54 protein-coding genes (1 of these 54 only partly in view) are annotated in these 56,442 nt (G+C 64.6%); 38 read left to right on the forward strand and 16 right to left on the reverse strand.

Translation table 11 applies throughout. The features are described from left to right. Both DH08_RS18460 and DH08_RS18465 read right to left on the reverse strand, forming a co-directional pair. Positions 1-1,184 (reverse strand): VCBS domain-containing protein (locus DH08_RS18460; RefSeq protein ID WP_210328788.1); only part of this gene is annotated, 1,184 nt, incomplete at its 3' end. A gap of 637 nt (positions 1,185-1,821) precedes the next feature. Then, complete coding sequence (locus DH08_RS18465; RefSeq protein WP_246800926.1) at positions 1,822-2,619, reverse strand: IclR family transcriptional regulator; 798 nt, start codon at positions 2,617-2,619, stop codon at positions 1,822-1,824. A 240-nt stretch (positions 2,620-2,859) separates the two neighbouring features. Between DH08_RS18465 and DH08_RS18470 the strand changes: the two genes are divergently transcribed. From DH08_RS18470 to DH08_RS18485, 4 genes are read left to right on the forward strand one after another with little or no spacing between them, the layout of a single operon-like run. Next, positions 2,860-3,912, forward strand: coding sequence for an ABC transporter substrate-binding protein (locus tag DH08_RS18470; protein WP_192180688.1), 1,053 nt, complete (start codon positions 2,860-2,862; stop codon positions 3,910-3,912). Between the two features lie 27 nt (positions 3,913-3,939). Next, complete coding sequence (locus DH08_RS18475; RefSeq protein ID WP_192180689.1) at positions 3,940-5,439, forward strand: sugar ABC transporter ATP-binding protein; 1,500 nt, start codon at positions 3,940-3,942, stop codon at positions 5,437-5,439. After that, positions 5,436-6,401: an ABC transporter permease gene (locus DH08_RS18480; protein WP_192180690.1), complete on the forward strand. Its 966-nt coding sequence runs from the start codon at positions 5,436-5,438 to the stop codon at positions 6,399-6,401. The genes DH08_RS18475 and DH08_RS18480 overlap by 4 nt, the downstream gene beginning before the upstream one ends. Beyond that, the gene (locus DH08_RS18485) at positions 6,398-7,369 is read left to right on the forward strand and encodes an ABC transporter permease (protein WP_192180691.1); all 972 of its coding nucleotides are present in this window, start codon (positions 6,398-6,400) and stop codon (positions 7,367-7,369) included. The genes DH08_RS18480 and DH08_RS18485 overlap by 4 nt, the downstream gene beginning before the upstream one ends. Here the strand turns inward: DH08_RS18485 and DH08_RS18490 are convergent. Next, entirely contained in the window at positions 7,343-8,284 is a 942-nt protein-coding gene (locus DH08_RS18490; RefSeq protein ID WP_192180692.1) for an amidohydrolase family protein, read from the reverse strand. The two genes, DH08_RS18485 and DH08_RS18490, sit on opposite strands and share 27 nt — an antisense overlap. A gap of 77 nt (positions 8,285-8,361) precedes the next feature. Here DH08_RS18490 and DH08_RS18495 point away from each other — a divergent pair, with 77 nt between their 5' ends. The 8 genes from DH08_RS18495 (at position 8,362) to otsB (ending at position 18,444) form a co-directional block, all read left to right on the forward strand. Next, positions 8,362-9,687: an alanine racemase gene (locus DH08_RS18495; RefSeq protein ID WP_192180693.1), complete on the forward strand. Its 1,326-nt coding sequence runs from the start codon at positions 8,362-8,364 to the stop codon at positions 9,685-9,687. 36 nt (positions 9,688-9,723) lie between these two features. Next, on the forward strand, positions 9,724-10,068 hold the full coding sequence (locus DH08_RS18500) for a RidA family protein (RefSeq protein WP_192180694.1): 345 nt from the start codon (positions 9,724-9,726) through the stop codon (positions 10,066-10,068). A gap of 4 nt (positions 10,069-10,072) precedes the next feature. Continuing rightward, on the forward strand, positions 10,073-11,083 hold the full coding sequence (locus DH08_RS18505; protein WP_192180695.1) for a succinylglutamate desuccinylase/aspartoacylase family protein: 1,011 nt from the start codon (positions 10,073-10,075) through the stop codon (positions 11,081-11,083). Positions 11,084-11,121: 38 nt separating this feature from the next. After that, on the forward strand, positions 11,122-12,300 hold the full coding sequence (locus DH08_RS18510; protein WP_192180696.1) for a hypothetical protein: 1,179 nt from the start codon (positions 11,122-11,124) through the stop codon (positions 12,298-12,300). Positions 12,301-12,459: 159 nt separating this feature from the next. Beyond that, complete coding sequence (locus tag DH08_RS18515) at positions 12,460-13,521, forward strand: glycosyltransferase family 4 protein (protein ID WP_192180697.1); 1,062 nt, start codon at positions 12,460-12,462, stop codon at positions 13,519-13,521. A gap of 51 nt (positions 13,522-13,572) precedes the next feature. Continuing rightward, positions 13,573-15,735 carry an amylo-alpha-1,6-glucosidase gene (locus DH08_RS18520; RefSeq protein ID WP_192180698.1) on the forward strand — a complete coding sequence of 721 codons (2,163 nt, stop codon included), beginning with the start codon at positions 13,573-13,575 and terminating at the stop codon, positions 15,733-15,735. A gap of 148 nt (positions 15,736-15,883) precedes the next feature. Continuing rightward, entirely contained in the window at positions 15,884-17,671 is a 1,788-nt protein-coding gene (locus tag DH08_RS18525) for an alpha,alpha-trehalose-phosphate synthase (UDP-forming) (protein ID WP_192180699.1), read from the forward strand. A gap of 14 nt (positions 17,672-17,685) precedes the next feature. After that, positions 17,686-18,444 (forward strand): trehalose-phosphatase, encoded by a 759-nt coding sequence (otsB, locus tag DH08_RS18530; protein WP_428338599.1) that lies wholly within the window; start codon positions 17,686-17,688, stop codon positions 18,442-18,444. Between the two features lie 103 nt (positions 18,445-18,547). Here the strand turns inward: otsB and DH08_RS18535 are convergent, their stop codons facing one another. The 8 genes from DH08_RS18535 to DH08_RS18570 all read right to left on the reverse strand — a co-directional run bounded on the left by DH08_RS18535 (position 18,548) and on the right by DH08_RS18570 (position 27,333). Continuing rightward, positions 18,548-19,624: an ABC transporter ATP-binding protein gene (locus DH08_RS18535; protein ID WP_192180701.1), complete on the reverse strand. Its 1,077-nt coding sequence runs from the start codon at positions 19,622-19,624 to the stop codon at positions 18,548-18,550. Continuing rightward, positions 19,621-20,421, reverse strand: coding sequence for an ABC transporter permease (locus DH08_RS18540; protein WP_192180702.1), 801 nt, complete (start codon positions 20,419-20,421; stop codon positions 19,621-19,623). The genes DH08_RS18535 and DH08_RS18540 overlap by 4 nt, the downstream gene beginning before the upstream one ends. A 1-nt stretch (position 20,422) precedes the next feature. Continuing rightward, positions 20,423-21,283, reverse strand: a complete 861-nt coding sequence (locus DH08_RS18545; protein WP_192180703.1) for an ABC transporter permease — start codon at positions 21,281-21,283, stop codon at positions 20,423-20,425. Between the two features lie 66 nt (positions 21,284-21,349). After that, on the reverse strand, positions 21,350-22,354 hold the full coding sequence (locus DH08_RS18550; protein WP_192180704.1) for an ABC transporter substrate-binding protein: 1,005 nt from the start codon (positions 22,352-22,354) through the stop codon (positions 21,350-21,352). An 81-nt stretch (positions 22,355-22,435) separates the two neighbouring features. Then, entirely contained in the window at positions 22,436-23,911 is a 1,476-nt protein-coding gene (locus DH08_RS18555; protein WP_192180705.1) for an aldehyde dehydrogenase, read from the reverse strand. Beyond that, the gene (locus DH08_RS18560; protein WP_192180706.1) at positions 23,908-24,960 is read right to left on the reverse strand and encodes an LLM class flavin-dependent oxidoreductase; all 1,053 of its coding nucleotides are present in this window, start codon (positions 24,958-24,960) and stop codon (positions 23,908-23,910) included. The genes DH08_RS18555 and DH08_RS18560 overlap by 4 nt, the downstream gene beginning before the upstream one ends. Further along, complete coding sequence (locus DH08_RS18565) at positions 24,957-26,753, reverse strand: alpha/beta fold hydrolase (protein ID WP_192180707.1); 1,797 nt, start codon at positions 26,751-26,753, stop codon at positions 24,957-24,959. Before DH08_RS18565 ends, DH08_RS18560 begins: the two co-directional genes overlap by 4 nt. Next, positions 26,746-27,333 carry an amino acid synthesis family protein gene (locus tag DH08_RS18570; protein WP_192180708.1) on the reverse strand — a complete coding sequence of 196 codons (588 nt, stop codon included), beginning with the start codon at positions 27,331-27,333 and terminating at the stop codon, positions 26,746-26,748. Before DH08_RS18570 ends, DH08_RS18565 begins: the two co-directional genes overlap by 8 nt. A gap of 141 nt (positions 27,334-27,474) precedes the next feature. On the opposite strand from DH08_RS18570, the gene DH08_RS18575 reads away from it, so the two are divergent. After that, positions 27,475-28,155, forward strand: coding sequence for a GntR family transcriptional regulator (locus DH08_RS18575; RefSeq protein ID WP_192180709.1), 681 nt, complete (start codon positions 27,475-27,477; stop codon positions 28,153-28,155). A gap of 53 nt (positions 28,156-28,208) precedes the next feature. On the opposite strand, the gene DH08_RS18580 is transcribed toward DH08_RS18575, so the two are convergent. After that, entirely contained in the window at positions 28,209-29,240 is a 1,032-nt protein-coding gene (locus DH08_RS18580) for a hydroxyacid dehydrogenase (protein ID WP_192180710.1), read from the reverse strand. 145 nt (positions 29,241-29,385) lie between these two features. Here DH08_RS18580 and DH08_RS18585 point away from each other — a divergent pair, with 145 nt between their 5' ends. The 10 genes from DH08_RS18585 to DH08_RS18630 all read left to right on the forward strand — a co-directional run bounded on the left by DH08_RS18585 (position 29,386) and on the right by DH08_RS18630 (position 39,071). Continuing rightward, positions 29,386-30,456, forward strand: a complete 1,071-nt coding sequence (locus tag DH08_RS18585) for a LacI family DNA-binding transcriptional regulator (protein WP_192180711.1) — start codon at positions 29,386-29,388, stop codon at positions 30,454-30,456. A gap of 75 nt (positions 30,457-30,531) precedes the next feature. Then, on the forward strand, positions 30,532-31,521 hold the full coding sequence (locus DH08_RS18590; protein ID WP_246800927.1) for a sugar ABC transporter substrate-binding protein: 990 nt from the start codon (positions 30,532-30,534) through the stop codon (positions 31,519-31,521). A 143-nt stretch (positions 31,522-31,664) separates the two neighbouring features. Then, entirely contained in the window at positions 31,665-32,657 is a 993-nt protein-coding gene (locus DH08_RS18595; protein WP_006204680.1) for an ABC transporter permease, read from the forward strand. Continuing rightward, positions 32,654-33,430 carry an ATP-binding cassette domain-containing protein gene (locus DH08_RS18600; RefSeq protein WP_192180713.1) on the forward strand — a complete coding sequence of 259 codons (777 nt, stop codon included), beginning with the start codon at positions 32,654-32,656 and terminating at the stop codon, positions 33,428-33,430. The genes DH08_RS18595 and DH08_RS18600 overlap by 4 nt, the downstream gene beginning before the upstream one ends. Before the next feature lie 3 nt (positions 33,431-33,433). Further along, positions 33,434-34,288: a sugar phosphate isomerase/epimerase family protein gene (locus DH08_RS18605; RefSeq protein WP_192180714.1), complete on the forward strand. Its 855-nt coding sequence runs from the start codon at positions 33,434-33,436 to the stop codon at positions 34,286-34,288. 197 nt (positions 34,289-34,485) lie between these two features. Beyond that, on the forward strand, positions 34,486-35,658 hold the full coding sequence (locus DH08_RS18610; RefSeq protein ID WP_192180715.1) for an ABC transporter substrate-binding protein: 1,173 nt from the start codon (positions 34,486-34,488) through the stop codon (positions 35,656-35,658). A 77-nt stretch (positions 35,659-35,735) separates the two neighbouring features. Continuing rightward, positions 35,736-36,596 (forward strand): branched-chain amino acid ABC transporter permease, encoded by an 861-nt coding sequence (locus DH08_RS18615; protein ID WP_192180716.1) that lies wholly within the window; start codon positions 35,736-35,738, stop codon positions 36,594-36,596. Positions 36,597-36,599: 3 nt separating this feature from the next. Beyond that, positions 36,600-37,601: a branched-chain amino acid ABC transporter permease gene (locus DH08_RS18620; RefSeq protein WP_192180717.1), complete on the forward strand. Its 1,002-nt coding sequence runs from the start codon at positions 36,600-36,602 to the stop codon at positions 37,599-37,601. Next, on the forward strand, positions 37,598-38,362 hold the full coding sequence (locus DH08_RS18625) for an ABC transporter ATP-binding protein (protein ID WP_192180718.1): 765 nt from the start codon (positions 37,598-37,600) through the stop codon (positions 38,360-38,362). The genes DH08_RS18620 and DH08_RS18625 overlap by 4 nt, the downstream gene beginning before the upstream one ends. Continuing rightward, a complete protein-coding gene (locus DH08_RS18630) occupies positions 38,343-39,071 on the forward strand; it encodes an ABC transporter ATP-binding protein (protein ID WP_192180719.1) in 729 nt (242 codons plus the stop codon). The genes DH08_RS18625 and DH08_RS18630 overlap by 20 nt, the downstream gene beginning before the upstream one ends. A 139-nt stretch (positions 39,072-39,210) precedes the next feature. Here DH08_RS18630 and pcaQ read toward each other — a convergent pair whose 3' ends face one another. Then, positions 39,211-40,128, reverse strand: coding sequence for a pca operon transcription factor PcaQ (gene pcaQ / locus DH08_RS18635; protein WP_192180720.1), 918 nt, complete (start codon positions 40,126-40,128; stop codon positions 39,211-39,213). A 92-nt stretch (positions 40,129-40,220) separates the two neighbouring features. Here pcaQ and pcaD point away from each other — a divergent pair, with 92 nt between their 5' ends. From pcaD to pobA, 6 genes are read left to right on the forward strand one after another with little or no spacing between them, the layout of a single operon-like run. Beyond that, positions 40,221-41,030, forward strand: a complete 810-nt coding sequence (pcaD, locus tag DH08_RS18640; protein ID WP_192180721.1) for a 3-oxoadipate enol-lactonase — start codon at positions 40,221-40,223, stop codon at positions 41,028-41,030. Next, positions 41,023-41,433, forward strand: coding sequence for a 4-carboxymuconolactone decarboxylase (pcaC, locus tag DH08_RS18645; RefSeq protein WP_192180722.1), 411 nt, complete (start codon positions 41,023-41,025; stop codon positions 41,431-41,433). Before pcaD ends, pcaC begins: the two co-directional genes overlap by 8 nt. Beyond that, positions 41,426-42,178, forward strand: a complete 753-nt coding sequence (pcaH, locus tag DH08_RS18650; protein WP_192180723.1) for a protocatechuate 3,4-dioxygenase subunit beta — start codon at positions 41,426-41,428, stop codon at positions 42,176-42,178. Before pcaC ends, pcaH begins: the two co-directional genes overlap by 8 nt. Continuing rightward, positions 42,178-42,792, forward strand: coding sequence for a protocatechuate 3,4-dioxygenase subunit alpha (gene pcaG, locus DH08_RS18655; protein ID WP_192180724.1), 615 nt, complete (start codon positions 42,178-42,180; stop codon positions 42,790-42,792). Before pcaH ends, pcaG begins: the two co-directional genes overlap by 1 nt. An 11-nt stretch (positions 42,793-42,803) precedes the next feature. Further along, on the forward strand, positions 42,804-43,856 hold the full coding sequence (locus DH08_RS18660; protein WP_192180725.1) for a 3-carboxy-cis,cis-muconate cycloisomerase: 1,053 nt from the start codon (positions 42,804-42,806) through the stop codon (positions 43,854-43,856). Next, on the forward strand, positions 43,856-45,028 hold the full coding sequence (pobA, locus tag DH08_RS18665; protein ID WP_192180726.1) for a 4-hydroxybenzoate 3-monooxygenase: 1,173 nt from the start codon (positions 43,856-43,858) through the stop codon (positions 45,026-45,028). Before DH08_RS18660 ends, pobA begins: the two co-directional genes overlap by 1 nt. 13 nt (positions 45,029-45,041) lie before the next feature. On the opposite strand, the gene pcaF is transcribed toward pobA, so the two are convergent. Genes pcaF through DH08_RS18680 form a run of 3 tightly spaced genes read right to left on the reverse strand, consistent with a single transcriptional unit; the run spans position 45,042 to position 47,905 of the window. Continuing rightward, positions 45,042-46,247: a 3-oxoadipyl-CoA thiolase gene (pcaF, locus tag DH08_RS18670; protein ID WP_192180727.1), complete on the reverse strand. Its 1,206-nt coding sequence runs from the start codon at positions 46,245-46,247 to the stop codon at positions 45,042-45,044. After that, complete coding sequence (locus DH08_RS18675) at positions 46,248-47,051, reverse strand: CoA-transferase subunit beta (RefSeq protein WP_192180728.1); 804 nt, start codon at positions 47,049-47,051, stop codon at positions 46,248-46,250. Next, the gene (locus tag DH08_RS18680) at positions 47,048-47,905 is read right to left on the reverse strand and encodes a CoA transferase subunit A (protein ID WP_192180729.1); all 858 of its coding nucleotides are present in this window, start codon (positions 47,903-47,905) and stop codon (positions 47,048-47,050) included. The genes DH08_RS18675 and DH08_RS18680 overlap by 4 nt, the downstream gene beginning before the upstream one ends. Positions 47,906-48,023: 118 nt before the next feature. Here DH08_RS18680 and DH08_RS18685 point away from each other — a divergent pair, with 118 nt between their 5' ends. From DH08_RS18685 to DH08_RS18725, 9 genes are all read left to right on the forward strand, one after another. Beyond that, a complete protein-coding gene (locus DH08_RS18685) occupies positions 48,024-48,794 on the forward strand; it encodes an IclR family transcriptional regulator domain-containing protein (protein ID WP_192180730.1) in 771 nt (256 codons plus the stop codon). An 86-nt stretch (positions 48,795-48,880) separates the two neighbouring features. Next, the gene (locus DH08_RS18690) at positions 48,881-49,606 is read left to right on the forward strand and encodes a GntR family transcriptional regulator (protein ID WP_192180731.1); all 726 of its coding nucleotides are present in this window, start codon (positions 48,881-48,883) and stop codon (positions 49,604-49,606) included. 3 nt (positions 49,607-49,609) lie between these two features. Continuing rightward, positions 49,610-50,650, forward strand: a complete 1,041-nt coding sequence (locus DH08_RS18695; protein WP_192180732.1) for an ADP-ribosylglycohydrolase family protein — start codon at positions 49,610-49,612, stop codon at positions 50,648-50,650. Further along, the gene (locus tag DH08_RS18700) at positions 50,647-51,615 is read left to right on the forward strand and encodes a PfkB family carbohydrate kinase (protein ID WP_192180733.1); all 969 of its coding nucleotides are present in this window, start codon (positions 50,647-50,649) and stop codon (positions 51,613-51,615) included. The genes DH08_RS18695 and DH08_RS18700 overlap by 4 nt, the downstream gene beginning before the upstream one ends. A gap of 40 nt (positions 51,616-51,655) precedes the next feature. Then, entirely contained in the window at positions 51,656-52,717 is a 1,062-nt protein-coding gene (locus DH08_RS18705) for an extracellular solute-binding protein (RefSeq protein ID WP_192180734.1), read from the forward strand. 68 nt (positions 52,718-52,785) lie between these two features. Beyond that, entirely contained in the window at positions 52,786-53,655 is an 870-nt protein-coding gene (locus tag DH08_RS18710; RefSeq protein ID WP_192180735.1) for an ABC transporter permease, read from the forward strand. Continuing rightward, on the forward strand, positions 53,655-54,443 hold the full coding sequence (locus DH08_RS18715) for an ABC transporter permease (RefSeq protein WP_192180736.1): 789 nt from the start codon (positions 53,655-53,657) through the stop codon (positions 54,441-54,443). Before DH08_RS18710 ends, DH08_RS18715 begins: the two co-directional genes overlap by 1 nt. Then, entirely contained in the window at positions 54,443-55,510 is a 1,068-nt protein-coding gene (locus tag DH08_RS18720; RefSeq protein ID WP_192180737.1) for an ABC transporter ATP-binding protein, read from the forward strand. Before DH08_RS18715 ends, DH08_RS18720 begins: the two co-directional genes overlap by 1 nt. A gap of 131 nt (positions 55,511-55,641) precedes the next feature. Continuing rightward, positions 55,642-56,442 carry the 5' portion of a Gfo/Idh/MocA family protein gene (locus tag DH08_RS18725; protein ID WP_192180738.1) on the forward strand. It continues 288 nt past the right edge of the window, so the window shows 801 of its 1,089 coding nt (coding positions 1-801); it begins with the start codon at positions 55,642-55,644; its stop codon lies off the right edge, out of view.

A 56,442-nucleotide genomic window follows, 5' to 3' on the forward strand; every position in this document is an offset into this window, starting at 1 on the left:
TTGGCAACGCCGGAGGCTTCGGTCAGCGAGCCGCTGATGTCGCCGGTGATGATGGCGGCATCGTTGGTCCCCAAAATGTCGATATGCACCGTAGTGTGGGTGCCGTCGGCGCTCACCACATCGAAATCCTCGATATAGTGCTGGCCGGCAACGAATTCGTCGTGCGCCGAACTCGCCGTGTAGGTCCAGGCGCCGGCGCTGTCGATGGCGAAGGTGCCGTAGGCTCCGGCGGTGCCGGGCTGGGCGACGAAGGTCGCCGGGCTGTCGACATCGGAGATGGTCAGCGTGCCGGAGGTCGAGATGTCGGCGGCCGAGTTGGTCTCGGTCAGGTTGCGAACGTCGGCCGACAGCACGGCCGCATCGTTGGTGCCGGTAATATTGACGACGATATTGTAGCTCGCGGTTCCGTCCGCCGATGTCACCGTCAGTGTGTCGGTCGCGGCCTGGCCTTGGACCAGCGGGTCGGCAAGCGCCTGGTTGAGCGCATAGGTCCATGCGCCGGTCGTCGTGTTGAAGGTGAAGGTGCCATAGGTGCCCTGAAGGCTTGCAGGGTTCTGGAAATGGTTCTGACCGGCGTCGACATCCGTCAGGATCAGCTGTCCGTGAGCGCTGGGATCGTTGAGCGTTCCGTTGGCGACGCCGCCGGCTTCCACCACGGTCTGGTCGGCGCCCGGGGCCGCGGTGATTGTCGCGCCATCATTGCTGCCCTGAATGTTGACCGACACGCTGGCCCAGCTCAGCGTCCCATTGCCAAGCTTGATCGCATAGGTGAACGTCTCGTGGATGCTGTCGCCAGCACCCAGGGCCTGCAGGCTGGCGAAGCCATGCTCCTGCAGATACTGGCTAAGGTTCATCTCGACCTTGCCATTGTTGATGCGGATGAAGACGCCGCCGCCGATGTCTTCCCAGGCAGAGACGCCACTCACTTGGGCGTCTGCCGTCGTCAGGTCGATTGGCGCGTATTGCTTGGTGGCCGTCGAGGCCGAAATCCCATCGTCAACCGAATAGAGGGTCTTTGCGTTTCCACCCAGATCATTCTGCATCACGTTCAGCAGGATGATGGACTGAGCTGCCGACACGATGACGACCGTGTCCTCGGTGTAGTTGAGAACGTCGTCCTTCGCCTGCGGTGTGTTGGAAAACGATGTCGTGGTGCCGCCGGCACCGGTGACCTGAGTAGCCATGTTTCACCCCCTGATTGTTTAACGACAGACGCCCCACCGCCTGTCGACCGATGTTGAAAGACCAGTCGCGTCCTGCCGAAAATTGTCGCACGCCCGGAATGCCGAGTTCGGCAGACATCAATTGTGTCAGCGTACCTGTATCAGCGCACCTGAAGGCCCCAACGCCACCTGGCCGCGGCCAACGGAAGGCGTGGCCGGTCACAGGCGCGTGGTGGCTCAAATGGTGATGGCTGCGGCGAAAACCTTCGCCGCGCTGCGCTCCCCAGCCCCTAATTGCGTCGCTTTACCCGTTGTTGCCGGTCGGGGGCTTATTTTATGCAACGCTCATATTAGGACATTATTAACCCTTCCGGAGAGGAAGCGTCAACAACCAACATACATAACAGTTAATATCTGGGGGCGACGTCCGTTCCTGCGAATCGCCACAGGACCGGCCGCACAGTGACCAGAAGCATCCGGAATATATCCGCCGAGGACGACTCCAAATTGGGGCAGACGGCTACCGAATCAGCTGGCTTTCATCGTTTTTTCTTTAGTGCCGCGAAGAAAGCGAAGATTGGGCGGAAACAAGCTGCAGGAGGCAGGGTGGCTCAAACAGACCGCTGCGCCGATACCGATTGGCCGCGGACGGATCGAGCTAGCCGCCAACCAGCGACAGGCCGCGGGCACGCTGGCGCAGCAGGGACAGCAATTCACCGCGCCGGGCTTCCGGCGTGTCGACTGGCAAGACGAAACACAGCGTCTTGTTGATGGCGCCGTGGCCGTCGTGGATCGGCGCGGCCATGCACCATGTGAAGCGGTCGGCAAGGGCGGCGGTTTCGCTAAAACCTTGCCGGCGCGCCAGGGCGACGTCGGCGAAGAATTCCTCGGGCGCGATGACGCGGCCATCGGGCAGTTTGTAGTCGCCGGCGGGAATGAAGCTCTTCATTTCCTCCTCGCTCATATGGGCGACAAGCAATCGTCCCGACGCCGTCCACGGGATCGACACCTCGACGCCGACATCGCTGGAGATGCGGAACGGGCCGGGCGAATCCCGGCAATCGAGGACGACATATTTGTTGCCGCGCAGGCCGCACAGCTGGACCGTCTCGCCGGTCTCGGCGGCCATCCTGTCCAGCGTCTCGAGGATGCGCCGGTAATGCGCGTTGTGATGCGAGTAAGCCCAGCCGAAGAGATGCATCGCCCTACCGAAATAGACGTAGCCTTCGGTGCCGACATTTTCGAGCATCTCGGCTTCGAGCAGGCTGTTGACGATTTCATAGGTGGTCGAGCGCGGCGCGCCGATCATCCTGGCAATGTCGCCGACACGCATCGGCGCGCGTTGCCGGAGCAGCGCTTCGAGCAACATGATGACGCGGTCGATGCCGCGACGGCGCTCGCCATTCTGTGGCGCGATGCCGCCCGCTTCGATCAGTTCAGTCACCCCGTCGCTCATCATTAGCATCCGCTCAAAATCATTTTTTGGTCCTCGTCTCAAGACGCTTGAAAGAAGTCAAGGCTCAGTCTAGCATCCCCTTTGTCCGATATACAGACATGATGTCTGAAATACCGGACAAAGTGAACCGGGCAGAGAAAGTCCAGACGAGAAGACAGGCGGTTGCCGCGACGCGGCAACCGAGTGTTTTTCTCGTGCCGACCCTGCACGTCCGGACACAACCACAGAAGGGGAACAATCATGATGAAACCATCGTTTTTCGCATCCGCCAGCGCCCTTTGCCTCGGTCTCGTCCTGGCTATCGGCGTGGGCTCTGAGGCCAATGCCGCCGCCAAATGCATCAAGGGCGACCGCAAGGCGCCGTACACGATCGGCTGGGCCAACATCTATTCCGTGCCGACCTGGATGAAGCAGACGCAAGGCACGATCGAAGCCGAAGTCGAGACGTTGAAGAAGCAGGGGCTGGTCGACAAGCTGGTCGTGACCGACGCCCAGGGCGATGCCAATGTGCAGATCCAGCAGATCCAGTCGATGATCGATTCCGACGTCGACGCCATCATCTTGATTGCCGGTTCGTCGACCGCGCCGGCGCGCGTGATCGCGGATGCTTGTGCCAAGGGCATTGCCATCATCAACTTCGACAGCCTTGTCGACACCGACCAGGTCACCGCCAAGGTCAACACCGATTCCTCGCAGTGGGGCGATCAGGCGGCCAAGTTCCTGATCGACGCCATCGGCGGCAAGGGCAAGATCCTGATCCTCAACGGCCCGGCCGGCGTTTCGGTAAGCGACGACAGGCGCAAGGGCGCCGATGCCGAACTCAAGGCGCATCCCGACGTGACGGTGCTTGCCGAGACCAACACGCCCTACAATGTCGCCCCCGCCCAGGAAGCCGTGACCAGCCTGCTGTTCGCCAACCCCGAGATCGACGGCATCCTTTCGCTCGGCGGCGCGCTGTCGGCGGGCGCGGTGCTGGCGCTCGACAAGCAGGGTCGCGACCAGGTGCCGATCACCGGCGAGAATGCGCGCCAGTTCCTCGAACTGTGGAAGGAAAAGGGCCTGAAGAGCTGGGCGACCATGCAGCCGAACTGGCTCGGCGCCTTCGCCGCTTACACCGCCGTCCAGGCGCTGGAGGGCAAGGACGTGCCGGCTTTCGTCAAGATCCCGCTGCCGGTGATCGACAATTCCAACATCGACGAATACCTCGCCCGGGCCAAGGATTTCCCGGCTGACGGCTACATCTATTCGCCCTACGATGAGGAGCTGTTCAAGAAGCTGCTGGCCCAGAAATAAGCCTGAAGGGTTGTAGCATTGGCAACCATGGCTCCGCTCCTCGCGGCGCGGGGTGTGTCGAAGTCTTTCTTCGGCAACCCCGTTCTGCGCGACGTTTCCATCGCTCTCCAGCCGGGCCGCGTGCATGCGCTGCTCGGCGAGAACGGCGCGGGAAAGTCGACGCTGATCAACCTGCTGTCCGGGGCCCTGCGCCCGGACGGCGGGACAATCGAGGTCGACGGGCGCGCCGTGGCGCGTATGACGCCGGCCCACGCGAGGCAGGCCGGCATTGCTGTCGTGCAGCAGGAGCTCAGCCTGACGGCCAGCCTGTCGATTGCCGAGAACATCGGCCTCGGCGCCTATCCCAAGCGGTTCGGCCTAGTCGACTACAGCGCGCTTGCCGCGCGGGCGAAGGCCGCATGCGAACTGGTCGGTCTTCATGAGCCGCTGTCGACGCCTGTCGGACGGCTTCCGCTCGGGCGCCGGCAGATGGTGGAGATCGCCAAGGCGCTCTACCGCAAGCCGCGCGTGCTCATCCTGGATGAGCCTACCTCGTCGCTGTCGGCAACCGAAACGAAGATACTCACCGATCTGCTGGAGCGTTTGCGCAGCGAAGGCATCGCCATTCTCTACATCTCGCATCGGCTGAACGAAGTCATGACCCTCTGCCAGCATGTCACCGTGCTCAAGGACGGCATCTGCACGGCGGATCGGACCCTAGAAGGAACCGATGCCGCCGGGCTGGTGCGGCTGATGGTCGGGCGCGACCCCGGTGATCTGTTCCCGCAATGGCGGCCTTCCGCGTCGCCCGCCAACGCCGTCTCGGTCCGCAATTTTTCCGCCGGCCTGATGCGTGACGTCGATCTCGACATCAGGACCGGCGAAGTGCTGGGCATTGGCGGCCTGGTCGGTCAGGGGCAGGAGGATCTGCTGCTCGGCCTTTACGGCGCGATTCCGGCCAGGACGGCATCGGCGACGATCAACGGCACGCCGGGGCTGCCGGGTGGCGTGCCGAGAGCCAATGCGCTTGGCCTTGCCTATGTGCCGGCCGACCGCAAGCGTGAGGGCCTGCACCTGATCCACACCATCACGACCAACATGATGTTGCCTGCCTTCGCCAGACTGCCGGCGCTGAAGCTGCGCAGCCGGCGGGCCGAGCGCGAGACGGCAAGGGGCCTTGCCGCCCAGCTTGGCATCAAGGGTGACCTCGCACGGCAGGCGCAGGCACTTTCGGGCGGCAACCAGCAGAAGGTCGCGCTGGCGAAATGGATGCCGCACGACCCGGTGGTGCTGCTGCTCAACGATCCGACGCGCGGCGTCGATGTCGAGACCAAGCGTGAGATCTATTTGATGCTTCGCGCCTTCGCCGCCGCGGGCAAGGCCGTGGTGCTGCTCAGTTCCGATACGCCCGAACTGGTGCATCTTTGCGAGCGCGTCGCGGTGGTGCGGGACGGCCGCATCGCAGCCATGCTGGAGCGCGCGGCGCTGAGCGAGGAAGCCATCGTTTCGGCGGCGATGGGCGCCGAGAACCGGAAGGTCGCGGCATGAGCACTGTTTCTTCCGCGCGGCCCGCCGTCGCGCTCTATTGGCCGGTGCAGGCGCGCCGCAACATCGGCGTGCGCAGCCTGTTCGTCGTCGTGCTGGCATTTCTCATCGCCTACGGGTTCCTTTTCCCTGGCCTGTTTTCGGCCTCCGGCTTCGCCAAGTTCACCCAGAGCTGGTTCCCGCTGGCGCTGGTCGCGATGGCACAGGCGATCCTCATGCTCACCGGCGGCATCAGCCTGGCGATCGGCGCTACCGTCAGCCTCGGAGCGGTCATTGCCGCGACGACGATGGCGGGACCCCTGGGCGTCACAGGCGGTGCCGCTGCGGTGGCGCTGACCGGCCTTGGCATCGGTGCTGCGACCGGCTTCATCGTGGTGCGGCTTCGCCTGCCGGCGATCGTGGTGACGCTTGCCGGCTCCTTCATCATCGGCGGTGCAGCACTGCTGATCCTGCCCAGGCCCGGCGGCGCCATTCCCGAATGGCTGTCCGACCTGCTTGCCGGCGACACGCCCACGGCCTTCGTGCTTTTGATTGTTATCGTCCTTCTGTGGAAACTCTATCTCGCAACGCCGCTGGGCTTGAGCCTCTATGCCGCCGGCGAGAACCCGGTCGGCGCCTATCGCTCCGGCGTGCCGGTCGATGCCGCGCGGGTCGCCGCCTATGCGATCAGCGGCCTTTTGTCGACAGGCGCCGGCCTGTTCGTCGCCGCGCAAACGGGCTCTGGAGATCCTGTCATCGGAGCGGCCTTCACGCTCAACTCCATCGCCGCCGCCGTGCTCGGCGGAATCGGCTTCCTCGGCGGGCAGGGCACGATGCGCGGCGCGCTCGCCGGCAGCCTGCTGCTCAGCCTGATGATCAGCGTCATGTTCTTCCTCGGCTTCACGCCGGTCGCCCAATATGTCGCCCAGGGTCTCATCATCATCGGCGCGGTCGCAATCCCGCAATTCCGCAAGGTGCAGCAATGACAGGATGGAAAGACAGCGCGGGCGGCAGGCGTGTCATGGCGGTCCTCTCCAGCCGGCCGTTCCTGACGGTTGCCATCGTCGCCGCGGTCTGGATCGCGGCAAGCTTCGCTTCGCGCGGCTTTGGCGCCTATGGCCATCTGCGCTATCTGGTCGAGCTCGGCGCCGTCATCGGCCTGGTCGCGGCCGGCCAGACCTTTGTCGTGATCGCCGGCGGCATCGATCTTTCGGTCGCGGCCATTGTCACCGTCAGCGCCATCAGCCTGCCGTTGTTGTCATGGCAGGCCGATCCGACCGGCCTTGCCCCCGTGCTTGTCGTGCTGGCACTGACTACGATCATCGGCTTGGTCAATGGGCTCGGCGTGGCATTGTTGCGCGTCCACCCGATGATCATGACACTGGCCATGGCGACCTTCCTGCAGGGCCTGCTGATCATCATTGCCGGTGGCAGCGCCGTCACCGCCGAGAACCCGCTGGTCCACTGGCTCGGCAATGCGCGGCCAGCCGGGATTCCGGCCGGCGTGCTGTTGTGGGTGGCCGTTTCGGTGATCGTGTTGACGGTCATGCACGCGACGCCGTTCGGCGCCCGCATCTTCGCCATGGGCGCCAATCCACTCGCCGCTGCATTGTCCGGGGTGCCAGTCACGTCGACGACACTCGCCGTCTACGGTATCAGCGGCTTTACCTCGGGCCTCGCCGGCGTGCTGGTGCTGGGCATGAACGGACAAGGCTATGTCGGGATCGGCGATCCCTATCTTCTCGCCTCGATCGCCGCCGTCGTGCTTGGCGGGACGTCGATCCTCGGCGGGCTTGGCACCTATGCCGGCACCATTCCCGGCGCGATCCTGCTGGTGACGATCACGGCGTTGATCACCGTCGTCAACGCGTCGCCCGGCTGGCGCAGCATCCTGTTCGGTTCGCTGATCCTGGGGCTGCTGCTGCTCTCAGGCCGGGAGCAGGCCCGCCGATGACGGTTCGTCCAGCCGATAGATGCGTTTCGCGTTGCCGAAGAATAGAGCCGTCTGCTCGTCCGCGGAAAGGTCCGCTGCAATGGCCTTGAAGCTGTCGTACACCTCGTCGAATGATGCGTGCAGACCGGCGACCGGAAAATCGCTGCCGAACATGGCCCGCTGCGCGCCGAAGCAGTCGATGCAATGCAGGACGACCGGCCTCAGGCTGTCGAGCGTCCAGTCATGATCGTAGGCGACCAGATCCGAAATCTTGATGGCGACGTTGTCGTGCTCCGCCAGAAGCCGCAGCCCGTCGCGCAATCTGCGCATGCCCTCGGCGTCGCGGTCGATCGGGCTGCCGCAATGGTTGAGAACGAATTGCTGATCGGGGAAGGCCGCCGCAAGCCGCGCCGCGTCGCCGAGCTGACGTGGAAACACCATCAGGTCGAAGGAAAGGCGATGCGCGCCAAGCAGGGAAAGACCAGCGCGCCAGGCCGGATCGTCCATGATGCCATCGCGGGCGGCGAAACGGCGCGCAGGATCGGGATCCCAGCTCAATATGTCGCGAACGCCGACGACGCGGTCGAATGCCGCCTGCGCGTCGAGCAGAGCGGGTGCTTCTCGGCTGGCGAGCGGCACATGGACGACATAGCGGTCGGCGACACCGCGCGACTTGTCGAGCGTCTCCAGCCAGCGCGTTTCGCCGACGCAATCGTCGCTCGCCCAGCCGGCTTCGACATGGACGGTGGCGACGACATCGTGCCCGGCGGCGTCGCGTCGATAATCCTCGGGGAGATAGTTGCGGCGCAGCGGGCCAAGCTTGCCCAGCCCGCCGCGTTCGGCGGCGGTGGCGGTGAGCCAGGGATGCCGGCCGAGGCCAAGATCCCAAAGGTGATGATGAGCGTCGATGATCGGTCCGGCGTAGGGTTTCGGCACGCGTCTCTCTCAAGGTCGGACCGGCTTCGGCATTCGGTCCGGGGTTCTACAGGCGACGGCGAAAGGGGTAGCATCGGATGAGCGAAAACACACCGGTTCCTCCGCTTGTCGTGCGCGAAAATTTTCAGCTCGACGACCGTATCCGTGGCGTGCCGCCCGGCACCTCCGGGCTGGACAGCAGCCTGGTCGCGTCACAGCGCTGGCATCCGGCCGAGGGTCGCATGTCGCTGCCGCTGCTGACCCTCGACGAGAGCGCCTTCGCCACCAATCGCGATCTGTTCCTGCGCTATGCGCGTGAGCAGGGTGTCGCGATCGCGCCGCATGCCAAGACGCCGATGGCGCCGGACCTTGCCCGGTCGCTGGTCGAGGCCGGCGCATGGGGCACGACCGTCGCCGATATCAGGCAGGCCACGGTGATCCTGAAAGCTGGGTTGACGCGATTGATCATCGCCAACGAGGTCGGTGGTGCTGGCGGCGCGAACCGGCTGGCGACGCTGGCCAGCGCCTGGCCGAACGCCGCGCTTCACGTCTTTGCCGACTCGGTCGCCGCCGTGAATGCGCTTGCGGAGGCGTGGCGCGCCAACGCGGCTCTGCCGCCGCTGCGCGTTCTGGTCGAACTGGGCGCGGCCAGAGCGGGCGCACGGACCACCGCCGAGGCCGAGGCGATCGCCGACGCGATCACGGCCGCCGGCGGGCGACTGCTGATCGCAGGTGTTGCAACCTATGAAGGGGCGGCGGCGCAACTCGATCCCGGCCGCACCGACGAGGCGGTGTCGGCGCTGCTGGCGACGACGGCCGACATGTTCCTCAGGCTGCGCGCCCGCGTCGGCAGCGGTGTGCCGCTGATCGCCACCGCCGGTGGCTCGATCTTCTTCGACAAGGTTGTTGCCGCACTTTCGCCTGTTGTTTCCAGGGACGGCAAGGCGACGCTGGTGCTGCGCAGCGGCGCCATCTTCTTCCACGATCATGGCATCTACGACCGCTCGCTCGGCACGCTCGACGCCCGCAACGGCTTTGCGATCGGCGGCGTCGATGCGTCGGCGCGAAACTCCTTCCGTCCGGCCTTGCGCGTCTGGGCCGAAGTGCTGTCGCGGCCGGAAGCGGGGCTCGCCATCTGTGGCATGGGCATGCGCGACGTTTCGTTCGACCAGGGTTTTGCGACGCCGCTGACGGTTTTCCGCGACGGCAAGCCGCTGCCTGCACAGGCGAGGTTCGCCGAAGTCTTCAAGCTCAATGACCAGCACGCCTTCCTGTCGCTGGCACCCAGCGCCGATATCGCCGTCGGTGACGTCATCGAATTCGGCATCTCGCACCCCTGCACCTGCCTCGACCGCTACCGCGTGATCTTTGGTGTCGACGAGAGCGGGCACGTCCGCCACGCCTTTCCAACCTATTTCGGCTGACCAGGCCCCCAAAAGAGAACCTCGAAAGGATCCGACATGATCAAGTACTTCCAGTCCGGCTCGCGCATGTCGCAGGCCGTCGTCTATGCCGGCCTCGTGCACATAGCGGGACAGGTGGCCGACGACCGCAAGGCCGGCATCGAGAGCCAGACCAGTGACGTGCTGGCCAAGGTCGAGGCGCTGCTGGCCGAGGCCGGCAGCAGCAAGTCGAAGCTCGTCGCGGTCAACATCTTCCTGCCGCAGATCGGCGACTTCGAAGCCATGAACAGTATCTACGACGCCTGGGTCGATCCTGAGCGCCTGCCGGCTCGCGCCTGCGTCGAGGCGCGCCTTGCCGATCCCGATTTGCGCATCGAGGTCACCGCGGTCGCGGCGGTCTGAGGTCATGCATACCGGCCTCGTCCACACGCTCGACTTCGACCGCGACGGTAAGATGCTCGGTCACCTCAGCATCCCGTTCTCGATCGACCGTTCGCCCTATTTCCAGATCAAGGTGCCGATCTGCCTGATCCGCAACGGCGAAGGCCCGTCGCTGCTGCTGATGGCCGGCAATCACGGCGACGAATATGAGGGCGAGTTGTCGCTGGCGAAGCTGGTGCGCAGGCTCGACCCGAAGCAGATCAAGGGTCGCATCACCATCCTGCCGATGGCGAATACGCCGGCGGTGATGGCCGCCAAGCGCTGCTCGCCGCTCGACGGCGGCAATCTCAACCGCGCCTTTCCGGGCGATCCCTCTGGGACGCCGACCAGCCGGCTCGCCAATTTCCTGGAGGCGGATTTGTTCCCCCGCCACGATGTCGTCTTCGACATCCATTCGGGCGGCACGTCGATGGAGCACCTGCCGACCGCGCTGGTCGAGCGCAACAGTGATCCAGAACGCCACCGGCGCGGCGTCGAGCTGATGCACACGCTCGGCATGCCGTTTGGCTTCGTCGCCGACAACGGCCCCGCGTCACCGACCTCGATGGGCGCAGCGCGCCGGGCCGGCGCCACCGGCATCAGCGGCGAGTTCGGCGGCGGTGGCACCGCCACAGTCGATTCGATGGCGCTCACTGCCCGCGCGTTGGACAGCCTGATGGTTGCGCTCGGCGTGGTCGAGGCGCCGGTCCTGGCCCCAGAGGCCGAGTCCGCGGCACCGACGCGGCTGCTTTCGCTGTCCCGGCACAGCCAGGGCATCTATGCCACGCGCCGCGGCTGGTTCGAGCCGGCAGTCAGGCTCGGCGATAATGTGACTTCAGGACAATTGGCCGGCTGGTATCACGATCTCGAGCGGCTCGATCTGGCCGAGGAAGCCCTGCACTTCGCCGAAGGCGGCATCGTGCTGTCGCGTCGGCTGCATACGATGTGCGAGGCGGGGGACTGTCTCGTGCAAGTCGCCGAGCCGGTCGAGGACTGACAATGAAGCTGCGACAGGATCAGGACTGAGGATATTTCATGCAGCTTTCGATGTGGGCCTATCCCTGGGACATCCAGGATCTCGGCCTGGAGACGGTCGAACGCGACCTCGCGGAACGCGCCGGGCTCAACATGATCAGCCTGGCGACCTCCTATCATGCCGGCCGCTTCCTGCAGCCGCGCAGCCCGCGCCGGAAAGCCTATTTCCCGGAGGACGGCACCATCTATTTCAAACCGACGGCCGCGCGCTGGACGAGCCTCGCCATCCAGCCCAAGGTGGCCGATGTGATCACGCAAAGCGGCGACGTGCTCGGCAACCTTGTCCGCCGGCGCGACGCTGGCGGGCTCGGGGTTTCGTGCTGGACCGTCTGCTTGCACAATACGCGCCTTGGCATGCTGCATCCGCAGGCCGTGACCCGCAACGCCTTCGGCGATGCCAATTACTACAATCTCTGTCCCTCGCATCCGGATGCGCGCGCCTATGTCCGCGCATTGGTCGCCGATATCTCGCATGGCTACAGGCCGGACCGGATCGAGCTCGAAAGTCCGTCCTTCATGGGTTTTGCGCATGAATACCATCACGAGAAGGATGGCGTCGGGCTGACGCCGGAAGACGACTTTCTGCTGTCGCTGTGTTTTTGTCCCGCCTGCCTCGCCCGCGCGGCTCAGGCCGGGATCGACGGCGAGGCGCCGCGCAAATTGGTCAGGCAATGGATCGCCGAGACCTGCGAGCGCGCCGTGCCGGAACGGCGCTTCGCCGATTTTCCCGCCGGCGGTCTCGATGTCTTTCTCCCGTGGCCGGAGTTGTACGCCTATCTCATCTGGCGGTTCGAGCCGGTGACCAGCCTGGTTGCGGAACTGCGCGAAGCCGCACACCCCGGGACGCGTGTCGTCATCATCGACCTGAAAGACGGCTGGCTCGGTGGCTGCGATCTGGAAGCACTCGGCAAGGTCTGCGACGGCGCGATCCTGTGCGCCTACGACATGCAGGCCGGCGATGTCGCAAACCTGATAGCGGCCGGTCGCGCGGCACTCGGACCTGAAAAATTCCTTGGTACAGGCTATCGCCTCTTCTATCCGGAGATGGCCGGCCCCGAAGTGCTCGCCGCCAAAGTGAAGCCGGCGAAAGCGCCTGATATCGATGGCATCAATTTCTACAATTACGGCCTTGTTCCGGCGGCGCGGCTCGACTGGATAGGGGCAGCATTGTCTGCTTGAGCACGCCGACACGGCCAGCGTCGGTGCGGGCGATCGGGAACGCCTGCGATGGCGCCCGATGGGTGCGCCGGTGCGGTTTCTCGCCGCGGCTCCGACACCAGGCAGGAACGATCTGCGGGTTGATGCATTTTGCCCTTGGCCAATCACCCGAGGGGATCCATGCGAATTGCTCATGTCGCGCCGCTTTACGAGTCGGTTCCGCCCAGGCTTTATGGCGGCACCGAGCGCATCGTTTCCTACCTGACCGAGGCGCTGGTCGATCTCGGCCATGAGGTGACGCTGTTCGCCAGCGGCGACAGCCGGACCTCGGCGAAGCTGGTGCCCGGGCGCGAATGCGCGCTTCGGCTTGATCCGCGCCCGAAGAAATCCGAAGTGGCGGCGCATCTTGCGATGCTGGCGGAGGTGCGGGAGCGGGCTGACCAGTTCGATGTCATTCATTTCCACCTCAGCCACTTCCTGCATTTTCCCTTCTTCCAGGATATGGCGGAGCGAACGGTGACGACACCGCATGGCAGGCTGGATTATGTCGATCTGGCGCCCGCCTATCGGCGCTTCCCGCGCTTTCCGATGATTTCCATCTCGCATAGCCAAAGGGGAGGGCTAGCCGACGCCAACTGGCTGGCGACGATCCAGCACGGGCTGCCGGTCGATATCTACCAGCCGATTTTTGAGACGGAGGCTGAAGAGCCTTACCTTGCCTTCCTCGGCCGGCTTTCGCGCGACAAGCGGCCGGACCGCGCCATCGAGATCGCCAGTCGTTCGGGGTTGAAGCTGAAGCTTGCGGCCAAGATCGGCGACGACGACCGCGCCTATTTCCACGAGGTGGTCGAGCCGCTGATCGACGGCGACCGCGTCGACTATGTCGGCGAGATCGCCGAAGGTGAGAAGGCTGAATTCCTCGGCAGGGCTGCCGGCCTGCTATTTCCCATCGACTGGCCGGAGCCATTCGGTCTTGCGCCGATCGAGGCGATGGCCTGCGGCACGCCGTCGATCGCCTGGAACTGCGGCGCCTTGCCGGAGATCATCGACCAGGGCGTGACCGGCTTTGTCGTCAATTCCATGGACGAGGCGGTGGCGGCAGTGCCAGCACTGCTTCAACTCGACAGGCGAAAGGTGAGGGCCGCCTTCGAAAAGCGGTTTTCCGCGCAGAGAATGGCCCGCGACTATGTAGCCGCCTATATGCGTCTGCTCGCCGGCTCAACCGAAGCGAAGGCCTCGTGAGCGATAGCGCTTGACCTGGGGCGTGGGGAGCAAACAGGAAAGATGTGACGGATGACAGAGCTCGACGAGCGCAAGCTTGATCCCGCCGTGGCCCTTGCCTCCCTTGACGAGACCGCGCCACGCGAGCCGCATCGGCTGTTCGCGCTTAAGCAGGGTGATTGTTTTGCCGTCACCGATGCCTATGGCGATATCAGAGGCGCCGGCGACGGGTTCTTCCGCGACGACACGCGCGTGCTCTCGGAATTCCGGCTGACGGTCGGCGGCAGGCGGACATCGCTGCTCGGCGCCTCGCTCAGCCAGGACAATGTGCTGTTCACCAGCAACCTCACCAACCTGCCAATCCAGAGTGTCGGCGGTCGCGACATTCCGCAGGGCGCGATCCATATCGAGCGCGTCAGGCTGTTGTGGCAGGACCGGCTGTTCGAACGCATCACGCTTTCCAATTACAGCCAGGAAACCTCGGCCATTCGCGTTTCGCTGCATTTTGCCGCCGATTTCCGCGACATGTTCGAAGTGCGCGGCTCGACGAGGCTGAAGCGCGGCATGGCGCATGCGGCCGAGATGGATGCGACATCGGTGCTGCTTCGCTATGACGGATTGGACGGGCTGGCGCGGTTGTCGGCGATCTCGTTCTCGCAGGCGCCCGATCAACTGACGGAGAGCCGCGCTGATTTCCTGATCGCGGTGATCAAGCGCAGCAGCAAGGTGCTCTATATCGAGGTCGGTCCGGAGGCGGCGGCCCCCCCCGACCGCGATCGCTTCCGCGCCGCCGCGGCGCGCGCCCGCTTCGGCATGCGGGCCAAGCGCCGCCACGGTGCCACCGTGCACAGTTCGGGTCGCGTCTTCAACGATTGGGTCGAGCGCGCCCGTGCCGATGTGGCGCTGCTCACCACCGAGCTTGCTACAGGACCCTACCCCTATGCGGGCATCCCCTGGTTTTCGACGGCATTCGGCCGCGATGGCGTCATCTCGGCGCTGCAGATGCTGTGGCTCAACCCCGGCCTGGCGCGGGGCGTGCTTGCCTTTCTCGCCCAGCACCAGGCGACGGAGACCTCGCCGTTCAGCGACTCGCAGCCGGGCAAGATCATGCACGAGACCCGCAAAGGCGAAATGGCGGCGCTGCGCGAGCTTCCCTTCGGCCGCTACTATGGCGGCGTCGACACGACGCCGCTCTACATCCATCTCGCCTGCGCCTATGCGGACCGTACGGGCGACATGGACTTCATCGACAGGCTGTGGCCGTCGCTCACTGCCGCCGCCGAATGGACGGAGGAGGCGAGCCGGGCGACCGGCTTCGTCACCTATCAGCGCGCCGCCGAATCCGGCCTCGCCAACCAGGGTTGGAAGGACAGTTTCGACTCGGTCTTCCACGCCGACGGCCGCATTCCCAAAGGCCCGATCGCGCTGGTCGAAGTGCAGGGCTATGTCTTTGCCGCCTTCCGCGGCCTGGCGGCACTGGCGCGCCGCCGAGGCGGATACGCACAGGCCGAGCATTGGGAGAGCCGCGCCGAAGAGATGCGGATCGCCGTGGAGCGTGACTTCTGGCTGGACGATCTCGGCTTTTACGCCCTTGCTATCGACGGCGCCGGCGAGCCCTGCAAGGTGCGGACCTCGAATGCCGGGCATCTCCTCTTCGTCGGGCTTCCCGAACCGGCGCGGGCGCAGATGGTAGCCGATCAGCTTTTGTCCGCGTCCTTCCATTCGGGCTGGGGGCTGCGGACGCTCGCCGACGATGCCGTGTTGTTCAATCCGATGTCCTATCACAACGGGTCGATCTGGCCACATGACACCGCCATCTGCGGCGTCGGCCTCGCCCGCTATGGCGAACGCGAAAGCGTGGTCCGGCTGATGAGCGGCACATTCGAGTCCGCCGTGCATTTCAACATGCGGCTGCCGGAACTGTTCTGCGGCTTTACCCGCTCGCCAGGCGAGGCGCCGATCGCCTATCCGGTCGCCTGCCTGCCGCAAGCCTGGTCGGCGGGCTCGGCCTTCATGCTGATGCAGGCCTGTCTCGGCCTGGAGATCGACGGCTGGGATGGCCAAATCCGGGTGACACGGCCAAGGCTGCCAATCGGTATCGACACGCTCACGCTCCGGCATCTGAATGTCGGCGACAGGGCGGTCGACCTGACCTTCCAGCGCGTCGGCGACCGGGTCGTCGCCTTTCTCGCCGATCGCCATGAAGGTTTGGTGCCGCTGATCGTCAGGACGTAGGCGGGATCGGAAAATATCGGAACCGATGGGCCGTTTGTGCGTTGCACAACCGTACCGCCTTATGGCGACCTGTCGCCGGCGACCGGCGGTGGAAATCGAAACAAGAAGAATGAGGCCTGCTACAGGGCCGGTGGCAAGTTGGCGTTCAATGACTGATTATGGCAGCGACTTTCTGTGGATTCTGATCCTGGCAAGTCTCGGACTTTCCGCTCTCGCGGTGTTTTTCTCGATATCCCGAAGGCATCGCGACAACACACCAGTCGTCCACAGCGCAGGCGAGGACGTCGCTTCTGAAGCGGCGCGCAAGGTGCTAAGGGAAATCGAAAAGAACGGTCAGTCTGTCGATGCGGCGCTGGTCACCTGGTCGCCCGAAACCTTGCGCAAGATTCTTCACGAGGACCTGCCGGAGGCGCAGGTTATCGTGGTTTCGAACCGCGAACCCTATATCCACAACGTCAAGGGTGATGGCGTCGAGCTGGTGGTGCCGGCCAGCGGACTGGTCTCGGCACTGGAGCCGATTACTCGCGCTTGCAGCGGAACCTGGATCGCCTATGGGGGCGGGACGGCGGACCGCCAGATGGTCGACGAGGACGACCGGGTGCAGGTGCCGCCCGGCAATCCCTCCTACGCCTTGCGCAGGGTCTGGCTGACGGAGGAGGAATATCAGGGCTACTATCTGGGCTTTGCCAATGAGGGCCTGTGGCCGCTCTGCCATATCGCCTTCACCCGGCCGATCTTTCGCGCCTCCGACTGGGAGGCCTATGAGGCCGTCAACCGCAAGTTCGCCGACACGGTGGTCGCCGAAGCGCGCAACGAACGACCGATCGTGCTGGTCCAGGATTACCATTTCGCGCTGCTGCCGCGCATGATCCGCGAACGGCTGCCCGAAGCGATCGTCATCACCTTCTGGCACATCCCTTGGCCGAATTCGGAAGTGTTCAGCATCTGCCCATGGCGCGAACGCATCCTCGACGGGCTGCTCGGCAGCTCGATCATCGGCTTCCACACTCAGTTTCATGCCAACAATTTCACCGAAAGCGTCGATCGCTTCCTCGAAAGCCGCATCGAGCGGGCAGATGCGGCCATCTCCTATGGCGGCCAGACAACGCTGGTGCATGCCTACCCCATCTCCATAGAATGGCCGGCGGAACTTCTGGCAAAACTGCCTGATGTCGATGCATCCCGCACCAGCCTGCGCGAGCGGTTCGGACTGAAAGCGGACGTCAAGCTGTGCGTCGGCGTCGAACGCCTCGATTACACCAAGGGCATTCTCGACCGTTTCCAGGCGCTGGAAGAATTGTTTATTCGGTATCCCGAATGGGTTGGGAAGCTGGTTCTCCTGCAGATCGCGGCACCCAGCCGCGGTACGCTGCCTGCCTACAAGCAACTCCACGATGAATGCCATCGCTATGCCGAAGAACTCAACCAGCGCTATGGCAGCAAAGGCTACAAGCCGGTGGTTATGGTGGCCGAGCATCACTCGCAGGAACAGGTCTACGAGATCTATCGCGCCGCCGACATCTGCATGGTCACCAGCCTGCATGACGGCATGAACCTCGTCGCCAAGGAGTTCGTCGCGGCGCGCGACGACGAACAGGGTGTGCTGATGCTCAGCACGTTTGCCGGGGCCTCGCGAGAACTGCTGGAGGCACTGATCGTCAATCCCTACGATCCGGCAATGATGAGCGAGGCGCTGTTGCAGGCGCTGACCATGACGCCCGAGGAGCAGCGGCAGCGCATGCGCCCGATGCGCGAGATGGTCCGCGACAACAATGTCTATCGCTGGGCCGGCAGCATGCTCTTGGATGCGGCCCGCCTGCGCAAGCGCAGCGAGCTTGACCGGGTCACCGCCGTCACCGAGCGCTCGGCGAACCCAAACGTCGACAATGTCGTCTCGATGGTCGAGCGCAGACGCATGGCGGCCGGACTACGATGAGGATCGCAAAGCCGATGACACCGAATTTGCCGGAGGGAAAATGGGCACTCTTCCTCGACATAGACGGCACCTTGCTCGAACACGCAGCGCATCCGGACAGCGTCTCGGTCAGCGATGAGTTGCGCAAGCTCATGCAAACGATGGAGCGGCGACTGGACGGTGCCGTCGCCTTTGTCACCGGACGCTCAGTTTCCGCCGTGGACCGGCTGTTCCATCCCCTGAAGATGCGCGTCGCCGGCCTCTACGGGCTGGAGCACCGGCTGACGCCGGACGGTCCGGTCGAGGCTGCCGACGAGCCGGCCGATATCGCCGCATTGGCCGACGAGATCGAAGCCGAACTCGGCAAGGGTGTCTATGTCGAACGCAAAGGTCCGGTGCTGGCGGTCCATACGCGCGCCGCACCGCATTTGCTGGCGCGGGCAACCAGGCTGGTCGAGATGGCGCTGGACCGGCTGCCCGAGGGATATCGGGTGATCGCCGGCAATGCCGGGGTGGAACTGATGCCGCTCGAAGCCGCCAAGGGAGCGGCCATCCGGCGCTTCATGGAAATCCCGCCCTTCATCGGCCGGCGCCCGGTGTTCCTCGGCGACGACACGTCGGACGAGAACGGCTTCGAGACCGTCAATGGCGAAGATGGGATCTCGATCCGGATCAAGCCGCGCGGCCCGACGGCGGCGCGCCATGTGATTGCCGACGTCGCCGACGCCATCGCCTGGCTTCATGCCAATTTCGGTGGCCCTGCCAAGGACGCCGGCCGCGATGCCGCCGAATAGGCCTTACCGGTTCATCGTTTCACGGAAACGCCGAACCGCTCTGTCCCTTTGTTTTGACGCAATTCCGGACGGAAAACCGCTGCGCACTTTTCCTGGAATTGCCCTAGACCGGAAACAGGAAGGCGGCACCCGGATCGAAAAACACCTGTCGGCGGTTGGGGGTGGCATCGTGCGCGGCCATGGCGGCGGAGGTCGGCCTGATGTCGATCTCTTGTCCGGTGGTGGTGCGCGCAACGATGCGCCGGCGTTCGCCATAGAAGGCGATGTCGACGACATCGACGGTGAGTTCGGCGCTCGCCGGGTTCCGCTCCAGGCGAAACGCCTCGGGACGGATCATCAATCTGGTCTTTTGTCCCCGTTCGAAACTGCCGTTCGCGCTTATGCCTGAGACGAGCGAGCCGTCGGCGAGACGGATGGTTGCCGCGCCGCCGACCGTTTCGAGATGCTCGGCGGCCAAAAAGTTCGAATTGCCGATGAAGCCGGCGACGAAATCGGTCGCCGGCCTGAGATAAAGGTCCTCGCCGGTGCCGGTCTGCTCGATGCGGCCGTCCTTGAACAACGCGATCCGGTCCGACAGGTGCAGCGCCTCTTCCTGATCGTGGGTGACGTAGAGAATGGTGACGCCGGTCTCGCGATGGATGCGGCGGATTTCGGCCTGGATTTCCTCGCGCAGCTTCTTGTCGAGCGCCGAGAGCGGTTCGTCCATCAACAGGATCGGCGGATCGTAGGCCAGCGCGCGGGCGAGCGCGACGCGTTGCTGCTGTCCGCCCGACAGCGCGCCGGGCAGCCTTTCGGCAAAGCTCTCCAGCCGCACCAGGGCCAGCATGTCGGCGACCTTCTTCTTCACCTCGGCATCCGGCCGGCGCCGGACGCGCAGCGGAAAGGCGACGTTCTCGGCGACGCTCAGATGCGGAAACAGCGTGTAGCGCTGGAACACCATGCCGATGTTGCGCTTGTGCGAGGGCACGGCGAGCAACGACTTGCCCTCGAGCAGGACGTCGCCGGAGCTCGGATCCTGGAAACCGGCAATGGCGTAGAGCGTCGTCGATTTCCCGGAACCGGAGGGTCCGAGGAAAGTCAGGAATTCGCCCTTGGGAATATCCAGCGTCACGTCATGCACTGCCGTGAAGGCACCGAATGCCTTGCGTAATTTGCGGATCGAGAGGAAGGGCTGGGTCATGTCTTGAACTTTCGGCGCAGCAGGGCCGCTACGATCATCAGGGCAAGGGTCAGGCCGACCAGCAGGCTGGAGGCGGCGGCGATCACCGGGCTGAGGTCGGCGCGCAGACTGCCCCAGATCTTGACCGGCAAGGTCTGCAAGGTCGGGCTCGCCATGAAGATCGCGACGACGACTTCATCCCACGAGGCGAGGAAGGAAAAGATCGCGGCGGAAAAGATGCCGATGCGGATCGACGGCAAGGTGATCCGGAGCTTGGCCTGGAGCGGACTGGCGCCGCAGACGATCGCGGCATCCTCGATCGACTTGTCGAAGCCCTCGAGCGCGGTCGCGATAGGGATGATGGCGAAGGGTAAGGCAAGCACGGTGTGGGCGACGACGAAGCCTATGGTGGTGCCGCCCAGCCCAAGCCGGAGGAAGAAGGCGTAGATGGCGATCGCGAACACCACGACCGGCAACACCATGGGGGTCAGCAAGAGGCCGCGCAGGATTTCGCGCCCACGGAAATTGCCGCGCACCAGCGCGAAGGAAGCAAGCAGGCCGATCAGCACGGCAAGGATCGCCGTCAGCGCGGCGATGCGGGCGCTGGTGAGTGCGGCTTCGAGCCAGGCCTGATCGGCAAACAATTCCTGGTACCATTTGAGCGTCCAGCCGGGTGGCGGGAAGGCCAGCCAGCGCGACGAGCCGAACGAGAGCAGCACGATGAACACCACCGGCAGAAGCAGGAAGGCGGCGACGAGCGCGGTGAAGCCGAGCAGGGCAGTCTTCAGCCATCCCATGCGGTCGTAGTCGAGCAGCATCTCAGATGCCTCCCGTCGCGCGTCTGGCGCCAACGAGGCGCAGCTGCAGCGCATAGAGCGCCATGGTGACGATAAGCAGGATGAAGGCGGCCGCACTGCCCAGCCCCCAGTTGAGCAGCGACTGGATCAATTGCGCGATCATCTCGGCAAGCATCATGTTCGAGGTGCCGCCGAGCAGCGCCGGGGTGACGAAATAGCCGAGCGACATGACGAACACCATCAGTCCGCCGGCGGCGATGCCGGGCAGCGACAGCGGCAGCAGGATGCGGCGGAAGGCCTGGAAGGGGCTGGCGCCGCAAAGGGCCGCGGCACGCAGGGTCATCGGATCGATGGCGCGCAAGGTACCGACCAGCGGCAGGATCATGAAGGGCAGCATGATGTAGACCATGCCGATGGTGACGCCGGTGAGGTTGTTGATGAGCGGCAGCGGCTGGTCGATGACGCCGATGGCCATCAGCGCCCGGTTGATGACGCCGGTGCGCTGCAGCAGCACCATCCAGGCATAGGTGCGGGTGAGCAGGTTGGTCCACATCGACAGGATGATGATGCCGAACATGACCGAGGCGAGCGCCGGCGGCATGATGGCCAGCATCCAGGCGACCGGAAAGGCAACGAGCACGGTGACGATGGTGACGACCGCGGCGACCAGGAAGGTGTTGAAGAAGACCCGCATATAGGTGCCGTCGCCGAGCAGTGCCGCATAGTTCTGCAGGCCGGGCGCGGGGTCGGTCACGCTGCGCAAGAGCAGGGCCAGCACCGGGACGACAAAGAAAAGCCCGATCAGCGTCAGCGCCGGCAGCAGGCCGCCAAGGCCTGCCGGCATCCGCATCGTCGCAATGCTCTGCTCAGTTTCCACCGACATGGCGTCACCCGGGTTGCGGAGCGGGACGACCGGGGCCGTCCCGCTCCTTGTCACGTGATGGCGGGCTTACTTCGCCTGCCACGCGTACCAGCGCTCCGCGATGGCATCGCGGTTGGCAGCCCAGTAGTTCATGTCGAGATTGATCTGACCTTCGACATGGGCGTCGGGCAGCGCCTTGACCGCATCGGCGGGCATTTCGGCCTTTGCCTTGGTGTTGATCGGCGCATAGCCGCTGGCTTCGGCGAATTTCGCCTGGCCCGTCGGGCTGCTTGCCGCGGCCAGGAACTTCATCGCCGCGTCCTTGTTCTTGGCGCCCTTCGGCACGACCAGCACGTCGGCGGCCGTCAGGTTCTGGTTCCAGGACACGCCGACATCGGCGCCGTCCTTCTCCAGCGCAAAGACGCGGCCGTTCCAGAGCTGGCCGAACGCCGCCTCGCCGGAGGCGATCAGCTGCTGCGATTCAGCGCCGCCGCCCCACCAGACGATGTCGGACTTGATGGTGTCGAGCTTCTTGAAGGCGCGGTCGAGATCGAGCGGGTAGAGCTTGTCGGCCGGCACGCCGTCGGCGAGCAGCGCAATCTCGATGACGCCAGGCGCCGACCATTTGTAGAAGGTGCGCTTGCCCGGATATTTCTTCAGGTCGAACATGTCGGCCCAGCCTGCCGGTTCGCCGGAGACGGTGCCCTTGTTCCAGGCGAGCACGAAGGAATAGTAGAAGCTGCCGACGGCATGTTCGGTGGTGAAGCGCGGATCGAGATCGGCCTTCGGCACCGCCTTGAAGTCGATCGGTTCGAGCAGGCCGTCCTTGGCCGCCTTGATGGCGAAATCCATCTCGACGTCGACAACGTCCCAGTTGACGCTGCCGGCATCGACCATGGCCTTCAGCTTGCCGTAATCGGTCGGGCCGTCCTGCAGGACTTTGATGCCGGATGCGGCTGCGAACGGTTCCGCCCAGGATTTTGTCTGGGCTTCCTGGGTCGTTCCGCCCCAGCTGGTGAAGACCATGTCCTCGGCCTTAGCGGCCGTGGTTGCCAGAAGTCCGGCAAGGATGCCGGCGAAGATCAGTTTCATGTCGTTCTCCTCTGTTTGTTGTCGTTGTTCGTTGCACTTCCGGATCGCTTTTGCCCGGCGGTGTTTCCTGGTCCGCGGCGGCTACCGCATGACGAAAGGATCGGGGATCGGCTCGTCCGAGGTGCGGATCCAGACCGATTTCGAGCGGGTGTAGTCGCGGATGGCATCGAGACCGCCTTCGCGGCCGAGCCCGGACTGGCCGTAGCCGCCAAACGGCACCAGCGGCGAGACGGCGCGGTAGGTGTTAATCCAGACGACGCCGGCGTGGATGCCGCGCGCCATACGATGCGCCCTGGCGAGATTGGTGGTGAAGACGCCGGAGGCGAGACCGAAGGGTGTATCGTTGGCGAGTGACAGCGCCTCAGCCTCGCTGTCGAAGGCGAGCACGCTCAGCACTGGTCCGAACAGTTCCTCGCGCACGCAGGCCAAGGTCTGATCCGCTGCCTCGATGATTGTTGGCGCATAGTAGAAGCCGTCAGCCTTGCCCTTGGGCCGCGCACCGCCGGTGACCAGATGGCCGCCGCCAGCAAGGCTTTCGGCGACGATGCTTTCGATCCGCTCGTGCTGGCGCGAGGTGGCCAGCGGACCCATTTCGGTGGCGGGATCCTGCGGGTCGCCGATGGCAATGGCCTCGGCCTTGCGCTTGAGCCGGTCGAGGAATTCATCCTTTACGGACCGCTCGACCAGCAGTCGCGAGCCGGCCACGCAGCTCTGGCCGGTGGCAGCAAAAATGCCGGCCACGACGGCGTTGGCGGCGCTGTCCAGATCGGCGTCGGCAAACACCACGACCGGGCTTTTGCCGCCAAGTTCGAGCGTCGTATAGGCAAGATTTTCGGCCGTGTTCCTGACGATTTGCCTGGCTGTCGAGGGACCGCCGGTAAAGGCAACGCGGGCGACCAGAGGATGGCTGGTCAAGCGGCGCCCGCAATCATGGCCGAAGCCGGTCAGGATGCTCACGGTGCCGGCGGGAAATCCGGCTTCGTGGACGAGTTCGGCGAAGGCGAGCAGCGGGGCAGGGCCATCCTCGGAGGCTTTCAGCACGACGGTGCAGCCCGCGGCGAGCGCCGGGCCGAGCTTGACCGCCGACAGGAAGAGCTGCGAATTCCACGGCACGACAGCGGCGACGACGCCGATCGGCTCCGGCCGGATCGTCACCTCCATATCGGCCTTGTCGATCGGAACGAACGAGCCTTCGTGCTTGTCGGCCAGCCCGCCATAATAGCGGTAGTAGTCGCCGACATAGGCGATCTGGGCGCGGGTCTCGCGGATGATCTTGCCGGTGTCACGGGTCTCGAGTTCGGCCAGCCGATTGGCATTGGCGACCACCAGATCGCCGAGCTGCACCAGAAGCTTGCCGCGCGCCGTCGCAGTCATCGACGCCCACGGGCCGGAGCGCAGCGCCCGATGCGCCGCTTCGACGGCGCGGTCGACATCGGCGGCCGTCGCGGCCGGCATCCTGGCCCACGGCATCCCCGTCGACGGATCGATACTGTCGAAGGTCATTGTCGACTCGACGAACTGGCCGTCTATGTAGTTTTTGAATGCTACCGTGCTCATGTCGGCCCCGCCTCCTGGAAAGCCGGCATCACCTTGTCGATGAAGAGTTGCAGCGACTTCTTCTTGCGCTGGTGCGACAGGCCGCTGTCGATCCAGATCGAGTACTGGTCGTAGCCTTGGGCTTCATAGGTCTTCAGCCTGGCGATCACCTCGTCGGCTTCGCCGATGACGAGATTCTGCCGGATCTTGTCCGGCGCGTATTGCGGCATGGCTGCGATCTCGGCCTCGGTCAGCGGCTCCAATATGCCCTGGCGCACCGGCTTCTTGTTCTGGAACCAGGCGCCGAACTGGCAATAGAATTGCGACAGGTCCTGCGTCAGGCGATCGGCATCGGCTGCATCCTCGGCCACGAAGGTGTGCATCAAGAGCATGATTTCGGGCCGCTTTATCTCCGGATGGGCGACGCAGGCCGTATTGAAGCGCTCCATGAGGCTCGCCACTTCGCCATCGCCGGAGGCAAGTGGCGTAACCTGCACATTGCATTTGTTGGCGACGGCAAAATCGTGCGAATTGGGGTCGCGCGCCGCCACCCAGATCGGCGGGTAAGGCGCCTGCAACGGCTTGGGTGACGAGGTCGTCGCGGGGAACGTCCAGAACTCGCCCGAAAGTTCGAAGTCGCCGTCCCACAGGCCGCGCAGCGCCGGGATCATCTCGCGCATGCGCTGGCCCGCAACCCACGCGTCCAGGCCGGGGAAGAGCCGCTCGTATTCATAGCTGTAGGCGCCGCGCGCGATGCCGATATCGAGCCGGCCGCCGGTGATGACGTCGGCCATCGCCGCTTCGCCGGCAAGCTTGATCGGGTGCCAGAAGGGCGCGACAATGGTTCCCGTACCGAGCCGGATGGTGCTGGTCTTCGCGCCGAGATAGGCGATGTTGATGAACGGGTTGGGCGAGATGGTGAATTCCATGCCGTGATGCTCGCCGATCCAGGCGGTCTCGAAGCCGGCCTGCTCGGCCAGCAGCACCAGTTCCTCCAGTTCGGCGACAAGCTCGGAATGCGGCTTCGTCAGATCCGAGCGTTCCATGTGGACGAAAAGCGAAAACTTCATCGGCTTCCTCTGCGACCGGATTGAAGAGCGGCGGGCGTGGCGGGCGTGGCCAATGGCCGGACTTCGCCTTCCACCTCATTGCCGACATAGACGCCAAATGCATCTTCGGTGCGTTCGCGCACATAGCGGGTCAGCATCGAACGAACCGCCGGGTCGGCGATGCTGAGATCGGCGATCTGGTCGATGTCGACAAGCCTGACCTGGCGATCGCCGGAGGCGGGAGCGTCGACCGTACCCCGGTAATAGACATGCGAGCGCGACGGATCCGACGCATCGTCCCAGACGGCAAACAGGAAGCCGAGCTGTGCGCCGATCCCATTTGCGGCAAGGCGCCCCTTGAGGCTGCGGGCATCCTGCGGCGTGCCCAGCCCGCGGCCGGCCGGCAGTTCGTGCAAGCCATCCGGTCTTTCGAAGAACAGCACGCGACCTTCGTTTTCGAGGATGGCGCCGACTTCGGTCCCTTGAGGTGCCGCCGCCAGCGCCTCCTGGCTGAGGCCCGGCGTGACATAGGTGCCGCGGCAGTAGCCGAGCGGCTGCGCGCCATTGTGGGTGAAGTCGCGGACACGGCCGATCAGGATCGAATGGTCGCCGGCGTCGACCAATTGCTCCATGTCGCAATCGAACACGGCGACCGAACCGTCGATCAAAGGATTGCCGGTCTGTCCGGATTGCCACGCCACGGCGGCGAACTTGTCGGCGGCCTTGGAGGCGAAGATGCCGGATTCGGTCTTTTGCGTCTCCGACAGGATGTTGATGGCGAAGCCCCTGGAGGTCGAGAAGGCCTGATGCCCAAGCGCCTTCTTGGCAATGCAGACCAGCACCAGCGGCGGCTCGAGCGAGACCGAGGTGAAGGAGTTGGCGGTGAAGCCGCGCGGCTCGCCTTCCGCGCCGATCGTCGTCACGATGGTAACGCCGGTCAGGAAGGAGCCGAGCGCGCGCCGAAATTCGGTGCCGTCGAAAGCAGGGGCGGTGCCGACGGAAGCATCCGCCGTCCTGTCGAGAAACGCCTTGATATGGTGAGTCAGCTTTTGCGGCGAAGCGATTGTCATCATGTGCTTTTCGCCGCCCAGAACCAGGCATTGGCCGTTTGGCGCAAGTCGCGCCATCGCTGCCGACATGGCTGGCGTGGAGTTCCTGTCTTCCGATCCGGTCATGAACAGGGCTGGAGTCGCAAGACCGGCCAGACGCTCGACATGCTCGGTATCGGCACGGGCAAACAGACGGTAGGTGCGGGCGTAGCCTTGCGCGTCGACGCTCTCGAGCGCGGTGCGGGCGGTTTCGGCAGCGCCGACAAGATCGGCCGGGATCGGATCGCCGAACCAGCGGGCAATCGTTGCGGCAATGGCATGTGGGTCGCCGTGACCGCCGAGCGCCGCCGCGCGCTCGCGCACCGCCTGGGCGAGTTCCGCAGGGCGGCGGAAGACCGCGTTGAGGCAGACGATGGAACTCACTCGGGACGGCGCGCGAAGCGCGATCTCCTGGGCGACGAGTGCACCCATGGAATGGCCGACCACGGCTACGGAAGCGAGGCCGAGATGGTCGAGCAAGGCGATTGCCTGATCGGCAAAGTCCGACAGTTCGGCGTGCTCGGGCGGCAAGGGTGAACCGCCATGGCCGAGCATGTCGATGGCGACCACATCGTGGCGGTCTTTCATCATCTCGATCTGAGGCTGCCAGATCGCGGCATTCATGCCGACGCCGTGGATGAACAGAACCGGCGCGCCGGAGCCGGCGCGGATGAAGCCGGTGCCATCGGGAGCCGTGCGTCGGATCAAGGCGGCGACGTCAGCCATGCAAATCACCGACCTCCTTGAGATCCTGATAGCGGTCGCCGATGCGATGGTGCGGACGGCCGCCGATGGAGGCGCCGAGCGCTACCACCAGTTCGTCGGGGGCGGGCGCGTCGCCGATCTGGAAATGCACGGTGAGATAGTGGGAGCGGCGGCCTTCGTCGTTCTTGTCCATCAGCGGGATCATGATCGGCGTGTTCGGCCCGCCGCGCAGATTGGTGAAGGCGAGATAGGTCTTGGCGCCGACGGCGCGGCGATAGTGGTTGCCGAAATGCAGCGTGTGGATCAGCGCCGATGCGTGCTCGATCTCGCCCGACGTGCCGCAGATGGCGGCCTTGCCGTAGCCTTCGATGGCTTCGCCCGAACCCGCGACGGCGATGATTTCCCGCGTCAGCAATTCGCCCAGGACGGGAGCAATGGCGCGGATCTCGGGCGAGAGATCCTCAGTGAAACCGCGGCCAGCCCAGGGATTGGTCAGCACCGCGGCGACGCCGATCAGACGCAAGGGACGGGGTGTCGCCTTGCCGCCTTCGATCAAGGTGTTCTCGATGTAGGTGACGGTCTTTCGAATGGCCGGTTTCATCAGATGTCCTTGGTCGCGATGGCGCCATGCAACGCCGTCATCCCTGTATCGTCTTATGGTATACCATGCTATGGAGCGCCAAGAACCTTGTCAACCGGTCATGGAATCTGTTTTGTGGCAGCGCGAGGAGGCGGAGAGAAAATGTCAGACGATACGCTGCGGATCGACCGCTCCGCCAAGACGCTGAGGACGCTGGCGCTGGAGCGCATGCGCGAGGCGATCATGGATTTCCATTTCCAGCCCGGTGAGCGGCTGGTCGAGCGGCCGCTTTGCGACCAGCTCGGGGTCAGCCGGTCGGTGGTACGCGAGGTTTTGCGGCAGCTCGAAGCGGAAGGCCTGGTGCAGATGATTCCGGGCCATGGGCCTGCCGTGGCCAAGCCCGATCTCGGCCGCACCGACGAGATCTATGAATTGCGGGCGTTGCTGGAGGGCATCGCCGCGCGGGCCTGCGCCATGTCGGCGACGGACGGGCAGGTCGCGTTGCTGGACAGCGCGCTGGCCAATTTGTTCGAAGCATGGGCATCGGGCCAGCCGGTCGAGGTGATGCGGGCGACGGCCAGCTTCTACGAGGTGCTGTTCGAGGCGGCCGACAAGCGGATCGCCTGGGAAATCGTCAACGGACTGAATGTCCGTATCAACCAGCTCCGATCCATGACCATCGCCTCGGAAAACCGCCGCGAGCCGGCGATCGCCGAAATGACCGAGATCATGGATGCCATCCGCTCACGCAAGCCGGAAGAGGCCGAGGCGGCAGCGCGGCGGCATGTCGAATCCGCCTGGAAGATCGCGCGCAACGCGCTTCGGCTGGGCTCCCTCGACTAGCATCGGCCCTGATCTTGCGGGCAGCAGCGTCGCCGAGCCGCGATTGGTCTGGGCTAATTCTTGTCCACCGGCTTCGAGCGCATCCGCGAGACCGTCTCGCGCTCGGCCCGCTTGGAGCGCAGCGGCGGCAGGCCGCGGTCGATCAGGTCCATGTCCTCCAGCACCATGTCGCCCATGCGCTTGAAGGCGATGTCGAGCGCGCCGGCGCGGTGGGCCGATCGCAGGAAGCCGGGCAGCGCGCGCACCGGATGGTCCTGCGCCAGCGGCTCTTCCGGGAAGACGTCGCTGGCGGCGACGATGTGGCCGCTGCGGACGGCGTCCATCAACGCGGGAAAATCGACGACGCCGGCGCGGCTGAGCAGGATGAAGGCGGCGCCTTTGCGCATTTTCGCGAAGGCGTCGGCGCCGAGAAAGCACTGGTTCTCGCTGGTCACCGAGGCGACGACGAAAACGAAGTCGCTCTGCGACAGCACCTCGTCCAGCGATGCCGGCTCGACGCCATTGTCGATGAGGATTGACGGCGGCAGCCAGGGGTCGAAGACTTTTGTCCTGGTACGGAAGCCCGACAGCAGCCGGTTGAGCGCGCGGCCGAGGTCGCCGAAGCCGACGATGCCGACATCGGCGCCCGACAGCAGGCGTGCCTTCTGGTTGCCGTCGCCGCCCCACAGCTCCTTGCCCTGCCGAAAGGCGAGGTCGGCATCGACGATGTCGCGAGCGAGGTTGAGCGTCATGGCAAGGCCGAGCTCGGCGACCGGCTCGGCAAACACCAGCCCCGTGGTGACGACATGGATGCCGCGTTGAAACAGAGTCTCATAAGGCATGTTGTTGAGGAGATTGGTCTCGACGTTGAAGACGCAACGCAGCGCCTTCAGGCTTTCGAGCGTTTCGGGCGTGATCGGCGGCTGGCCGACGATATAGCGCGCCTCGGCAAGCACATCCGCCGGCAGCTTCGCCACGCCATCTGGCGTTGTCTCGACAATGCGGTATCCTGCCCGGAAACGCGCCAACTGTGGTGGCGTGAAGATGAGGTCGAGCGTGCGCGGTTCCGGCGCGCTGATGACCAGCGGCGAGGCACTGTTAGGCATGGCAAATTCTCCCGGCACGGTCCGCATCGCGCCATCACAAAAGTAGTTTTACCTTGGATGAAACGATTTACAACTGCGAAAAATCGATTTATCCATTTTGATAGCGGGCAGAAATGGGTTTGTCCGCCCCTTGGCAGGAGGACTAATGGCGCATCGGCAAGCCCAGCGGCGTTCGTCGATCCACGACGTGGCTAGCCGCGCCGGCGTGTCCGCGGCCACGGTCTCCAAGGTTCTGGCGGGCGTCACCACGGTGAAGCCCGAAAATGCGCAGCGTGTCTTCGATGCCGTCGAGCATTTGGGCTACCGTGTCGATCCGCTGGCCTCCGACATGCGGCGGGCGAAGCGCCGCATCATCGGCGCCATCATGCCCGAGTTCGAGAGCGAATTCTTCGGCCAGATGGTCAGCGAACTCGAGGGCCTCGCCGAGCAGCGCGGCTACACGCTGGTGGCTGCCTCAAGCCGTGAATCGGAAGCACGCGAGAAGGAGGTCCTTGCACGCATGCATGACTGGCGGGTCGCCGGCGTGGTGCTGGCGCCGGTGCGCAATGAGCATGGCCCGGCAGCCGGCTTCATGAAGGCCAATGGCATGACCGGCGTGCTGATCGACCGGGTGCTTGCCGACGATGCCTTCGACACGGTCTCGGCCGACAGTGCTGCCGCCAGCGCCGAGGTGGCGCGCGAACTGATCGGCAAGGGGCATCGCCACATCCTCGTCATCGGCCTTGGTCAGCAGGCGGCGACGGTGCGCGCCCGTCTCGACGGGTTTCGCGCCAAGGCGCTGGAACTGGTGCCGGACGTGCGGATCGACGTCGTGCTTTCGGAGAGCGAAGTCGAGCCGTTGCGTGCGCTGTTGCACGACTATTTCGACAAGGGCGCCAAAGGGGGCGAACGGCCGACGGCGGTCTATTCGCTGTTCCTCAAGGGCACGCTGGTGGCGCTGTCGGAATTCCGCCGGCGCGGCTGGCATTGCCCGGACGACATCTCGCTGGTCGGCTTCGACGATGCCGAATGGATGCAGGTGACATGGCCGGCCATCGCCGCCGTGGTGCAGCCGGTCCGGCAGATCGCCGCCCAGGCAATGGATGTGTTGTTTGCCAGGATCGATGGCGGGGACGGCCCGCCCAAGGCGCGGCTCGAGCCTTGCAAGGTTTTGATGCGGGAATCCGTTGGTTCGCCAGGCAGCGGCCCGCATTCCGGGGGAGGAAACCGACAATAGCCCCCATTGTCGACAACCAAGTGGCGCCGCACCTGGCTTTGGCTTGTGGCGCGTGACATCAACAGGGAGGAAGACATGAAAGCATTGGTTCTAAGGATAAATCGATTTACTCTTGCCCTCGGCGTCGCTCTGGCGGTTTCGGCCATCGGTGCTGCCAAGGCCGAGGACGGCGAATACGGCGTGCTGATGAAGACGCTGGCCAATCCGTTCTGGGGTGCGATGGGCCAGGGCGTCGAGGATGGCGCCAAGGAAGCCGGCGTGAAGTATTTCCAGCAGGCGGCCGAAAGCGACCAGGCGGCCGAGCCGCAGCTCAACCTCTGCAACACCATGCTCGAGCGCAAGCCGGTGGCGATGATCACCGCCGCCATCAACTCCACCAATCTGCTGCCCTGCCTGAAGGCGGCGCAGGGTGCCGGCATCAAGGTCGTCGATCTCGACGGCAATCTCGATCCGGCGGTGCTCGACAAGGAAGGCATCAAGATCACCTTCCGCATCGGCTCCGACAATGTCGCGGCCGGTGGGCAGGGGGCCGAGTATCTCGTGTCCAAGCTCGGCAAGGATGCCAAGGGTCCGGTGCTGGTCATCGAGGGCCTGTCGGGCAACATTACCGGCGAGAAGCGCGCCAAGGGGTTTGCCGACAAACTGAAGGAACTGGCGCCGGGGCTGGAAGTGGTCGCCTCGCTGCCCGGCGATTGGGATCGCGGCAAGGCGGCGTCGATCGCCACCGACACGCTGACCGCGCATCCGGATCTCGTCGCCATCTTCTGCGCCAATGACGGCATGGCGCTGGGTGCGGTCGAATCCGTCTATGCCGCCGGCAAGGGCCAGCAGGTGACGATCATCGGCGTCGACGGCAATTCGGATGCCGTCAAGTCGATCAAGGAAGGCCGGCTCAACGCTTCCGTGGCGCAGCTTCCCTATCTGGTCGGCAAGCAGGCGGTCGAGAACGTCAAGAAGGCGATCGCCGGCGACAAGGTCGAGGAGAACATCGCCGTGCCGACGCTGGTGCTGACCAAGGATGTGCTCGACGCCGGCAAGGAGCCGATGCTGCAGTACGTGAAATGAGGGAATAGGGAATAGGCAGTAGGCAGTAGGCAGTAGGCAGTAGGCAGTAGGGGACAAGGCATGTCCTGTCCCTTGAGACCGCATTTTCTACTGTCCTACTGCCTAATCCCTACTGCCCATTCCCAACCCGAAGGGTGGAACACATGGCTTCCGAAATGGCGCAGCCCGGTTTCTGGGCTCGGGTGCAGCGTGCATCCGTCGAACGGCTCCACATACGGCTGGAATCGCTTGTCGTGCTTCTGGCGCTGAGCGCGGCGATGGCGGTGCTGTCGCCCTTCTTCCTGTCGCTCAGCAATTTCCTCAACATCCTTTTGGCGACCTCGACGATCGGCGTGCTGGCGATCGCGGCCACTTTCGTCATCGGTTCTGGCGGGCTCGACCTGTCGCTGGGCTCGGTCATGGGGCTGGCGGGCGTGGCCGGCGCCTTCGTTGCCGTCAATCTCGGCTGGCCGTCGGTGTTTGCGGTCATCGCCTGCATCCTGGCTGGCGGGCTTGCCGGCTACATCAACGGGCAATTGGTCACCCGCGCGTTCGTGCCCGCCTTCATCGTCACGCTCGGCATGCTCGGCCTGGCGCGTGGCCTGGCGCTGGTCATTTCGCAGGGCAGGGCGATCTACGGCCTGCCGGCGGCGATCGTCTATATCGGCCAGGGCCGGCCGTTCGGCATTCCGATGCCGGTCATCCTGCTGGTGCTGACGGCCATCGTCGCGCATTGCGTGCTCGCCTATACACGCTTCGGCCGCCACACGCTGGCGCTCGGCGACAGCGAAGGTGCGGCGCGCGCCGCCGGCATCCGCGTCGAACATCATCGACGCATCATCTACACGCTGTCGGGCGCGCTCGCCGGTCTTGCCGGCCTGCTGTTCACCGCCCGCGTCAATGCCGGCGACCCGACGGCCGGCATCAACTACGAGCTGACCGCGATCACGGCCGCGATCATCGGCGGCACCAATCTGTTCGGCGGCCGCGCCTCGATCCTCGGCACGATGATCGGCGCGCTGATCATGGGCGTGCTGCAGAACGGGCTGACGCTGCTTGCGGTGCAGTCCTACTACCAGCAGATGGCGATCGGCGCGGTGCTGATCCTTGCCGTCTTCATCGACCAGTATCAGGTCCGGAAGGAGTCGCGCGTATGACCCTTCTTTCGCTCCATGGCATCCGCAAGAGTTTTGGCGCGGTCGACGTGCTGCATGGCGTCGACCTTTCGGTCGCGGCGGGCGAGGTCGTCGGCCTCGTCGGCGATAACGGCGCCGGCAAGTCGACGCTGATGAAGACCATAACCGGCATCTACCGGGCCGATTTCGGGTCGATCGAATTCGACGGCAAGGACATCCTCGCCCTCGATCCCGGGCAGAGGCGCGAACTTGGCATCGAGATGATCTACCAGGACCTGTCCTTGGCCAAGCAACAGGATGTGGCCGCCAACATCTTCCTCGGTCGCGAGCCGACGAAGAAGCTGTTCGGCCTGTTTCCGGGTATTGTCGACAAGGCCGAGATGGACCGCCAGGCGGCGAAAATGATCGAGCGGCTCGGCGCGCATCTGCCTTCGATCAACCGCTCGGTCGGCTCGTTCTCGGGCGGCCAGCAGCAGACAGTGGCGATCGCGCGGGCGCTGACCTTCAATCCGAAGCTGGTGATCATGGACGAGCCGACGGCTGCCCTTGCGGTGCGCGAGGTGCAGAGCGTGCTCGACCTGATCCGGCGGCTGAAGTCGGAAGGCATCGCCGTCATCCTGATCTCGCACCGGCTGAACGACGTGCTCTCGGTCACCGACCGTATCGTGGTGCTGCGCCACGGCCGCGCCGATGCCGATCTCGTCACCGCCAAGACCAACATGAACGAAGTCGTCAGCCGCATCGTCGGCGGCGGCGATATCAGCGCCGCGGCGGCGCATGAACAACGAGGCTGACTGATGAATACTTTTGGACTGCACACTTTCGCCATTGCCCCGGTCTGGGATCTCGCGCGCATCGAGCCGCAGATGGACCGGCTGAAGGAATATGGCATCGGGCTGATGGAGATCCCGCTGCTGCGACCTGAGGAGATCGACACCAAGCGCACCCGCGCCTTCGCCAATCACTATGGCGTCGAGCTGATCCCGTCGCTCGGCCTGCCGCGCGCGCTAGACGTGGTCGAGCGGCCGGACGAGGCGCTGGATTTCCTCGAGCCGGCCTTCAAGGTCTGCAACGAGGTCGGCGCCGAGGCCCTCGGCGGCGTCACCTATGGCACGATCGGCAAGACCACCGGGCGGGCGCCGACGCGCAAGGAAATCGACGGCATGTGCCGCTTCCTCGAACGGGCGGCGAAGGCGGCAAAATCACGCGGCCTGAAGCTCGGCATCGAGCCCTGCAACCGCTATGAGACGCATCTGATCAACCGCGGCATCGATGCAACGCGGATCATCGAGCGCATCGGCGCGCCCAATATCTTCATCCACCTCGACACCTACCACATGCATATCGAGGAGGAGAGCTTTGCCGCCGGCTTCGAGGCGGCCGCGCCCTTCCTCGGCTATGTGCACGTGTCGGAGGCCAATCGCGGCGTGCCGGGACGCGGCATGCTCAACTGGGCTGCCTGCATGAAGGCGATCGCCGATATCGGCTATGAGGGGCCGATCACGCTGGAAAGCATGAACCATGTCGACGTCGATATCGCCGGCGGCCTGGCGGTATGGCGCCCGGTGGCGGAAGATCCGCGCGACGTCATCGAGGTCGGGCTGCCGTTCCTGCGCGAGGAAGCGCGCAAGGCCGGGCTCACTCTCGGATAGCACCACTCCGCTCGTTTCAGCGGCGACCGAAAGCAGCGCCGGCGGAAACCATGGCGCCTTCGCTTCGGATTCCCTATCCAGGAGGTTAACAATCGACGACTTATTTTCATTTTACATTACCATTTCTGCATGAGAGACCAGACCGATGCGGTCGAAAACCCTGCTGGAGGCTGGGTAGCTGCTGAGGGAGGAAAGTCATGAAACGCATGCTTCTGGCCGCGGTGGCGGCAATAGCGCTCAGCGGAACCGCTGGTGCGGAGACGATCAAGGTCGGCGTGGTCGGGCCGTTCTCCGGTCCCTTCGCCATCCAGGGCAAGAATTTCAAGGCCGGCATCGACGCCTGGATGGCGTTGAACGGCGCGAAGGTCGGCAACGACGACGTCGAAATCGTCTATCGCGACCTTCCGGCAGCCAACCCCGCGCAAGCCAAGGCACTTGCCCAGGATCTGGTCGTCAAGGAGAGCGTCCAGTATATCGCCGGATTTTATTTCACGCCCGATGCCATGGCGGTCACGCCGCTTCTCGAGCAGGCGAACGTGCCGATGGTGATCATGAACGCGGCCACGTCGGCGATCGTGACCAAGAGCCCGCTCGTCGTGCGCACCTCCTTCACGCTCTGGCAGACGTCGGTACCCATGGCAAAGGTGGCGACCGCGCGCGGCATCAAGAAGGTCATCACCGTCGTCAGCGACTACGGCCCCGGCGTCGATGCCGAGACGGCTTTCGCCACCACTTTCAAGGCGGATGGCGGCGAGATCGTCGAGTCGGTTCGCATGCCGCTTTCGACGACCGATTTCAGTCCGATCATGCAGCGCGTGAAGGACTCCGGCGCCGAGGCCGTGTTTGCCTTCCTGCCGTCCGGTCCGACCACCCTGGGCTTCCTGAAGTCCTACAACGAGAACGGCGTCAAGGGAGCCGGCATCCAGTTCCTGGCGCCTGGCGACCTGACGCAGGAATCCGATCTGCCGGCGCTGGGCGATATTGCCCTCGGCGTGACGACCACCTTTCACTATTCGATCGCGCACGACTCACCCGAGAACAAGAAGTTCGTCGAGGCGGCGCGTGCCGCGATCGGCAATCCGGCCGAGCTGTCCTTCCCGTCGGTCGGTGCCTATGACGGCATGCGGGTGATCTACAAGATGATCGAGGCGACAGGGGGCAAGCAGGATGCCGCCAAGGCCGTCGACGCCGTCAAGGGCATGGCCTGGGAGTCCCCGCGCGGACCAGTGTCGATCGATCCCGAAAGCCGCCACCTCACGCAGAACATCTATTTGCGGGAGGTCGCCAAGGCCGCTGACGGCACCTACTACAACAAGGAGATCCAGACGTTCGCGAACATGACCGATCCCGGTCTCGCCGCCGCCAAGTAACCTTGCCGAGGCGAGCCCCCAGCCGCCAGATCCATGTCCGCGGGCGGCCGTCCGCCGGCGAGCCCCCGGAGTGAGACATGCAGAGCGTGCTCAGCATCGCGGTCGACGCCCTTGCCTACGGCATGGTGCTGTTCGTCATCTCGATCGGCCTGTCGATGACGATGGGTCTGATGCGGGTGGTGAATCTGGCGCACGGCGCCTTCGCGATGGTCGGCGGCTATCTCGCCTCCTATGCCGTGCGTGATCTTGGCCTGGGCTATGTCGCCGGTGTCGTGCTGGCGGTGGCCGGCACCGTTGTGATTGCGGCACCGATCGAGCGACTGCTCTACCGCCGCATCTACAACAAGCCGGAACTCATCCAGGTGCTCATGACGATCGGCATCACTTTCTGCGTCATCGGCATTGCAAACTATCTGTTCGGGCCGACGCTCAAGACCATCCCGCTGCCCGAGATGCTGAGCGGGCCGGTCGATCTCGGCTTTCGTTCGATTGCCGCGCACAAGCTGTTTGCGATTCTGTGCGGCCTCGCCGTCGCAGCGGCGCTCTGGTATCTCGTCGAGAGGACGCCCTTCGGCGTGAAGCTGCGCGCCTCGGTGGACAATGCGCCGATGGCCGCTGCGCTCGGCGTGAGGACAAAATCCGTCTATGCGGCGAGCTTCGCCATCGCTGTCGGCCTTGCCGCGTTCGGCGGCATCGTCGGCGCCGAACTGCTGCCGATCGAACCCTACTACGCGCTGCGCTACATGGTGACCTTCCTCGTCGTCGTCTCGGTCGGCGGAGCCGGTTCGATCGGCGGCGCCTTGCTTGCCTGCCTCGTGCTTGGCGCGGTCGACACGACGGGACGTTATCTGGTGCCGGAATATGGCGAGTTCTTCTTCTACCTTGCCGTGATCGTCATCGTCTGCGCGTTTCCGCGCGGCCTGCTTGGAAAGGCCTGACGGATGGACGCCAATCATCCTGCAAGCCTCGCCGAGCAAGTCGCCAGGCCGCCTTTCTCCGCTTCGGCTGACTGGATCGGCCTTGCGGCGATCCTGGCCGCCGCGATCATCGGCTATCTGCTGTTTCCCAACAATCTTGCGCTGCTCACGCGCGTCATCGGCATCGTCATGCTGGTGCTGTCGATCGATCTCGTGACCGGCTTCTGCGGCGTGGCGACACTCGGCCATGCCGCGCTGTTCGGTGCCGGGGCCTATGCCGCCGGCATCGCCGCCGCGCATTTCGGCATAACCGACCCGATCGCCATGATTGCGGCAGGCGCCGCCGGCGGCGCGGTCGCCGGCCTGATATCCGGCCTCGTCGTCCTGCTCGGCCACGGGCTCGGGCAGCTTGTGCTTTCGATCGCCATCGTCAATCTTTTTCACGAGGCGGCCAACAAGGCCGCGAGCTGGACCGGCGGCAGCGATGGCCTGACGGACATTGCGCCAAGCCCGCTGTTCGGCGTTTTCGCATTCGATCTTTGGGGACGCACCGCCTATGGGCTGGGGATAGCGCTGCTGGTGATTGTCTTCTTCCTGCTGCAGCGCCTGTCCCGCTCCCCGTTCGGCATGCTCTGCCGCGGCATCCGGCAGGATCCGATCCGGGTTGCGGCAATGGGTGCGTCGGTGCGCAAGACGCTGCTCAAGATGTACATCATCTCGGGCGTGGTCGCCGGCGTCGGCGGTGGCCTCAACGCGATCTCAACCCAGGTGGTGGGGCTCGACAGCCTGAGCTTCACCCTCTCGGCGCAGGCGCTGGTGATGCTGGTTCTCGGCGGCACCGGGTCGCTCTACGGCGCGATCATCGGCACGTTCGTCGTCATGCTGTTTGAGGATTTCGTTTCCGCCGCCAACCCTTTCCACTGGCTGACGATCATGGGCGCGCTGCTGGTCGGTGTCGTGCTGTTTGCACCGCGCGGCATTTTTGGCACGGCCGCCCAGCTGTTCGATCAGTGGAGGCGAAGATGAGCGCGGTGTTCGAGGTCGAGCGGCTGAGCAAGGCCTTCGGCGGGCTGGCGGTGACCCAGGCCGTCTCGCTGGCGATGGCGCCCGGCGACCGCGTGGCGCTTATCGGGCCAAACGGCGCCGGCAAGACCACGTTCGTCAATCTCGTCACCGGCCATCTGAAACCGGATTCTGGGGTCGTCCGCCTCGCCGGCGATCAGATCAACGGCATGAAGGCGATGCAGCGCGTTCAACGCGGCCTGGTACGGTCCTTTCAGGTCACGCGTCTCTTCCCGGAGATGACTCCGCGGGAACATCTCGCACTGGCCGTCCTGCAGCGCCAGGGCCGTACCGGCCGCCTGTACGGAACGTTCTGGTCGATGCCTGAAGTCCTCGAAGAGAGCGAGGCGCTGCTGCGCACGCTTGGCCTGGAGGCCGCCGCCGACCGCAAGGTGGCGGAGATAGCCTACGGGCAGCAGCGGCTGCTGGAGATTGCGTTCGCGCTGGCGTTGAGACCGAAAGTCCTGCTGCTGGACGAGCCCGCGGCCGGTGTTCCGCAAAGCGAAACCCCGCGCATCGAGGCCGCACTCGCCGGGCTTCCCGCCGACCTGGCGGTGCTGATGATCGAACACGACATGGATCTCGTGTTCCGTTTTGCGAAACGGGTCATCGTCCTGGCCGCCGGCACGATCATCTTCGACGGCGCACCCGGCGATGTGACCAAGGACGCACGCGTGCGCGAGGCCTATCTCGGGAGCTATGCCGATGACCGCAGCGTCGCTTGAGATATCGGGTCTGACCGCCGGCTACGGTCAGACCCGTGTGCTCGAGGATGTATCTTTCGTTGCGCCTGCGGGCGCCAGGCTGGCGGTGCTCGGACGAAACGGCGTCGGCAAGTCGACACTGCTGGCCACGATCGCCGGCCAGACGCGGCGCCATGCCGGAGAGATCAGGCTGGGAGGCGTTGACATCGTCGGCAAGGACAGCGCCTCGCGCGCCTGGCTTGGCCTCGGCTACGTGCCGCAGGAGCGCGGCATCTTCCCGTCGCTGACCGTGGAGGAGAACCTCTTCGTCGGGCTGAAGGACCGCCAGCGATCGGCCGTGGACGAGGCATACGCCATGTTCCCCCGGCTGAAGGAGCGGCGGCGCAATCGCGGCAACCAACTGTCGGGCGGCGAACAGCAGATGCTGACGACGGCGCGCACCATCCTTGGCCGTCCATCCGTCCTCATGCTTGACGAACCGCTCGAGGGACTGGCTCCGGTGATCTGCGACGAACTCATGGCGGCGCTGATGCGGCTCGCTTCCGGCGGCGACATGACCATTCTGCTCGTCGAGCAGAGGATCCGGGCCGCGCTGGACTTCGCCGATCAGGTGCTCATCCTCGAACGCGGCCGGATTGCCTGGACGGGAACGCCGGCGGCACTGCGCGCCAGCCCGCAGACCATCGAGAGACTGCTCGGCGTTGCCGCGATGCCGCATTCGGTCGCATAAAGCAATTCCAGGAAAAGTGTGTAGCGGTTTTCTGTCCGGAATTGCGTAAAGACAAAGAGCAATTCCAGGAAAAGTGTGCAGCGGTTTTCCGTCCGGAATTGCGTAAAGACAAAGAGCAATTCCAGGGCGCTCGTGAGTGTCAGGTGTGGTGGCTGGCCGCCTCGCGGATGGTCTGCAGCAGGATGGTGAAGGCCGGCGAAGGGGCGGTGTCGGTGCGCATGGTCAGGCCAACCGGTCCCTTGGTCTCCTCGGTGTTGACCGGCAAAGCGACGAAGGCGCCGCTGGCGATCTCGTTGGCGACCACGCCTGCCGAGATGATCCAGACGGCGTTGCTCTGGCGCATGAAGGAACGGCCGAAGGAATCCGAGACGGTCTCGATCTCGGTCGCCGGCGCCGTCATGCCGTTGGTGATGAACAGGCGGTCGACGAAGGGGCGGATGACGGATTCCCGCGTTGGCATCAGCACCGGGAATTCGTCGAGGCGGGCGAATACGTCCTGGCCAGGCTCGATGAGCGGGTGGCCGGCCCGCACCACGAACAGCACCTGCTCGGAATAGAGATGTTCAAAGAAAAAGCCGGTCATGTTTTCCGGCGCCGCGAGCCGGCCGACAACGAGGTCGAGCGCGCCGACGCGCAGCTGTTCCAGAAGCACCGCATTTTCGCCGGTGACGATCTTGATCGCGGCACCGGTATTCTCGCTCAGGAACAGGTTCATGGCGAGCGGCATCACCCGCGCCGACACGGTGGGCAGCGCGCCGATGCGGATCGGGTGGCGGTTGATGGCGCCGTCCTGGCGGACGGAATCGACGCCGCGCTTCAGCGCGGTGACTGCCGTGCCGGCATGACCGAGGAAGATTTCGCCGAGCCGCGTCACCCTTATGCCGCGGCCGTCGCGCTCGACGACGGCGATGCCGAGCGCCTCCTCCAGTTCGCGCAATGTCTTGGTCACCGCCGGCGCGCTGACATGCAGGAAATCGGCGGCGCGCGCCACGCTGCCTTGCCGCGCCACTTCGAGAAACGCCTGCAGGTGTCTGAAGCGGATGCGGCGTTCGGCCATGGTTCGATAACCCCCAAGTTAATGAAATGCCGCAAAATATCATTTTACCGAACCAAACACCTAGTGCAAGGTAGCAGTGGAGGATCGAAATCGTGCCATTCGTCAGCATCGGCGGCATCACGCTGCATCACCGCTACAGGCCGGCAGCTGGCAATGCGCGCCCGATCATATTCATGAATTCGCTGGGAACCGACTTCCGAATCTGGGACGCGGTTGTCTCGGCGCTTGATGGTGAAATGCCTCTGCTTGTCTACGACAAGCGTGGCCACGGGCTCTCCGATATTGGCGGTATCAACTCGATCGACGACCATGTCGACGATCTCTGCGGCCTCATCGATCATCTCGGCCTTGGCAAGGTCGTACTGTGCGGCCTGTCGGTGGGCGGGCTCATCGCACAAGGATTTTATGCGCGGCGCCCCGAAGGTGTCGAAGGCCTTATCCTGTCCGACACGGCGCACAAGATCGGCACGGCCGACAGCTGGAACGCGCGCATCGCAACGGTGGAAAGCAAAGGGATCCAGGAGATTGCCGACGGGGTACTCAAAATGTGGTTCACCCCCGCCTTCCACACGGCGCGTTCGGCCGAGCTTGACGGCTATTGGAACATGCTGACCAGGCAGGCGCCCGCCGGCTATGCCGGGACCTGCGCTGCCATTCGCGACGCGGATTTCACCGAGGCCGCGCGCCGCATCGCGGTGTCGACGCTCTGCATCGTCGGCGACCAGGACGGCTCGACGCCGCCCGAGCTTGTGCGCTCGCTGGCCGATCTCATCCCCGGCGCGCGCTTCGAGGTGATCCGCGACGCCGGGCACATTCCCTGCGTCGAGCAGCCTGAGGCGCTGACCGCGTTGATCCGCGACTTTGTCGCTTCGCTTGCCGATGGAAAGCAAACTCATGGATGAAGTGTCGAAGAATACAAACGCATTCCGCACCGGACTGTCGGTCAGGCGTTCGGTGCTCGGCGATCCGCATGTCGATCGCGCCGAGGACGCCGCCACCGATTTCGACCGGCCGTTCCAGCAGCTGATCACCGAGGCCGCCTGGGGAACGGTGTGGGCGCGGCCCGGTTGGAGTCATCGTGAGCGCTCGATCGTGACGCTGGCGCTGCTGGCGGCACTCGGCCATGATGAGGAGGTGGCCATGCATGTGCGCGCCACCGCCAACACCGGCGCTTCGCGCGACGATATCTGCGAGGCGTTCCTGCACGTCGCGATCTATGCCGGCGTGCCGGCGGCAAACCGCGCCTTCAAGATCGCTAAGGAGGTGTTCTCACAAATGGATGGAGGCAAGAGCGCCCATGCCTGAGCCCGGCTCGAACCGGATGCCGGAGACCGGTGCCTTCTTCCAGCGCGACCGGACATGGCACCCGCCGGTGCTGACGCCGGACTACAAGACCTCCGTGCTGCGCTCGCCGCAGAAGGCGCTGCTGGCGTTCGACAACACGGCGTCGGAACTGACCGGCCCGGTGTTCGGCCACGCCATGCTCGGCGAACTCGACAACGATCTGATCCACAATTTCGCCAGGCCCGGCGAAAGCGCCATCGGCGAGCGCATCATCGTCTACGGAAGGGTGCTCGACGAGCGCGGCAAGGGCGTGCCGGGCGCGCTGCTCGAATTCTGGCAGGCCAATTCAGGCGGCCGCTACCGCCACAAGAAGGACGGCTATCTGGCGCCGCTCGATCCGAATTTCGGCGGCTGCGGCCGCACCATCACCGGCGAGGATGGCGGCTATGCTTTTCGCACCGTCAAGCCCGGGCCCTATCCCTGGCCGAACGGGCCCAATGACTGGCGGCCCTCGCACATCCATTTCTCGATTTTCGGCCACGCCTTTGCGCAGCGGCTGATCACGCAGATGTATTTCGAAGGCGATCCGCTGATCTGGCATTGCCCGATCGTGCGCGGCATTCGCGACAGAGCGGCGATCGAGACGCTGATCGCCGCTTTGGACATGCAGGCGACCATTCCGATGGATGCGCGGGCCTACAAGTTCGACATCGTGCTGCGCGGATGGCGCGCCTCGCTGTTCGAGAACCGGCCGGAGGGCAATTGATGGCGCAGTCGCTCGACCGGTTCAAGGAGAGCCCCTCGCAGACCGCCGGCCCTTACGTGCATATCGGGCTGACGCCCAACTTCTGCGGCATCGGTGGGGTCTATCCGGCCGATCTCGGCGCTTCGATGGTCAACGACAAGACCCAAGGCGAGCGGATCGGGCTCGAGATCCGGGTGCTCGACGGCACCGGTACGCCGCTCAGGGATGCGCTGATCGAGATCTGGCAGGCCGATGCCAAGGGGCTCTACAATTCGCCGGCCGAATTGCGCGGAGCAGCCGATCCGGATTTTTTGGGCTGGGGCCGCTGCCCGAGCGACATGGAAACGGGGCTATGCACCTTCCAGACGATCAAGCCCGGCCGCGTACCGTTCCGCGACGGGCGGCTGATGGCGCCGCATGTCAGCCTGTGGATCGTGGCGCGCGGCATTAACATAGGCCTGCACACCCGGCTCTATTTCTTCGACGAGGCAAAGGCCAATGCCGAGGACCCGATCCTTGCCCGCATCGAGCAGCGCGTACGGGTGCCGACGCTGATCGCCGAGCGCAAGGGCGACAGCTACATCTTCGATGTCCATCTGCAGGGCGAGAAGGAGACGGTCTTCTTCGACAGCTGACCGGCCGCGACATGACCGTATCGCCCTTCGACCATCCGCTGCTGTCCGGCCTTCTCGGCGACGAGGAGGCGGCGAGGCATTTTTCCGTGGAAGCGGAAATCGCCGCGATGCTCGCCTTCGAGCGCTCGCTGGCGGAGGCCGAGGCTGCATGCGGCGTCATCCCTCACGAGGCCGAAGCCGCGATCGTTATGGCACTGGCCTCATTCCGGCCCGACACGGCGAAGCTGCGCGCCGGCGTCGCCAGAGATGGCGTCGCAGTTCCCGAGTTGGTGCGGCAGATCAAGACCGCTGTTGGCGAACCGCATGGCCAGTGGGTTCATTTCGGGGCGACCAGCCAGGATGTCATCGACACCGCGCTGATGCTTCGGCTGAAACCTGTCGTCGAGCATCTTGGCCTACTGTTGACCGAGAATATGGTGCGGTTTGCTTCTCTCGAAGAGCAGTTCGGGAAAAGGGCCCTGATGGCGATGACCCGCATGCAGCCAGCAATCCCGATCCAGGTGTCAGACCGCGTCCGGGCGTGGCAGGCGCCGCTGCAACGGAACCAATTGCGATTGTCGGAACAGTCCGGGCGGCTGCTGGTGGTGCAGTTCGGCGGTGCGGCCGGCACGCTGGAGAAACTGGGCGACAAGGCCGAGCTTGTCCGCGCGGCGCTGGCCGCCAGGCTCGGCCTCGGCGACGCGCCGCAATGGCATAGCCAGCGCGACGCGCTTGCCGATTTCGCCGGCTGGCTGTCGCTGGTGACGGGCAGCCTCGGCAAGTTCGGGCAGGACATCGCGCTGATCGCGCAGGCCGGTACCGACATAGCGCTTTCCGGCGGCGGCAGTTCGTCGGCTATGCCGCACAAGCAGAACCCGGTGAAGGCCGAGGCACTGGTGGCGCTGGCCCGCTTCAACGCCACGCAGCTTTCCGGCATGCAACAGGCGCTGGTGCATGAACAGGAGCGTTCCGGTGCGGCGTGGACGCTGGAATGGCTGCTGCTGCCGCAGATGGTGGTGGCGACCGCCGCTGCGCTGCGGCTCGCCGCTGAACTCGCCGGGCAGATCGAAAGTCTCGGACACTGATGCGCACACAGGTTTTGATCGTCGGGTCCGGACCATCCGGCCTGTTGCTCGGCCAGCTTCTCGCCACCATCGGCGTCGAGACGATCATCCTCGAGCGCTCAAGTCGCGAACATGTGCTGGGCCGCGTGCGTGCCGGCGTGCTCGAGCAGGGCACCGTCGAATTGCTTGAGGAGGCGGGTGCTGCCGCGCGGCTGCATGCCGAGGGCCTGCCGCATTCCGGCATCTCGCTCGCCTTCGATGGACGCCTGCACCGCATCGATCTTGCGGCACTCACAGGCGGCAAGCATGTCACCGTCTACGGCCAGACCGAAGTGACGCACGACCTTATGGACAAGCGCGAGGCGGCAGGGCTCGTCACCGTCTACGAGGCCGCGAATGTCGCCCTGCATGATTTCGATGGCGAGACGCCTTTCGTCACCTATGACAAGGATGGCGTCAGCCACCGCATCGACTGCGACTTCATCGCCGGCTGCGACGGCTATCACGGCGTCAGCCGCAGATCGGTGCCGCAAGGCGCGCTGAAGACTTTCGAGCGGCAGTATCCGTTTGGCTGGCTGGGCGTGCTGGCCGAGGTGCCACCGGCCGACCACGAACTGGTCTATGCCAACCATGAGCGAGGTTTTGCGCTGTGCTCGATGCGCTCGACGCATCGCAGCCGCTACTATGTGCAATGCCCGCTGGACGACCGTGTCGAGGCATGGTCGGACGACCGCTTCTGGGACGAGTTGCGCCGGCGCTTGCCGCCGCAGACCGCGGCTGCCGTCGTCACCGGACCGTCCTTCGAAAAATCGATCGCGCCGCTGCGTTCCTTCGTTACCGAACCGATGCGCTTCGGCAAGCTGTTCCTGGTCGGCGACGCCGCCCATATCGTGCCGCCGACCGGCGCCAAGGGATTAAACCTTGCTGCGAGCGACGTGCGCTATCTCTTTGCCGGACTTCGCGAATTTTATCAGGAGAGCTCGCAGGCAGAGCTCGATGCCTATTCCCGCAAGGCGCTTGCCAGAGTTTGGAAAGCGGTGCGTTTTTCCTGGTGGATGACGACGATGCTACACCGGTTTCCCGATACGGGCGAATTCGGCCAGCGCATCCAGGAAGCCGAGCTCGACTATCTCGTGCATTCGCAGGCCGCGTCGACCGCGCTGGCCGAGAACTATGTCGGCTTGCCTTATTGACCGGTGGGAATCGTCACACCCGTTCCAGCGCGATCGCAATGCCCTGGCCGACGCCGATGCACATGGTGGCCAAAGCATAGCGGCCGCCGCGTTCGCGAAGCTCGAGCGCCGCGGTGCCGGTGATGCGGGCGCCGGACATGCCGAGCGGGTGGCCAAGCGCGATGGCGCCGCCATTCGGATTGACGTGCTCCGCGTCCTCGGCAATGCCGAGTTGGCGGAGCACGGCGATGCCCTGGGAGGCAAAAGCTTCGTTGAGTTCGATCACGTCGAACTGTTTTGGCGTCAGGCCGAGGCGGGCACAGAGTTTCTGCGTTGCCGGGGCAGGGCCGATGCCCATGATGCGCGGCGCGACGCCGGCGGCAGCACCGCCGAGAATGCGGGCGATCGGCGTCAGTCCGTATTTCTTCGCAGCCGCTTCCGAGGCGATGATGAGCGCGGCGGCGCCATCATTGACGCCGGACGCGTTGCCGGCGGTCACCGTGCCGCCTTGCCTGAACGGAGTCGGCAACTTCGCCAGCGCCTCGACCGTGGTACCGGCGCGGGGATGCTCGTCCTTCGACACGATCACCGCATCGCCCTTGCGCTGCGGGATCGTCACCGGCGTGATTTCTCTTGCTAGCCGGCCATTGGCTTGAGCGGTGACCGCCTTGTCCTGGCTGCGCACGGCGAAAGCGTCCTGGTCGGCGCGCGAGACGGAAAAATCCTCGGCAACGTTCTCGCCGGTCTCGGGCATGGAATCGACGCCGTACTGTTTTTTCATCAGCGGGTTGACGAAACGCCAGCCGATGGTGGTGTCATGGATCTCGGCGTTGCGCGAAAAGGCGGCGTCGGCCTTGGGCATGACGAAGGGCGCGCGGCTCATCGATTCCACACCGCCGGCAAGCATCAACTCCGCTTCGCCGGCCTTAATGGCCCGCGCCGCTATCGTGACGGCGTCCATGCCGGAACCGCAGAGGCGATTGACGGTCGAACCTGGAATGTCTTGTGGCAGTCCCGCAAGCAGCAGCGCCATGCGCGCGACATTGCGGTTGTCTTCGCCGGCCTGGTTGGCGCAGCCATAGACGACGTCGTCGATCACCTGCCAGTCGACACCGGAATTGCGTTCGACCAGTGCTTTCAGCGGTATCGCACCGAGATCATCGGAGCGCACAGAGGACAGCGCGCCACCGAAGCGGCCGATCGGCGTGCGGATGTAGTCGCAGATAAAGGCCTCGGCCATCTATGCAGCTTTCTCTTTCGCGGTTCCCTCATGCGCGGCCTTGGTGCGGGCCTGCAGATCGCGCAATGTTTTCAGTTCGAGTTCCGTCGGTGCCGGCGTTTCGTCAAGCGCCTCGGCGAACTTTACGACCCAGCCACAGGTCGCCTGCACCTGTTCGCGGCTGACACCGGGATGCAAGGATACGACCGTGAATTCCTTGGTGACGGGGTTCGGCTTCCAGATGGCAAGGTCGGTGATCAGCAATGTCGGGCCTGCCGTGTCGATGCCCAGACGCTTGCGGTGACCGCCGCCTTCGCCATGGCCGAAGGAGGTGAAGAAATCGATCTTCTCGACCATGCCGCGCTTGGTCTGCGCCATGGTGATGTAGACCTCCTTCGACGAGGTAGCGATCTCCGGCGCACCGCCGCCGCCGGGAAGCCGGGTCTTCGGACGTGCATAATCGCCGATGACGGTGGTATTGATGTTGCCGAATTTGTCGAGTTGGGCCGCACCGAGGAAGCCGATCGAGATGCGGCCACCCTGCAGCCAGTAGCGGAACATCTCCGGCACCGCGACGGTGGTGACCGCCGTTTCGCAGAGTTCGCCGTCACCGATCGACAGCGGCAAAACGTCGGGCGCGGTGCCGATGGTGCCACTCTCATAGATCAGGGTGATGTCGGGCGCATGCGTCAGCCGCGCAACGTTGCAGGCGGCAGACGGCGCGCCGATGCCGACGAAGCAGACATCGTCGTTCTTCAGCGCACGGCTGGCTGCGATCGTCATCATCTCGTTGGGGGTGAAGCCCAATTTTTGGTCCTCGCTCATGCAGCAGGCCTCAGATGTTCGACGCGCGCGGCGAAATCGCCGGCCTTGCTTTCGATGACGTTTGCCTGCATCCAGGCCTGGAAGCGGTCACGGTCGGCGGCGATCTCGTCCCATTCGAGATAGGCGGCGTTGTCGCGGACATAGTAGCCATGCGCGTAGGAGGGATGCGAGCCGCCGGGCACGACCGAGATGGCTGTGACGGTCCAACTTGGCAGCACGGTCAGGTTGGGATGGAGATCGTCGAAACTGTCGACCACTTCCTCGACCGTCACCACGGCGCGCTTGGCCGCCAGCACGGCTTCCTTCTGGATGCCGATGATGCCTTCGACCAGCACATTGCCTTTACTATCGGCCTTCTGCGCATGGATGAAGCTGACGTCGGGCCGAATGGCCGGAACGGCGGCAAGCACCTCGCCAGTGAAGGGACAAGTGACCGAGCGGATGTTCGGGTTGACCGACGCCAAACCGGCGCCGCGATAGCCGCGGAACACTGCGCAGGGCAGGCCGGCCGCACCTGCTTCATAGGCGTTGGCCATGCCGGCATGGCTATGCTCTTCAATCTCGATCGACCTGGGAAAGCCGTTCTCGATGGCGTCACGGGCGCGCCTGAGCAGGCCGACGCCGGGATTGCCGACATAGGAGAAGATGATCTTCTTCGCCATGCCCATGCCGATCATCTGGTCGTATATCAGGTCGGGCGTCATACGGATCAGGGTCAGGTCGCGAAAGCCCTGGCGGATCGCCTCATGCGCCGCGGCGGTCGGGATCAGATGGGTAAAGCCTTCGAAGGCGACCGTGTCGCCATCATGCAAGTTCTCGGCCACGGCCTCTTTGAGCGGCAGGAACTTCACCATCGCAGGAACACCGGACTCGAAAAAGTTCGTATTGCGAACATATGTTTGCTATGAGATACTTTTATGTCGGATGATCGCATTGAGTCAATCCCGACGCGGCAGTATTTGCGGAGGCCACATGGACGAAGAAAGCGTTTCGCGTGACCATGTCGGCTCGCTCGAACGTGGGCTTGCGGTAATGGAAATCCTTGCTAGGCATCCCGCCGGCATGACGCTGACCGAAATGGCCGAGGAGGCGGGACTGACCCGCGCCGGTGCTCGCCGCTTCCTGCTGACGCTGGTCGCGACCGGCTATGCGACACAATCCGGCCGGCTGTTTTCGCTGTCGCCGCGGCTGCTGACCGTCGCCCGCACCTGGCTTGGCGGTGCTTCGCTGTGGGCCTTCGCCGCACCCATCATGCGCGAGGTCGCGGGGCAATTCGACGAGGCCTGCAACGCGGCGGTGCTGTCGGGTGAGGATGTGGTCTATGTCGCCCGCATTCCCGGCCGCCGCATCCTCAGCGTGTCGCTCGATGTCGGCACAAGGCTGCCGGCATATTGCACCTCGATGGGGCGCGTGCTGCTTTCCGGGCTGGGTATGGACGAACTGAAATCCTTCCTTGCCGAAGCAAAGATCGAGCGGCGGACGCCGAAGACGATCACCAGTCGTGGCGCGCTGGGCAAAGCGATCGACGCTGCAAGGGCGGATGACTTCGCCATCGTCGATGAGGAACTGGAGCTCGGCCTGCGCTCGATCGCCGTGCCGATCTGCGACCGCACCGGGAAAACTGTGGCTGCGATCAATGTCTCGACCCAGTCGGCCCGTTTCTCCGTCGAGGCGATGGAGCGCGAGATCCTGCCCGCACTGCTTCGTGCGAAACAGCGCATCGAGGAGTTCTTCTTCGTCTGACGAAAACGCGAATCGTTAGCGATTGACGAGGTGGCCAAAATCCAATATTGAACAGGATTATACAGGTTCACTGAACAGGTACCCATATGAAGCGGCGCGCGGTTCAACTGTCTCCCGGCACGGGCAAGCCCGAGCAGATCGCCACCGTTCTCGAACATGAAATCCGCTCCGGCGTGCTCGGTTTCGGTGATCGCCTGCAGAGCGAGAACGAGCTCGTCCAGCGCTTTTCCGTCAGCCGCAACACCGTCCGCAAAGGCCTCGAGGAGCTGTCCAGCCGCGGGCTGATCACCACCAGGGTCGGCATCGGCTCCTTCGTCACTTTCGACGGCAAGCCGGTCGACGATGCGATCGGCTGGTCGCGGGCGCTCGCCAATGCCGGCGCCAATGCCGAGACGCGAACACTGCGGCTGGAGGTGATCGAGGACGCCGATCTTGCGGCGCTGCTCGGCATCGAGAGCCCATTCTTCATCGCTGTCGACCGGGTGCGCACCAACGCCAGCGACGGCCATGCGATTTCGATCGAACGCAGCCGCCTGCCGCTGTCGCCCGAGCTGGAGGACGTGCCGCTGCGTGGCCTGCGCGAGGGTTCGCTGCACCAGACCCTGCGCGGCGCCGGTCTCATTCCCGACCATGGCGAGGAATGGGTCGGCATCGAAATGCTGAATTCCGAGGATGCGGCCATTCTCGGCTGCCCGCAAGGCACGCCCTTCCTGCGCGGTCGTCGTTTGACGCGCGCCGCTGATGACCGGCCGATCGAATATGTCACCAGCCTGCTCAACCCGGCGCATTTCGCGCTGCATATGAGATACTGAGCGATGCCGGACACCGCCAAGGATACGCTCGATCGCGCCATGGGCGCGCTTGTCGGCGGGGCGCTTGGAGATGCGCTCGGCATGCCGACTCAGCTTTTGTCGCCGGCCCGCATTGCGGCGCACTACGGCCATGTCGAGGATTTTGTTGCCCCCGTCGCCGATCACCCGGTGTCGAAGGGTTTGCTGGCAGGCACCATCACCGACGACACCGAACAGGCGCTGTTGCTCGGCCGGATCCTGGTCGATTCCGGCGACCGCTTCGACCATGCGCGCTGGGTCAATGCGCTGCTCGACTGGGAACGCGACGTCAAGGCGCGCGGCAGCTATGACCTTTTGGGTCCATCGACCAAGCGTGCCATCGATGCCATCAACAATGGCGTGCCGCCGGAAGAGGCTGGGCGGGGCGGCGACACCAACGGCGCGGCCATGCGTATCGCGCCGGTTGGCATCATGATGCCGCTGGCGCCGCTCGACGCTTTTGTCGCCAAGGTGGCCGAAACCTGCCGGGCCACGCACAACACCTCGATCGCCATCGCCTCGGCCGCAGCCGTCGCCGCCGCCGTCAGCCGCGGCGTTGCCGGTGGCGACTGGCGCGCCGCTTCCGATAGCGCCGTCGCGGCTGCCAGGCAGGGTGCCGCGCTCGGGCACTGGGTCACTGGCGGCGACATCGCCGCGCGCATCGTGTGGGCGCAGGAGCTTGTGCGCGGCAGAGCGATGCAGGACGCCATCCGGCTCATCGTCGATCTCATCGGCACCGGCGTCGCCAGCCAGGAATCGGTTCCGGCGGCCTTCGCCGTTCTCGAGGTCGCCGCAGGCGATCCGTGGCAGGCGGCCGTCATCAGCGCCAATCTCGGCGGCGACACCGACACGATCGGCGCCATAGCCGCCGGCATGGCCGGCGCCTGCACAGGTTTTTCCCGGCTGCCGCAACAGCACATCGCCAGGCTCGTCGGTATCGACATCGCGCAGGTTCGTGCACTGGCTACCGATCTTGTCGCGGCACGCGTGGCCAAGGCCGGCCCCGGCAAGGATGCGGCAGCATGAGCGGGCGTCTCGTCCATATCGGCAGCGCGGTTGTCGATTATGTCTACCGCATCGACGCCTTGCCGGCGCCGGGCACGGAGAAAACCGCATCGGACTTTGCCCAGGTCGCGGGCGGCGGTTTCAACATGATGGTCGCGGCCAGCCGCACCGGCATGACTGTCGTTTTCGGCGGCCAGCTCGGCAGCGGGCCGAATGGCGACTTTTTGCGCGCCGCCTTTGCCGCCGAAAGCATCGAAACGCTGACGCCGGCTTCACCCGTGATGGACAGCGGCAATTGCGTCGCCATGATCAGCAGCGACGCCGAACGCACCTTCGTGTCGTGGCCCGGCGCCGAAAGCGTGCTCAGCCTCGACATGATGGCGCCCGTGCAAGCCTCGGCAGGAGATTGGGTTTTTGCCTCCGGCTATACGCTGAGCTATTCCGGCAGCCGTGATGCGCTGGCCGACTGGATCGAAGCGCTGCCGGCAGACATCCCCTTCGTCTTCGACCCGGCGCCGGTCATCGCGGACATTCCGCGCGCCATTCTCGACCGGGTGCTTGCTCACACCACCTGGCTGAGCTGCAACACGACGGAGGCGGCCGAGATCGCCGGCCTCGGCGCTGTCGAGGCACTCGCCGCCCGGCTGCTTTCCAGCCATTGCCCGAAGGCTGAAGGCGTCGTCATCCGCGCCGGCGCCAAGGGCTGCTTCGTGCGGCTGGCCGACGGCAGCACGCAAACAGTTCCCGGCTTCAAGGTCGATGCAATCGACACCAATGGCGCCGGCGACACGCATATCGGCTCCTTTGTCAGCGCACTGTCGCGCGGCGTGCCGGCTTTCGAAGCGGCGCGTTACGCCAATGCGGCGGCGGCACTTTCGGTCACCCGGCACGGGGGATCGTCGTCGCCGAACAACCAGGAGATCCAGGAATTCCTCAGCCATCACGATCGATCGTCGACCGCGCATGGCCGGAAGCAAGAGGCCTAAACAAGCCCCGCCAAGCGGGCAAACAATGAGAGGAACGAACATGCGCATGCCCAGACTGACTATCCTGCTGACGGCGACCGCCGTCCTCACCTCCGCGCTCGCGCTGGCCGCCAGCGCGGCCGAAGTGCACGTGCTCAACTGGAAGGGTTATGGCGCCGATGAGCCGTGGGCGATCGCCGCCTTCGAGAAGGCGACCGGCAACAAGGTCGTCAACGACTTCTTCAATTCCGAACAGGAAATGCTGACCAAGCTCCGGACCAATCCCGGTCTCTACGATGTCGTGATGATCAACGCCGCCTTCAACGACCAGGCGATGGCCGAGAAGCTGATCCAGCCGATCGATGTGTCGAAGCTTTCCAACTATGCCGACATCAGTCCGGACAAGGCGGGCTCGCCGATGCTCGACCATGACGGCAAGGTCTATGGCGTGCCGTGGGTGTGGGGCCTGACCGCCCTGGCCATCAACGAAAAATCCTTCGACAAGCCGCCGACGAGCATCGCCGTTATGTGGGACGCCGCGCACAAGGGCCGTGTCGTCATCCGTGACGACGCCGTCGAAGCTGTCCAGTTCGGCGCCATCGCCACGGGACAGAACATCAACGACATCAAGGATATGGAAGCGGTCAAGGCGAAGCTGACCTCGCTGATGCCGCAGATCAAGACGTTCTGGAGCTCGGAGAACGACTGGAACCAGATGGTGGCTTCCAACCAGATCGACATCGGCACCTATTGGAGCGGCTCGGCCGATCGCGCCAAGACCCACTTCAAGCTGCCGGTCTCGCTGGTCATCCCGCAGGAAGGCGCCGTCGCCTGGCTCGATGCCTTTTCGATCCCGGTCGGTTCCAAGAATGTCGAGGGTGCCGAGGCCTTCATCAACTACATGATCGACCCGGCATTCTATGTCGAATGGGTCACCAAGGTCGGCGCGCCGGTGTCGGCCAACACCAAGGCGGTTGCCGCACTTCCCGAAGACGCGTTCAACCGCAAGGTCATGGGTGATCCCGAGGTGGCCAAGCGCATCCAGTTCCAGGCGCCGATCACCGACGCGCAGCGCGAGGCCTATCTGGCGCTGTGGCAGCAGCTCAAGGTCGACGTGAAGTAAAGCCGACGTCCGGGCCAGCCGGCGATCCTCGCCGGCTGGTCCTTCCGATCCTGGGGAGGAGAGGCATCATGGCAGCACAGAGTGCGACCGCGACGCGCAGCGGGCTGAGATCGGCCTTGCCGCTGCTTGCGCCTGCCTATCTCTGGCTGACGGTGGCGATCTTCCTGCCCTTGTCGGCCATGGTCTTTTTCTCGTTCATGACCGAGTTGCCGCTGTCGGGAAAACCGTGGGCGTTCACGCTCGGCAACTACGCCGCTTTCTTCTCGCAAAGCCTCTATCTGACGCTGCTCTTGGCTTCGCTGCGCCTCGGCCTCGAGGTGACGCTGTGGTGCGTCGTCATCGGCTATCCGGCAGCCTATGTGCTGGCCAAGGTACTGAAGGGGCGCAGCCGCGAGGCAATCTTCCTCCTCGTCATCCTGCCGTTCTGGTCGAACGGGCTGGTGCGCATCTTCTCCTGGGCGATGGTGCTGCGCGAAGGCGGTATCCTCGACACGGCTCTCAATGCCGTGTTGCCGTTCAAGATCAACATCGACTTGATGTATTCCTATCCGGCCGTCATCATTGGCCTGGTGCACTCCTACGTGCCCTACATGGTGCTGACCTGTTATCTCACGCTTCAGGCCATCGATGACTCGCTGATCGAGGCCGGGCGTTCGCTCGGCGCGACGCGGCTGCAAGTGCTGAAGCGGATCATCATCCCGCTCTCCATGCCCGGGCTGGTGGCGGGTGCGGCTTTGATCTTCGTGCCGGTCGTCGGCTCGTTCATGGAGCCGCGCATCCTTGGCGGCCGAACCGGTACCTTCTACGGCACGGTCATCGAGGACCAGTTCGTCGCCGTGTTCAACTGGCCGCTTGGCGCGGCCTTGTCCTTCATCCTGCTGGCTGTGGTGCTGGTCATTTTGGCGGTGGCGTCGCCGGTCCTGCGGAGGGCCGCGTGATGATGACGACGCGCGTCCTTGAATGGCTCGGCCGCCTCTACATCTGGCTGCTGCTCGCCTTCCTCTATCTGCCGATCGTCATCATGGCGCTGATGTCGTTCAACGTTTCGCCCTTCTACCAATTGCCGTTCGAATGGACGACGGAATGGTACGCATCGCTATGGCAGAACGACCAGCTGATCTCGGCGACCTGGAACAGCATCGAGATCGCCGTGATCACCACGCTCATCTGCACGGTGCTCGGCTCGGCGGCGTCGCTGGCGCTTTACCGCTATGACTTCCGCGGCAAGAAAGTCCTGCAGGCGCTGCTGTTTCCGCCGATCGCCATTCCGTGGCTGATCACCGGCACGGCGATGCTGATCTTCTTCTTCGGGGTCGGCATCGGCCGCGGCCTGTTTGCGATCCTGCTCGGCCATGTGGCGCTGGCGCTGCCCTATGTCATCGTCGTGGTGTCGGCGCGGCTGCAGACCTTCGCGCCGGAACTGGAAGAGGCGGCGCGCTCGCTCGGCGCCAACCAATGGCAGGTGACCAGCCGTGTGACGCTGCCATGGATCATGCCCGGCGTGATCGCCGGCGGGCTGTTCGCATTCGCCGTGTCGTTCGACCAGTTCGTCGTCTCCTATTTCCTGTCGACGCCTGGGCAGACGACGCTGCCGGTCGAGATCTACGCGGCGATCCGCAAAGGTTTCACGCCCGAGATCAACGCGGTCTCGACGATCATCATCGTCGTCTCGATGGCATTAATGCTGCTCACGGCGCGCTTCTTCAAATTCGGCGGAGAGAAATAATGGCCGGCGTCCAGGTATCGAACGTCTCCCGCAATTTCGGCGCGCACAAGGCGCTGGACGACGTCTCCATCGATTTCGCCGACGGCGGCTTTTATGCACTGCTTGGCCCGTCGGGCAGCGGCAAGACCACGCTGCTCAGGCAGATCGCCGGTTTCGACTTTCCCGATTCCGGTCGCATTTCGATCGGCGGCGAGAGCGTCGAGCGGGTGCCTGTGGAGAAGCGGCGCATCGGCATGGTGTTCCAGAATTATGCGCTGTTCCCGAACATGAGCGTCGCCGACAATGTCGCCTTCGGCCTGTCGGTGCGCGGCGAGCCGAAAGCGACCATCGCAAGCGAGGTGCAGCGCGCGCTCGACCTGGTGCAGCTTGGCAAGCTCGGCGGGCGCCGTCCGCACCAGCTTTCCGGCGGCCAGCGCCAGCGCGTGGCGCTGGCCCGCGCCATCGTCACCAAGCCGCGGGTGCTGCTGCTCGACGAGCCACTCGGCGCGCTCGACAAGGCGCTGCGCGTCGACATGCAGATCGAACTGAAGCGCATCCAGCGCGAGATCGGCATCACCACCATTTTCGTCACCCACGACCAGGAAGAAGCGCTGACGATGAGCGATCGCATCGGCATATTGCGCGACGGCCGGCTGGTGCAGGAAGGGCCGCCGGAGGAGATCTACGACAGACCGCAAAGCGAATTCGCCGCCACCTTCCTCGGCGACGCCAACATTTTTCGCGGCGATGCGACTGGCAACGGCATCAAGCTGCCCGACGGCACGGAGATTTCTGCAGGCGCCGGCGCGAAGCTTGCTGCCGGCGCCAAGGCCAGCTGCGCCGTTCGGCCCGAACGCATCCAGATATCGACCGGCACGGGCAGGCTGGAGTCGGCCAACGCCAATAGCCTTAAGGGACAGGTCTCCAAGCGCATCTTCGCCGGCAACAACAGCACATATTTCGTCGAACGTGCCGGGCAGACACTGAAGGTGATCGTGCAGAATACCGGCGCCGATCGCCTCGCCGAGGGTCAGCCGGTGATGCTCAGCTGGTCGCCGGAAAGCACCGTGCTGATCGCTGCAGTCTAGCGGCGTTGTCGCGTGTCCGATCAGCCGGATGTCGGTATTGGCACTCTCCGGTCCTGATGGGAAATGATGGTGCCGGGCTTGGCTGATGCAGGGGCCATGGCGTTATATCCAGTCCTCGACGGGAGGAATGGATGGCAAGCACGGGTTTCGAACCGGATGTGAAGGTTCGCACCAGCGAATACCGGATCGGCTGCATCGGCGCCGGCATGATCATGGCCGAATGCCATCTCGCCGCCTACGAGCAAGCCGGCTTTCCGGTCGTCGCGATCGCTTCGCGCACCAGGGCCAATGCCCAGAAGGTCGCCGACCGCTGGGCCATTGCGACCGTTCACGACACGCCGGAGCAGTTGATCGAGGACGAGAGAGTCGAGATCGTCGATCTTGCCTTTCCGCCCGACCAGCAGCCGGCGCTGATCCGCCACGCGCTGAAGCAGAAGCATATCAAGGCGATCCTGGCGCAGAAGCCGCTGGCGCTGTCGGTCGACGAAGCGATCGCGCTGCGTGACGAAGCGGCGAAGTCCGGCAAGATCCTCTCGGTCAACCAGAACATGCGCTACGACCAGTCGATGCGTGTGCTGAAGCAGATCATCGACAATGGCGAGCTTGGCGACATCGTCTTCGCGCAGATCGACATGCATGCGATCCCGCACTGGCAGACTTTCCTCGAAGACTACGACCGGCTGACATTGGCCAATATGAGCGTGCACCACCTCGACGTGCTGCGCTTCCTGTTCGGCGATCCCCAGGAGATCACCACGCTGACGCGCAAGGACCCGCGCACGCGCTTCGAGCACTCCGACGGCATCACGGTTTCGACGCTGCGATTTCCCTCAGGCGTGCTCGCCATATCGCTCGAGGATGTCTGGTCCGGACCGCGCCAGGAAGGCTATCACGACGACCAGCATATCAACTGGCGCGTCGACGGCACCAAG

This window comes from Mesorhizobium amorphae, assembly GCF_014843845.1.
GTDB classification, from domain to species: domain Bacteria; phylum Pseudomonadota; class Alphaproteobacteria; order Rhizobiales; family Rhizobiaceae; genus Mesorhizobium; species Mesorhizobium amorphae_A.

Bases quoted from the DNA above. Each gene is read 5' to 3' on its own strand.
- DH08_RS18690 (WP_192180731.1), top strand. From the start codon at position 48,881: ATGAAGCGGCGCGCGGTTCAACTGTCTCCCGGCACGGGCAAGCCCGAG.
- DH08_RS18550 (WP_192180704.1), bottom strand. From the start codon at position 22,354: ATGAAACTGATCTTCGCCGGCATCCTTGCCGGACTTCTGGCAACCACG.
- DH08_RS18610 (WP_192180715.1), top strand. From the start codon at position 34,486: ATGAAACGCATGCTTCTGGCCGCGGTGGCGGCAATAGCGCTCAGCGGA.
- DH08_RS18700 (WP_192180733.1), top strand. From the start codon at position 50,647: ATGAGCGGGCGTCTCGTCCATATCGGCAGCGCGGTTGTCGATTATGTC.
- DH08_RS18585 (WP_192180711.1), top strand. From the start codon at position 29,386: ATGGCGCATCGGCAAGCCCAGCGGCGTTCGTCGATCCACGACGTGGCT.
- DH08_RS18480 (WP_192180690.1), top strand. From the start codon at position 5,436: ATGAGCACTGTTTCTTCCGCGCGGCCCGCCGTCGCGCTCTATTGGCCG.
- DH08_RS18470 (WP_192180688.1), top strand. From the start codon at position 2,860: ATGATGAAACCATCGTTTTTCGCATCCGCCAGCGCCCTTTGCCTCGGT.
- DH08_RS18660 (WP_192180725.1), top strand. From the start codon at position 42,804: ATGACCGTATCGCCCTTCGACCATCCGCTGCTGTCCGGCCTTCTCGGC.
- DH08_RS18510 (WP_192180696.1), top strand. From the start codon at position 11,122: ATGCAGCTTTCGATGTGGGCCTATCCCTGGGACATCCAGGATCTCGGC.
- DH08_RS18500 (WP_192180694.1), top strand. From the start codon at position 9,724: ATGATCAAGTACTTCCAGTCCGGCTCGCGCATGTCGCAGGCCGTCGTC.
- pcaF (WP_192180727.1), bottom strand. From the start codon at position 46,247: ATGGCCGAGGCCTTTATCTGCGACTACATCCGCACGCCGATCGGCCGC.
- DH08_RS18560 (WP_192180706.1), bottom strand. From the start codon at position 24,960: ATGAAGTTTTCGCTTTTCGTCCACATGGAACGCTCGGATCTGACGAAG.
- pcaH (WP_192180723.1), top strand. From the start codon at position 41,426: ATGCCTGAGCCCGGCTCGAACCGGATGCCGGAGACCGGTGCCTTCTTC.
- DH08_RS18570 (WP_192180708.1), bottom strand. From the start codon at position 27,333: ATGAAACCGGCCATTCGAAAGACCGTCACCTACATCGAGAACACCTTG.
- DH08_RS18695 (WP_192180732.1), top strand. From the start codon at position 49,610: ATGCCGGACACCGCCAAGGATACGCTCGATCGCGCCATGGGCGCGCTT.
- DH08_RS18565 (WP_192180707.1), bottom strand. From the start codon at position 26,753: ATGGCTGACGTCGCCGCCTTGATCCGACGCACGGCTCCCGATGGCACC.
- DH08_RS18710 (WP_192180735.1), top strand. From the start codon at position 52,786: ATGGCAGCACAGAGTGCGACCGCGACGCGCAGCGGGCTGAGATCGGCC.
- DH08_RS18525 (WP_192180699.1), top strand. From the start codon at position 15,884: ATGACTGATTATGGCAGCGACTTTCTGTGGATTCTGATCCTGGCAAGT.
- DH08_RS18575 (WP_192180709.1), top strand. From the start codon at position 27,475: ATGTCAGACGATACGCTGCGGATCGACCGCTCCGCCAAGACGCTGAGG.
- DH08_RS18555 (WP_192180705.1), bottom strand. From the start codon at position 23,911: ATGAGCACGGTAGCATTCAAAAACTACATAGACGGCCAGTTCGTCGAG.
- DH08_RS18540 (WP_192180702.1), bottom strand. From the start codon at position 20,421: ATGCTGCTCGACTACGACCGCATGGGATGGCTGAAGACTGCCCTGCTC.
- DH08_RS18625 (WP_192180718.1), top strand. From the start codon at position 37,598: ATGAGCGCGGTGTTCGAGGTCGAGCGGCTGAGCAAGGCCTTCGGCGGG.
- DH08_RS18535 (WP_192180701.1), bottom strand. From the start codon at position 19,624: ATGACCCAGCCCTTCCTCTCGATCCGCAAATTACGCAAGGCATTCGGT.
- DH08_RS18590 (WP_246800927.1), top strand. From the start codon at position 30,532: ATGAAAGCATTGGTTCTAAGGATAAATCGATTTACTCTTGCCCTCGGC.
- DH08_RS18675 (WP_192180728.1), bottom strand. From the start codon at position 47,051: ATGAGCGAGGACCAAAAATTGGGCTTCACCCCCAACGAGATGATGACG.
- DH08_RS18685 (WP_192180730.1), top strand. From the start codon at position 48,024: ATGGACGAAGAAAGCGTTTCGCGTGACCATGTCGGCTCGCTCGAACGT.
- DH08_RS18630 (WP_192180719.1), top strand. From the start codon at position 38,343: ATGACCGCAGCGTCGCTTGAGATATCGGGTCTGACCGCCGGCTACGGT.
- DH08_RS18515 (WP_192180697.1), top strand. From the start codon at position 12,460: ATGCGAATTGCTCATGTCGCGCCGCTTTACGAGTCGGTTCCGCCCAGG.
- DH08_RS18465 (WP_246800926.1), bottom strand. From the start codon at position 2,619: ATGAGCGACGGGGTGACTGAACTGATCGAAGCGGGCGGCATCGCGCCA.
- DH08_RS18495 (WP_192180693.1), top strand. From the start codon at position 8,362: ATGAGCGAAAACACACCGGTTCCTCCGCTTGTCGTGCGCGAAAATTTT.
- pcaG (WP_192180724.1), top strand. From the start codon at position 42,178: ATGGCGCAGTCGCTCGACCGGTTCAAGGAGAGCCCCTCGCAGACCGCC.
- DH08_RS18680 (WP_192180729.1), bottom strand. From the start codon at position 47,905: ATGGTGAAGTTCCTGCCGCTCAAAGAGGCCGTGGCCGAGAACTTGCAT.
- pcaQ (WP_192180720.1), bottom strand. From the start codon at position 40,128: ATGGCCGAACGCCGCATCCGCTTCAGACACCTGCAGGCGTTTCTCGAA.
- DH08_RS18620 (WP_192180717.1), top strand. From the start codon at position 36,600: ATGGACGCCAATCATCCTGCAAGCCTCGCCGAGCAAGTCGCCAGGCCG.
- DH08_RS18545 (WP_192180703.1), bottom strand. From the start codon at position 21,283: ATGTCGGTGGAAACTGAGCAGAGCATTGCGACGATGCGGATGCCGGCA.
- pcaC (WP_192180722.1), top strand. From the start codon at position 41,023: ATGGATGAAGTGTCGAAGAATACAAACGCATTCCGCACCGGACTGTCG.
- DH08_RS18715 (WP_192180736.1), top strand. From the start codon at position 53,655: ATGATGACGACGCGCGTCCTTGAATGGCTCGGCCGCCTCTACATCTGG.
- DH08_RS18475 (WP_192180689.1), top strand. From the start codon at position 3,940: ATGGCTCCGCTCCTCGCGGCGCGGGGTGTGTCGAAGTCTTTCTTCGGC.
- DH08_RS18605 (WP_192180714.1), top strand. From the start codon at position 33,434: ATGAATACTTTTGGACTGCACACTTTCGCCATTGCCCCGGTCTGGGAT.
- DH08_RS18580 (WP_192180710.1), bottom strand. From the start codon at position 29,240: ATGCCTAACAGTGCCTCGCCGCTGGTCATCAGCGCGCCGGAACCGCGC.
- DH08_RS18485 (WP_192180691.1), top strand. From the start codon at position 6,398: ATGACAGGATGGAAAGACAGCGCGGGCGGCAGGCGTGTCATGGCGGTC.
- DH08_RS18615 (WP_192180716.1), top strand. From the start codon at position 35,736: ATGCAGAGCGTGCTCAGCATCGCGGTCGACGCCCTTGCCTACGGCATG.
- DH08_RS18720 (WP_192180737.1), top strand. From the start codon at position 54,443: ATGGCCGGCGTCCAGGTATCGAACGTCTCCCGCAATTTCGGCGCGCAC.
- DH08_RS18705 (WP_192180734.1), top strand. From the start codon at position 51,656: ATGCGCATGCCCAGACTGACTATCCTGCTGACGGCGACCGCCGTCCTC.
- DH08_RS18505 (WP_192180695.1), top strand. From the start codon at position 10,073: ATGCATACCGGCCTCGTCCACACGCTCGACTTCGACCGCGACGGTAAG.
- pobA (WP_192180726.1), top strand. From the start codon at position 43,856: ATGCGCACACAGGTTTTGATCGTCGGGTCCGGACCATCCGGCCTGTTG.
- DH08_RS18595 (WP_006204680.1), top strand. From the start codon at position 31,665: ATGGCTTCCGAAATGGCGCAGCCCGGTTTCTGGGCTCGGGTGCAGCGT.
- DH08_RS18600 (WP_192180713.1), top strand. From the start codon at position 32,654: ATGACCCTTCTTTCGCTCCATGGCATCCGCAAGAGTTTTGGCGCGGTC.
- DH08_RS18520 (WP_192180698.1), top strand. From the start codon at position 13,573: ATGACAGAGCTCGACGAGCGCAAGCTTGATCCCGCCGTGGCCCTTGCC.
- otsB (WP_428338599.1), top strand. From the start codon at position 17,686: ATGACACCGAATTTGCCGGAGGGAAAATGGGCACTCTTCCTCGACATA.